General features: G+C 56.2%; 42 protein-coding genes and 2 pseudogenes (2 of these 44 cut by a window edge). 30 read left to right on the top strand and 14 right to left on the bottom strand.

Translation table 11 applies throughout. The features are described from left to right. Both ACN0VM_RS07110 and ACN0VM_RS07105 read left to right on the top strand, forming a co-directional pair. Positions 1-861 carry the 3' portion of an NAD(P)/FAD-dependent oxidoreductase gene (locus tag ACN0VM_RS07110; protein WP_417450170.1) on the top strand. The gene continues 330 nt to the left of window position 1, outside the view, so only the last 861 of its 1191 coding nucleotides appear in the window; its start codon lies beyond the left edge, outside the window; it ends in the stop codon at positions 859-861. A gap of 75 nt (positions 862-936) precedes the next feature. Next, positions 937-1155, top strand: coding sequence for a transposase (locus tag ACN0VM_RS07105; protein ID WP_417450169.1), 219 nt, complete (start codon positions 937-939; stop codon positions 1153-1155). Positions 1156-1683: 528 nt separating this feature from the next. Here the strand turns inward: ACN0VM_RS07105 and ACN0VM_RS07100 are convergent. Beyond that, entirely contained in the window at positions 1684-2172 is a 489-nt protein-coding gene (locus tag ACN0VM_RS07100; RefSeq protein WP_417450168.1) for a thiamine pyrophosphate-dependent enzyme, read from the bottom strand. A gap of 549 nt (positions 2173-2721) precedes the next feature. Here ACN0VM_RS07100 and ACN0VM_RS07095 point away from each other — a divergent pair. The 8 genes and pseudogenes from ACN0VM_RS07095 to ACN0VM_RS07060 form a co-directional block, all read left to right on the top strand. After that, a complete protein-coding gene (locus ACN0VM_RS07095; RefSeq protein WP_417450167.1) occupies positions 2722-5148 on the top strand; it encodes a TonB-dependent receptor in 2427 nt (808 codons plus the stop codon). 377 nt (positions 5149-5525) lie between these two features. Beyond that, entirely contained in the window at positions 5526-6185 is a 660-nt protein-coding gene (locus ACN0VM_RS07090) for a TetR/AcrR family transcriptional regulator (protein ID WP_417450166.1), read from the top strand. A gap of 295 nt (positions 6186-6480) precedes the next feature. Beyond that, on the top strand, positions 6481-8331 hold the full coding sequence (locus ACN0VM_RS07085) for a carboxylesterase/lipase family protein (RefSeq protein ID WP_417450165.1): 1851 nt from the start codon (positions 6481-6483) through the stop codon (positions 8329-8331). Between the two features lie 109 nt (positions 8332-8440). Beyond that, positions 8441-9817 (top strand): MFS transporter, encoded by a 1377-nt coding sequence (locus tag ACN0VM_RS07080; RefSeq protein ID WP_417450164.1) that lies wholly within the window; start codon positions 8441-8443, stop codon positions 9815-9817. A gap of 260 nt (positions 9818-10077) precedes the next feature. Next, positions 10078-12228 carry a beta-glucosidase family protein gene (locus ACN0VM_RS07075; protein ID WP_417450163.1) on the top strand — a complete coding sequence of 717 codons (2151 nt, stop codon included), beginning with the start codon at positions 10078-10080 and terminating at the stop codon, positions 12226-12228. A 64-nt stretch (positions 12229-12292) separates the two neighbouring features. Beyond that, complete coding sequence (locus tag ACN0VM_RS07070; RefSeq protein WP_417450162.1) at positions 12293-13690, top strand: sulfatase; 1398 nt, start codon at positions 12293-12295, stop codon at positions 13688-13690. A 50-nt stretch (positions 13691-13740) separates the two neighbouring features. Continuing rightward, the gene (locus ACN0VM_RS07065; RefSeq protein ID WP_417450161.1) at positions 13741-15990 is read left to right on the top strand and encodes a tetratricopeptide repeat protein; all 2250 of its coding nucleotides are present in this window, start codon (positions 13741-13743) and stop codon (positions 15988-15990) included. 562 nt (positions 15991-16552) lie between these two features. Next, a pseudogene (locus ACN0VM_RS07060) lies at positions 16553-17704 on the top strand (IS3 family transposase); the annotation flags it as partial. Between the two features lie 544 nt (positions 17705-18248). Here the strand turns inward: ACN0VM_RS07060 and ACN0VM_RS07055 are convergent. Next, positions 18249-18757: pseudogene (locus tag ACN0VM_RS07055) on the bottom strand (hypothetical protein); the annotation flags it as partial. Between the two features lie 102 nt (positions 18758-18859). Beyond that, the gene (locus tag ACN0VM_RS07050; RefSeq protein ID WP_417450160.1) at positions 18860-19759 is read right to left on the bottom strand and encodes a LysR family transcriptional regulator; all 900 of its coding nucleotides are present in this window, start codon (positions 19757-19759) and stop codon (positions 18860-18862) included. 200 nt (positions 19760-19959) lie between these two features. Here ACN0VM_RS07050 and ACN0VM_RS07045 point away from each other — a divergent pair, with 200 nt between their 5' ends. Then, positions 19960-20958: a phosphoglycerate dehydrogenase gene (locus ACN0VM_RS07045; protein WP_417450159.1), complete on the top strand. Its 999-nt coding sequence runs from the start codon at positions 19960-19962 to the stop codon at positions 20956-20958. Between the two features lie 38 nt (positions 20959-20996). Beyond that, positions 20997-22073, top strand: a complete 1077-nt coding sequence (locus ACN0VM_RS07040) for a tartrate dehydrogenase (RefSeq protein WP_417450158.1) — start codon at positions 20997-20999, stop codon at positions 22071-22073. A 17-nt stretch (positions 22074-22090) separates the two neighbouring features. On the opposite strand, the gene ACN0VM_RS07035 is transcribed toward ACN0VM_RS07040, so the two are convergent. Beyond that, positions 22091-23494 (bottom strand): MmgE/PrpD family protein, encoded by a 1404-nt coding sequence (locus ACN0VM_RS07035; RefSeq protein WP_417450157.1) that lies wholly within the window; start codon positions 23492-23494, stop codon positions 22091-22093. Positions 23495-23510: 16 nt separating this feature from the next. After that, complete coding sequence (locus tag ACN0VM_RS07030) at positions 23511-24467, bottom strand: calcium/sodium antiporter (protein ID WP_417450156.1); 957 nt, start codon at positions 24465-24467, stop codon at positions 23511-23513. Between the two features lie 299 nt (positions 24468-24766). On the opposite strand from ACN0VM_RS07030, the gene ACN0VM_RS07025 reads away from it, so the two are divergent. From ACN0VM_RS07025 to ACN0VM_RS06995, 7 genes are all read left to right on the top strand, one after another. Further along, positions 24767-26944: a TonB-dependent receptor gene (locus ACN0VM_RS07025; protein WP_417450155.1), complete on the top strand. Its 2178-nt coding sequence runs from the start codon at positions 24767-24769 to the stop codon at positions 26942-26944. A gap of 95 nt (positions 26945-27039) precedes the next feature. Further along, positions 27040-28356, top strand: coding sequence for a CitMHS family transporter (locus tag ACN0VM_RS07020; RefSeq protein WP_417450154.1), 1317 nt, complete (start codon positions 27040-27042; stop codon positions 28354-28356). Positions 28357-28372: 16 nt separating this feature from the next. After that, positions 28373-29074: a GntR family transcriptional regulator gene (locus ACN0VM_RS07015; protein ID WP_417450153.1), complete on the top strand. Its 702-nt coding sequence runs from the start codon at positions 28373-28375 to the stop codon at positions 29072-29074. A gap of 32 nt (positions 29075-29106) precedes the next feature. Beyond that, positions 29107-30492: an acyclic terpene utilization AtuA family protein gene (locus ACN0VM_RS07010; RefSeq protein ID WP_417450152.1), complete on the top strand. Its 1386-nt coding sequence runs from the start codon at positions 29107-29109 to the stop codon at positions 30490-30492. After that, positions 30492-30809, top strand: coding sequence for a DUF4387 domain-containing protein (locus ACN0VM_RS07005; RefSeq protein WP_417450151.1), 318 nt, complete (start codon positions 30492-30494; stop codon positions 30807-30809). Before ACN0VM_RS07010 ends, ACN0VM_RS07005 begins: the two co-directional genes overlap by 1 nt. Positions 30810-30854: 45 nt before the next feature. Beyond that, positions 30855-31601 (top strand): class II aldolase/adducin family protein, encoded by a 747-nt coding sequence (locus tag ACN0VM_RS07000; protein ID WP_417450150.1) that lies wholly within the window; start codon positions 30855-30857, stop codon positions 31599-31601. Then, positions 31591-32961 carry a glycerate kinase type-2 family protein gene (locus ACN0VM_RS06995; RefSeq protein WP_417450149.1) on the top strand — a complete coding sequence of 457 codons (1371 nt, stop codon included), beginning with the start codon at positions 31591-31593 and terminating at the stop codon, positions 32959-32961. Before ACN0VM_RS07000 ends, ACN0VM_RS06995 begins: the two co-directional genes overlap by 11 nt. 43 nt (positions 32962-33004) lie before the next feature. On the opposite strand, the gene ACN0VM_RS06990 is transcribed toward ACN0VM_RS06995, so the two are convergent. From ACN0VM_RS06990 to ACN0VM_RS06965, 6 genes are all read right to left on the bottom strand, one after another. Next, positions 33005-33424 (bottom strand): hypothetical protein, encoded by a 420-nt coding sequence (locus tag ACN0VM_RS06990; RefSeq protein WP_417450148.1) that lies wholly within the window; start codon positions 33422-33424, stop codon positions 33005-33007. Between the two features lie 742 nt (positions 33425-34166). Beyond that, positions 34167-35516 carry a GntP family permease gene (locus tag ACN0VM_RS06985; RefSeq protein WP_417450147.1) on the bottom strand — a complete coding sequence of 450 codons (1350 nt, stop codon included), beginning with the start codon at positions 35514-35516 and terminating at the stop codon, positions 34167-34169. Further along, complete coding sequence (locus ACN0VM_RS06980; RefSeq protein WP_417450146.1) at positions 35509-36546, bottom strand: SMP-30/gluconolactonase/LRE family protein; 1038 nt, start codon at positions 36544-36546, stop codon at positions 35509-35511. Before ACN0VM_RS06980 ends, ACN0VM_RS06985 begins: the two co-directional genes overlap by 8 nt. A 5-nt stretch (positions 36547-36551) precedes the next feature. Continuing rightward, positions 36552-37403 carry a TIM barrel protein gene (locus ACN0VM_RS06975; protein ID WP_417450145.1) on the bottom strand — a complete coding sequence of 284 codons (852 nt, stop codon included), beginning with the start codon at positions 37401-37403 and terminating at the stop codon, positions 36552-36554. After that, the gene (locus ACN0VM_RS06970; RefSeq protein ID WP_417450144.1) at positions 37403-39124 is read right to left on the bottom strand and encodes a GMC oxidoreductase; all 1722 of its coding nucleotides are present in this window, start codon (positions 39122-39124) and stop codon (positions 37403-37405) included. Before ACN0VM_RS06970 ends, ACN0VM_RS06975 begins: the two co-directional genes overlap by 1 nt. Next, on the bottom strand, positions 39121-39660 hold the full coding sequence (locus tag ACN0VM_RS06965; RefSeq protein ID WP_417450143.1) for a gluconate 2-dehydrogenase subunit 3 family protein: 540 nt from the start codon (positions 39658-39660) through the stop codon (positions 39121-39123). The genes ACN0VM_RS06970 and ACN0VM_RS06965 overlap by 4 nt, the downstream gene beginning before the upstream one ends. A gap of 155 nt (positions 39661-39815) precedes the next feature. Between ACN0VM_RS06965 and ACN0VM_RS06960 the strand changes: the two genes are divergently transcribed. After that, complete coding sequence (locus tag ACN0VM_RS06960) at positions 39816-40325, top strand: gluconokinase (protein WP_417450142.1); 510 nt, start codon at positions 39816-39818, stop codon at positions 40323-40325. Positions 40326-40328: 3 nt separating this feature from the next. Here the strand turns inward: ACN0VM_RS06960 and ACN0VM_RS06955 are convergent, their stop codons facing one another. Both ACN0VM_RS06955 and ACN0VM_RS06950 read right to left on the bottom strand, forming a co-directional pair. Continuing rightward, complete coding sequence (locus ACN0VM_RS06955) at positions 40329-41240, bottom strand: sugar phosphate isomerase/epimerase family protein (protein WP_417450141.1); 912 nt, start codon at positions 41238-41240, stop codon at positions 40329-40331. Positions 41241-41255: 15 nt separating this feature from the next. Continuing rightward, complete coding sequence (locus ACN0VM_RS06950; protein WP_417450140.1) at positions 41256-42356, bottom strand: Gfo/Idh/MocA family protein; 1101 nt, start codon at positions 42354-42356, stop codon at positions 41256-41258. 157 nt (positions 42357-42513) lie between these two features. Here ACN0VM_RS06950 and ACN0VM_RS06945 point away from each other — a divergent pair, with 157 nt between their 5' ends. From ACN0VM_RS06945 to mdoH, 8 genes are all read left to right on the top strand, one after another. After that, entirely contained in the window at positions 42514-43746 is a 1233-nt protein-coding gene (locus ACN0VM_RS06945) for a nucleoside permease (protein WP_417450139.1), read from the top strand. 38 nt (positions 43747-43784) lie between these two features. After that, positions 43785-44795 (top strand): LacI family DNA-binding transcriptional regulator, encoded by a 1011-nt coding sequence (locus ACN0VM_RS06940; protein ID WP_417450138.1) that lies wholly within the window; start codon positions 43785-43787, stop codon positions 44793-44795. Between the two features lie 340 nt (positions 44796-45135). Next, positions 45136-48261, top strand: a complete 3126-nt coding sequence (locus ACN0VM_RS06935; protein ID WP_417450137.1) for a TonB-dependent receptor — start codon at positions 45136-45138, stop codon at positions 48259-48261. 188 nt (positions 48262-48449) lie between these two features. After that, positions 48450-49166, top strand: coding sequence for a SapC family protein (locus tag ACN0VM_RS06930; protein WP_417450136.1), 717 nt, complete (start codon positions 48450-48452; stop codon positions 49164-49166). A gap of 5 nt (positions 49167-49171) precedes the next feature. Further along, complete coding sequence (locus ACN0VM_RS06925; protein WP_417450135.1) at positions 49172-50665, top strand: tryptophan halogenase family protein; 1494 nt, start codon at positions 49172-49174, stop codon at positions 50663-50665. A gap of 159 nt (positions 50666-50824) precedes the next feature. Then, the gene (locus ACN0VM_RS06920; protein ID WP_417450134.1) at positions 50825-51853 is read left to right on the top strand and encodes a cupin-like domain-containing protein; all 1029 of its coding nucleotides are present in this window, start codon (positions 50825-50827) and stop codon (positions 51851-51853) included. Positions 51854-52044: 191 nt separating this feature from the next. Beyond that, complete coding sequence (locus tag ACN0VM_RS06915) at positions 52045-53565, top strand: glucan biosynthesis protein G (RefSeq protein WP_417450133.1); 1521 nt, start codon at positions 52045-52047, stop codon at positions 53563-53565. Continuing rightward, positions 53531-55684, top strand: coding sequence for a glucans biosynthesis glucosyltransferase MdoH (gene mdoH, locus ACN0VM_RS06910; protein ID WP_417450132.1), 2154 nt, complete (start codon positions 53531-53533; stop codon positions 55682-55684). The genes ACN0VM_RS06915 and mdoH overlap by 35 nt, the downstream gene beginning before the upstream one ends. A gap of 616 nt (positions 55685-56300) precedes the next feature. Here mdoH and ACN0VM_RS06905 read toward each other — a convergent pair. Next, entirely contained in the window at positions 56301-56642 is a 342-nt protein-coding gene (locus tag ACN0VM_RS06905) for a PilZ domain-containing protein (RefSeq protein ID WP_417450131.1), read from the bottom strand. A gap of 142 nt (positions 56643-56784) precedes the next feature. Here ACN0VM_RS06905 and ACN0VM_RS06900 point away from each other — a divergent pair, with 142 nt between their 5' ends. Together ACN0VM_RS06900 and epsC are read left to right on the top strand one after the other, a co-directional pair. After that, positions 56785-57552, top strand: a complete 768-nt coding sequence (locus ACN0VM_RS06900) for a lysophospholipid acyltransferase family protein (protein WP_417450130.1) — start codon at positions 56785-56787, stop codon at positions 57550-57552. A 118-nt stretch (positions 57553-57670) separates the two neighbouring features. Next, on the top strand, position 57671 holds a 1-nt sliver of the coding sequence (gene epsC / locus ACN0VM_RS06895; protein WP_417450129.1) for a serine O-acetyltransferase EpsC. 863 nt of this gene lie beyond the right edge of the window; only 1 of the gene's 864 nt is visible here; only part of the start codon is in view: it crosses the right edge, with 1 base visible at position 57671; the stop codon falls past the right edge of the window.

Raw genomic sequence — 57671 nt, 5'->3', positions numbered from 1 at the left:
GGGGCAAAGCGTATATTGGAAGTCCTGCTGCGTGAGTGCGAGGATGCAGGGGCAGAGGTGCGTACAGGAACTGGCGTAAAGAGTGTGCAGTGCCGGAACGGACATTATGAAGTAGCGACATCTTCGGGACTGTTACAAGCCTCGTCGCTGGTTGTGGCGACGGGTGGACTATCCATCCCCAAGATGGGGGCGACCTCATTTGCCTATGATATAGCGCGGCAGTTTTCTATCCCGGTTACCGAGCCTGCGCCGGCGCTTGTGCCCTTTACCTTTGCCGATACCGACCTTGCCTTTATGAAGTCACTGGCTGGTGTGGCGACAGATTGTGTGGTGTCTTTGGGGGCGGCAACGTTTCGGGAAAACCTGCTCTTTACTCATCGTGGCTTGTCGGGCCCAGCGATACTGCAGATATCAAGCTATTGGTCATCCGGCAAGGCGATTACGGTCAATCTCTTGCCCGATGAACCCGATGCTCTCCTGTGGTTAAGGACCACGCGGGAGGGGCGCCCCAAGGCAGGTCTCAAATCCATTCTGGCGGAGCGGCTGCCCTCCCGGCTTGCTGAAGCGGTTGCGGATCATTGGCCGGGGCCCATCGGGACAATGTCAAATAAAGTGTTGGCAACTGTGGCGCAAAGACTAGTGAGTTGGCAACTCACGCCTTCTGGCACGGAAGGGTTTGCAAAAGCAGAGGTGACGCGTGGGGGGGTAAGCACAGCAGCGCTCAGTTCCAAAACGCTTGAAGCGAAAACGCAGGCCGGCCTTTATTTCATTGGTGAAGCTGTGGATGTCACCGGTTGGCTTGGTGGGTATAATTTTCAGTGGGCATGGGCCAGCGGTTGGGCTGCGGCGCAGGATCTATAACTGTATTGTTTAGAAATAATAAAGAATGAAAATTAGGGGCGTCTCTAATATCTTCCCGATAGAGGTGGGGGGATCATGGCACGGTACCGACAACTGAAGTCACTGGGAGACTATCGGCGAGCGATCAGGAATGGTTATGGCCTTGGGGTTGGGGATAGCTATAAGCCTTGGGTCAAGGTGCAGGATGTCAAAAGCAAAGGCCTGAGCGAGAAAATTCTCGGTATAAAAACGGGGCGCATGCATCATCTTCTTTCACAGGGGGAATCTGAGTTTTTTCGACTGGCCCAATTTTGAGCAACGGTTGTGGACATCAGAGAACAGTTTCCTTTGCTGCCCATAAAGCTGGGGAAACGTATCGCCGAAACGCTGGGTGTTAAATATCCCAAGGTGCCCGGGACTGATACTGATCACATAATGACAACGGATTTCCTGCTGACGCTCTAGTCGGGGAAAAGCCAAACGTATCGCGCTATTAGTGTGAAACAGCCTAACGATCTATTGAAATTGCGCACACTGGAGAAGCAAGAGATTGAAAGGGTCTGGTGGCACCTCCTTGGAGTGCCATTCAGTATTTTTTGTTCAAACGAACATACAAAGATTCGAGCCACAAATATCGATCAAATTAGTAGTTCACAACGCCGAGGTTTCTTCTCGGATGCGGAAACCCAAGAAGAAGTGTTGTCATGTCTGGAAGTCGGATTTCTTCCTCGGAGCGCTTGTATTGAACCGATCGCTCATAAACTAGACGTTGAACCTGCCCAAGGAATTCGTCCGGCTGAAGTGTATGGGCTAGTGCGTATGAGTTAATATTATGGGGCATAGCTACTTAGAGGTGGACCGCTTCGGGTTTGTATGATCCAGCATAGCCAATGCCATTTCCCCGGGATCACTAACGCCCACGCGTTGCAATTCAATGTTTAGAATAGCATAACTACTGTTGTTTAAAATAATGGTTGTAATATCAAGCGCTTCGCGTGCCATTGTCCACAAAGCTTGAACAGTGTACATCGCTCCACCGTCACCTTGAAGTGCAATGACCTTGTTGTTCGGGCAGGCAACGGCTACGCCAATGGCGACAGGAAGTCCCTGGCCAATCGATCCTCCTGTCAGTGTAAGCCAATCATGTTTCGCCGCTTTCTGGGTCTGTGAGAAAATGGCTTGTCCAGCAGTTGCTGATTCATCTGAAACGATAGTTCTCTCTGGCAGAAGTTCACCCAGTATCGCGCTAATAGAGGTTGTGTTGAGCTGTTCAGCTCCTGAATATGTTTCAGGTGCCCCATGACAAACCGCAGGTTGCGCAGGCGCTTCCAACCTTTCCGCCAAACGCTGAACAGCATCCAGACAGTCATGTCGAGTGTCGGCTAGCTCAGTAAGCCGGGTTTTAGGGTCGGCAATCCAGCTAGGTTTGCCAGGATACGCGAAGAACGCCAGTCCCCTCATCTTTCCACCGTATCAACGGCGATACTGCCTGCTTTGTGTCGCACGAAACCGCCCGTTCATGCGGCAGTATGCAGGCCTTGCTCGGTATGCAAATTCATGCCTGTAAAAATTATTATCCAAATGGATAAATATATGATAGGGTCCATTCCAGTAAAGGCGTGGGGAGGATACTCGCCGATTGAATGGCCGACTGCTTGGCCGACTGGCTGGAGTGGGTTTCAGGGGCGCTTGAGACAGGCTTTTCCGGATCAAGGGGTTGGTGTTCAGAATTACCTCGGGAGGAGGTAAACGGCCCTGCGCGTCGCTTATCAGAAGTGGCTTGTGAGGCCATGTTGTGGAAGGAAGGTCGAAATGCGGATCAGCATTACCTCTATATTTTCTATGGCTGTGAGGCGGCCCTCGGTTTCCGGGGTTGCGCTTATGGCTGCGTTCGCGGGTGGTGCACTACCTGCAGTGGCTCAGGCAAAGGACCAGAATGCCAGCAATCAGGTCCAGTTTGAGGAGATCATTGTTACGGCACAGAAAAGGGAAGAGACCCTTCAGGAAGTGCCGATTGCTGTCAGCGTGCTGTCGGGCAATGCCCTGCGTGACAATTTTGTCGATTCCATCGACACATTGACAACGCTGGCGCCAAGTCTGACGTTCAGCACAAGCAATAGCGACAAAAACGCCTCTGTGCGCATCCGCGGTGTGGGCTCATTTACTTTTGCCAACACTGTTGAGCCCAGTGTGTCTTTTGTCGTTGATGGCGTATCGCTTGCCCGTCAGGGGCAGGGTTTTCAGGACTTGATCGATATCGAGCGGGTGGAGGTGCTGCGGGGGCCGCAAAGCACGCTTTTTGGCAAAAACGCCTCTGCGGGTGTGATCAATGTCGTCACGAAAAAGCCGTCCAAGGACTTTGAATATGACGGTGAGGTCCAGTACGCTGAGCTGGATGATGTTCAAGTCAAGGCGTCGGTTTCGGGGCCATTGTCGGAGAAGGTCGGTGGTCGCCTGTCGGGGTTTTATAAAACCCGTGATGGTCATATCGAAAACCTGTCCACGGGTCGTTCCGGCAATGGTTATGAAAATTGGGGCATCCGCGGCAAACTGCTTGTGGAACCGTCGGGCGCACTGGAGCTGCAGTTGATCGGCGAATACCGTGAAAACAAAGCCGAATGTTGCCAGTGGACCGCGCGCGGTTTTGGCGAGGACCGGGACGACGTGTCCTACGCTCTCAACAATTCCGGGCAGGCCTTCCTTGCAAGCATTGGCGATGTGGTACCAAGCCCGACGAACAAGGAGGCGTTCACGAACGGCGACCTGTTCAATAACTCCAGGCAATGGGGCGTGTCCCTTGAAGCAAACTGGGACGTGGGGGAATATACCCTGACCTCCATTTCCGCGGTCAAGAGCTGGGATTTCGACAATAGTACCGATATCGACGGTACTTCGAACGCGCTGCCCATAAGCGCGACCCCGGTCAGGGATATCGGTATCGGCATCCCAGTCAGCCTGGGGGTGCCACACGAAAATACCCTGCCGGTCCTTGATATAAACGGTCACCAGTCGAAGGTGACACAATATAGCCAGGAGCTGCGGCTGCAGTCGCCAATTGGTGAAAAGTTCGACTATGTGGCCGGGCTGTACGGTTTCTATTTCGACCTTGATGACGCTTTCGATCGCCGGTACGCATATGTCTATCCTTATCAGGTTGCGCCGGGGGTGTTTTACGGCACACCTGTGTTCCTGAGCGGTACCAAATATTCGACGGTCAACACACGGAACGTAGCGGCGTTCGGGCAGGCGAACTATCATATCAATGACAAGCTTGACCTGATCATCGGCGGTCGGGTGCTGTATGAACGGCTTGAATATGATGTGTTTGTGGACCAGCAGGATGTGCTGGTTGAGGGCGATACCAATATCTACGCCAGCGCACCGGCGCTTGATATCCGCAACAATCCGGTCAGCACCAGCGATACGGCAGCCACGATCAAGGCGGGTTTCGCCTATGAAATCGATGACACGCTGAACAGCTATTTCACCTACACAACTGGCTACAAGGGGAAGGCGAGCGAATCCTATTCCGTCATCGAAACCGATCCGCAGACCAACCAGCCGGTGACCAATACCTATATCAATGAGGTGGAGCCCGAAACGTCTGACGCGTATGAACTGGGGCTGAAATATCTGTCCGATGACAAGCGTTTCCAGATGAACCTGGCGCTTTTCCTGACCAAATACAAAGGCCTGCAATTCCAGATTTTTGACCCCTCCACCAACACCGCGCGTCTTGCGAATGCCGGGCGGGCAGAAACCAAGGGGGTCGAGGCGGACTTCATTTTCCGCCCGCAAGTGGAAGGCCTTACCCTTTCCGGCAGTTTTGCCTATGTGAAGGCAAAGGTCAGCGAACTTCTGGGCCAGACCTGTTATCCGGGCCAGAAGGCGACGGAGGGGTGCGACATCAACGGGGGAGGCGACTTTGGCACGCAGGACCTGTTTGATGTGGACCTGCCCAACTCGCCTGATCTGAAGTTCAACGTTTCAGCCCGTTATGAGCGGGAGATTTCAGCCTCCGGTGCGATGGGGTTTGCACAGGTCACCTACAACTGGCAGGACGAAACGCAGTTCCAGCTTGGCGGCACGGACGATACGATTGAAGACAGCTATGGCATCATGAATGCTTCTGTGGGTGTCGCCAGCGCTGACGGCCGTTATACGCTGACGCTGTTTGCGAAGAACCTGATCGACAAGCAGTATTCAACCGCGCTCTTTTACGATTTTCTGGTGCCGGGCCTTGTCGATCAGTATGTGCCGCGTGAAGCAGAGCGGTACTTTGGCGCGTCGTTGCGGGTATCGTTCTAACGACACGGACCAGGCTAACAGTCACTCCAAGGGCGGCAGATGCCCCGTGCCGAGAGTATGTCGGGGCAGAACAGCAAAGGGTGCCAGGCTTAGGCCTGGCACTTGCGTTTTTATGCGGCATCTGAAGGGCCAGCGTCCGCACGGTGGCCGGTTCGTGGCGGCGCGCCGCTGCTTTTCTGTTTTCATAAGCCAGCGCGTGGTTTAGCGTTTGAGCCAAGGGCTATCAGCCAGCCTGTCACCGGCCGGCTAGTAACCCGCTGGCCTGTCATGGATCAGGTCTGTGCCAATAACGGGGATGTTGAAAAATCCCCCGCGCCTGCGTATGGCAATACAGCGCGGGCAGGCTGTCCCGCTGTATGGCGACAATTGGAGTTGAAATGGAATTCAAGAAAAAGCGGCAAAACAGGGCGCAGCAAACGGAAGAGACGCGCACCAAGATTATTCAGGCTGCGCTGGACGAGTTCAGCCGCCACGGCTATGGCGGGGCCAATATCCGGTCGATCGCGGCACGGGCGGGCGTGAACCACGGGCTGATAAAATACCATTTCAACGGCAAGGAAATGCTGTGGCGCAAATCGGTGGAATATATGTTCCGGCGATCGAACGAGGAAATATCGATCGATCAGGAAGTGACGACACTGGAAGGCGTTAAGGAACTGATCAGGCGATACACGCGCTATTGCGCCCGGCACCCTGAACATGCGCGGATCATGATCCAGGCGTCGATGCATGACCGGGAAATCCTGCAGTGGGCCCTCGAACAACACCTGTTGCCAAACCGCGACAGGTTGGTGGAAGCCATCCGGAAAGAGCAGGCTGGTGGCATCTGGCCTCAGGTTTCGGAAGTCAGCCTGATCTATATTATTGTCTCAGCTTGTCAGCTCATTTTCGCGCTGGCTGCGGAAGCGAATATTCTGTACGGCGTCAATGTCCAGGATGACGCTTTTGTCGATCAGCACGCGGAGGCAATCATCACCCTGTTCTTTGATCATATTGTCAAGGGGCCAGCCACCCTGACCGCTGGCCCAAGTGCTTGATCCTCAATATCATTTATTTATCCTTTTGGATAAAAATATTGACATGCCACCGAAAGTGTCGCCTATACTTGGGGCAGGATATGGCGGCAGGGCACAGGTATTTTGCCATGCACCGGGGTTGAGGGAAGACAAGCATCGCAGCCACCGAACATGAAGCTGGGCCGCAAGGTCTGGATGGTGGAAATTCACGCGCCTGCAGGCACGGTCATTATGGTCTGTCAGGCCTGGAACTTGGGGTTCCCTTCTCGGGCCGCGGCGCATTGTGCCAGCATACAAGGCTGTAGGGAGGGTATCGATGCGAAAAGCTATCAAGGTCACGTTTCTGGTGCTTGGGGCGCTGGTGGGCATTCCGGTTCTGGCCGCACTCGCATGGTTTGGGGTGGTGATGTATGGCCTGGACACTCCGTCAGACGCTGGCCCCCGTGTTGCCGATCCTGAAACGGCCAGAACGATCAGCTCCGGCCTTGTTGTCGGCTACTCCCCAACGCCGGACATGCATGTCTGGACCGGTATCCCCTATGCCGGTCCGGTGGGCGGTGTTCACCGCTGGACCATGCCGCAGGCCCCTGAGCCATGGACAGGGCAGCGCGAATTCACCGAACAGCCGCCTTACTGCCCGCAGTTTTCATTCGACGCAGGCGCGATCCCAGAGAAGGGCTATATCGGCGAGGAAAATTGCCTGACGCTTGACGTGTATGCACCGGCTGCCGCGAGCGCGGACGGCACGGAAAAGCGCCCGGTTATGGTCTGGCTTCATGGTGGCGGCAACACGCTGGGCGCGGCGGGGGACCTGACGCGCAACAAGCTGGTCACCGACGGCGACATTGTGCTGGTTGCAATCCAGTACCGGCTGGGGCCGCTTGGTTTCTTCAGCCATGCGGCAATACGCGATGCCGGGGTGAAAACGGCGAATTTCGGGCTTGAAGACCAGATACTGGCACTCAAATGGGTGCAGGAAAATATTGCGTCCTTCGGTGGTGATCCGGCGAATGTTACACTGTTCGGGGAATCGGCGGGCGCGGTGAATATCTTCTCGCTCATTCTATCCGAAAGGGCCCGTGGCCTGTTTCACAAAACAATCATGCAAAGCGGCAGTTCGACCACCACGCCGCGTGCGACCGCTGAAAACAGCGCGCAGCATACGCAGCCCGGCCACAAAAACAACAGTACGGACATCGTGAACCGCTGGCTGGTCCGGACCGGGATGGCAGAAAATGAGCAAGCAGCCGCGGCAAAAGTGACATCGACGCCCCTGCCTGAGCTTCTTTCTGTTATGCGCGATGTACCAACGCTGGATTTGTTGAAGGCCTATATGCAGGATGGCCCCAATCCCATGTACCCGCTGCCGGCCTCTATTCGCGATGGCTTCACATTACCGGAAGGCGAGCCCGCGGACCTGATCATGGAGCAGGGGCGCTTCAATGCTGCCCCGGGTATATTTGGCACAAACCGTGACGAACTTGGCTGGGCCTTCCTGTTCAACGACAAGATCACGTCGCGCAATGCCATCAAACTGCCCACGGTCGACAATTTCGAACATCATGACGCGGTGATCCGTTATACGTCGGAGTTGTGGAAATTCGTTGGCGCCGACCGCCCCGCTGCATGGCTTCATGCCGCTAATGAGCAAAACATTTTTGTGTACCGCTTCGACTGGGACGAGGAGCCGAGCTATCTTGGCCGTGATCTCGGCCGCTATGTCGGGGCCGCTCACACCTTCGAAATCCCCTTTGTGTTCGGGCAGTTTCACGGTGGCACATTGGCAATGCCCAAGTATTTTGTGACGCGGGACAACGCGCCGGGACGGCACGCGCTTTCGGCCGCCATGCGGAAATACTGGGCGGCATTCGCGCATACTGGTGTGCCGGGCGAAAGCGAATTGACCGATGACCTGCCGACCTGGACGCGTTGGTCGCCGGTCGGCCCGCGTGAAACCATGGTGTTTGATACGCCCGCTGGTGGTGGGCCGCGTATGGCTGATGCGCGGGTGGACGCCAGTGAGATACGCGATGCTTTTGACACTGATCCGGCGCTGAATGCCGTCGGCCGGTGCGCCGTTGCCGGCTTTCTGGTAGCGGCGGGGGAATGGAAGCCAGAGAAGTTTCAGGCCTACAGGAAGGGTGCCTGCGTCAGCGGGGAAGGCTGAGCGCAGGATGCGGGGGCTGGCAGATGGGGACGGAATTTTATTTGCCAGGGCCAGGGACAAGACTATTTATTATCCATACGGATAATAAATAGTAAGGGAGGTATTCGCCGTGAACGATAATGGGCAGCAGGACAAATTGGGTTTCGGCAGGCGACTGGGTTATGGTGTGGCCGATTTCGGGCTCAATCTCTATTACACCGGGCTCAATCTTTTCCTGTATTTCTATTATACCGATGTACTGGAAATCCGGCCGGCAGTCGCTGGGTTGATTTTTGCGGCGCCGCTTGTCTGGGATGCCGTCACCGATCCTGTCATGGGTATTCTGACCAACAAGACGCGTACGCGGTTTGGCAGTTACCGCCCTTACATTCTTTTTGGCATGGTGCCGCTGGCGCTCAGCTTTGTGGCCATGTTTGCTGCGCCGCTGTTGTTCCCGGGGGCGGTTGTCGCGACCGCAGCGATCACCCATGTCATTTTTCGAACCTGCTATACGGTTGTGTCGATCCCCTATGGTGCGCTTTCCGCAAATCTGACACGCAACAGCACTGAGCGCGGCAAGCTTGCCGGGGTGCGGATGTTCTTTGCGCCGCTTGGTGGGCTGTTCACCGCGTTTTTGACGCTTCAACTGGCAGGAAAACTGGGTGCGGGTGACCTGAAGGTAGGGTTCCTGCAGGTCGCCGCGCTTTATGGCGGTATTGCCTGCCTGCTTTTCACCTTAACCTTTTTGACAACGCGCGAGCAGCTTACGGCAAAGGCTGACCTCTGGCCGGGCCTGCGCACCTGTTTTCGCCAATTGGCGACCAACCGGGCTTTGTGGATTCTGATCGGTGCCATCATCTGGGGCTCGACCGGTAGCGCCATTTTCGGAAAGGCGATCCTTTATTATCTGCGGTATATGCCCGGTGTGAACCTTGATATCAGCCTAGCGCTGACCGCTTTCGTTGCCGCTACCACGATTTCCGTCCCGTTCTGGACGATCATATCTGGCCGGGTGGCGGCCAAGCGCAACGTCTGGCTTACGGGTTCGTGCATCACGATCACAATGCAGTTGCTGTTGCTGCTGCTTCAGCCGTCGCAGACGCCTGTGTTACTTGCGATCATGTTCGGCTTCGGTATCGCAGGCGGCGCCTATTACCTCAGCTTCTGGTCCATGCTGCCTGACACCGTTGAATATGGTCAGTTTCGCTCAGGCGTGCGGGATGAGGGGGTTGTTTTCGGTATCAACCAACTTGCCCTGAAGGCGGCAACAGGCCTCGGTATCGGGCTTCTGGGGGTCATGCTTGAGGCGTTCGGCTATGTGGCAAACCAGGCGCAGACGCCTGAAGCGCTGACCGGCATCCGTTTCATCACGCTTGTGTTGCCACTGCTGTTCGGCCTTCTGTCGGCGGGCACCATCATATTCTATCCCATTGATTTCAAACTGCACCGGCGTCTCGTCCGGGTGCTGGATTGGCGGGCGGCAAGGAAGGCCAACCGCGCCACATAGTTCTTGACAAACAGGGTGTCACTTATATTATCCATATGGATAATATAAGTGACACGGCCTGATGTGCATATCGGGCGCGGGATGGCTTTAGGTAAGATAATCCGGTGAATTTGACCACGTTGCGGTGCCGCCCATTTTGGGTGGCCGCTGGTTTCGCTTCGGCTTGTTTCGAAGCTTTTCCAGATGTCTTGCCTTGCTGCTTTGTCCCGCTGCCTTCGCCAATGTGCCGGTGATCAAATTTGTATCAAAAGGGAACCTTCATGCCTGATTATTCTCCCCGAAAAGGGATGAGCGAAAAAGATATCGCGTCGACAATTGACGCCATTCTGGCGGAGCAATCGCTGGAAGAGAAAGTGGCCATGATGTCAGGCAGCGGCTTCTTCAAGGCCATGATCGAAGATCGCATGCGCTGGAGTGCGCGGCCCTACCGTGCGGGGGCAGGGTGTGACAGGCTTGGGGTGCCGGCGCTGTATTTTTCTGACGGGCCACGAGGGGTGGCACGGGGCGAATCCACCTGTTTCCCGGTCACCATGGCGCGGGGCGCAAGCTGGGACCGCGAGTTGGAGCGCAGGGTCGGTGAGGTGATCGGGATCGAAACCCGGGCGCAGGGCTGCAACCTTTCGGGGGCGGTCTGTGTCAATATCCTGCGGCATCCCGGTTGGGGGCGCGCGCAGGAAACCTATGGCGAGGATTCGTACCATGTGGGCGAAATGGGCGCGGCCCTTTCTGGCGGTATCCAGAAACACAATGTGATCGCGACGGTGAAGCATTTCGCGGCCAACTCCCTTGAAAATATGCGCTTCACGCTGGACGTGCGGGTGGATGAACGCACGCTGCGCGAAGTCTACCTGCCGCATTTCAAGCGTATCATTGACGCCGGGTGCGCCTCGGTCATGAGCGCTTATAACAAGGTCAACGGGGTCTATTGCGGGCATCACCGCCAGTTGCTGACGGAAATCCTGCGTGAAGACTGGGGCTTTGAGGGGTTTGTGCATTCAGACTGGATCATGGGCGTGTTCGGGCCTGATGGCGCCGTCGCCGGTCTCGATATCGAAAATCCGGAACCCATGCATTACGGCGAAAAGCTGGTGAAAGCGGTGCGCAGCGGCGAAATTGACCCGGCTGTTGTCGATACGGCCTGCCGACGGGTATTGACTGTGCTGTACCGCTTCATGGCGGCGGAAGACCCGCTTGAGAGTTATGACGCTGAAAAGCTGGTCGCATGTGACGCCCATATCGCGCTGGCGCGGGAGGTGGCTGAAAAGTCAGCGGTGCTGCTGACAAACAAAGGTGCCCTGCCGCTTGCGCGCGATGCCCGGCTTGGCCTTTTCGGCAGAATGGCGGCACGCGCCATTACCGGCGATAATGGCTCAAGTAAGGTGCACGCGCGTTATGTGGTGACACCGCAGCAGGGGCTGTCCGCCTATCTGGGGCACGATCTTGCGCTGTCTGGCGATGAAGCTGATCCTGAACAGGCGGCACGCGCGGCTGCGGATATGGATGTGGCGGTTGTTGTTGTTGGCACCACCGCAGCGGATGAAGGGGAATATATCCCCGGTGACCTTGGCGCGGCGCCAGCGCTGCCGCCGGTGATCGCCGAAGCAATGGCCGCGGCATATGAAAAAGTGAAGAACGAAGACGGCGACGATAAAGACACAGGTGCCATGGGTAGCGGCAAGGACCGGGGCGGTGACCGTACCTCGCTCAGGCTGGCGCCAGATCAGGTCGCGCTGATCAAGGCGGTAAGCGACGCCAACCCGAATACGGTTGTCGTTATCGTCTCAGGCTCGGCCATTCTGTCGTCGGAATGGAGTGATGGTGTCGCGGCGATCCTGCAGACGTTTTATTCCGGTATGGAGGGCGGGCACGCGCTGGCACGCCTGCTATTTGGTGATGTCAGCCCCACCGGCAAACTGCCGTTTACGGTGGCGGCCAATGAAGGAGATAACCCCTTCTTCGATATCAAGGCTGAGACCATCGATTATGGCCCGCTGCATGGCTATGCCCTGTTTGCCAATGACGGCAAGCAGCCGCAGTTCGCATTCGGACACGGCCTATCCTACACCAGCTTTTCTTATGGCGATGTGACGGCGGAAGCCCGGGACGGCGGGATCGCGGCCAGGGTGATGGTCAGCAACACCGGCGGGCGGGAGGCAAGCGAAGTAGCCCAGTTATATGTAGCATTTCCCGGCACTGCAGTGACGCGGCCCCCCTTTCTTTTGCGCGGGTTTGAGCGTGTGCACCTGAGACCGGGCGAAAGCGCCTGTGTTGAATTCTTCGTGCCGCAAAGTGACCTCGCCTATTGGGACAGTGAGCGCAGGGACTGGCGCACAGAGAGGGGAGTTCACACTGTGCTGGTGGGCCCGTCGAGCCGTGCCGCTGATCTGCAGTGTGTTGAAATACCCCTGTGAGCGTTGATCCGCCCATCGTGGCGGTCCACAATAATGCAGGGAATTCTTTTCGGGAGGGAAAGAGATGAGGGAAGTTGATTACAAGAACCGGGGTGTGCTGAGGCTAGCCCTGGCATTGGTGGTGCTGTGCGGCCTTTCTCAAAGGGCGCTCGCGGGCGAAGTGAGAGAGGACGGCACAGCACCCCGGCCCAACATTATCGTCATTCTGGCGGATGATATGGGATGGGGTGATGTCAGCCTCAATGGGGCCAACCTCCTGCAGACGCCGAACATCGACAGGATCGGCCGTGAGGGCGTGCGTCTGGATCATTTTTATGCTGCGGCCAATGTGTGCACGCCTTCCCGTGCCTCGCTACTGACCGGGCGCTACGCGATTCGCTCAGGCATGCAGTTTGTCATCCGCCCGCATTCCACGGACGGTATGCCAGCCGACGAAATCACCCTTGCCGATATGCTGAAAAGCGCTGGATACGCGACCGGTATGGTCGGTAAATGGCATCTGGGTCACCGGGATGATTTCTGGCCTACGAACCAGGGCTTCGACGAATTTTTTGGCGTGCCTTATAGCAACGACATGAAGCCTTTTGATCTTTATGAGCAGAAGACGGTCATCCAGTCGCCTGTCGATCAGTCGGCGCTGACGGACCGCTATACCGAAGCGACGACCTCGTTCATTCGCAGGCATGCGGACAAGCCCTTTTTCCTCTATTTCGCGCAGACCTTTCCCCATATTCCCCTTCATGTGCCGACAGACAAACAAGGCCAGTCGCGGGCGGGGATGTATGGCGATGTGATCCAGCATCTGGACAGCGGGATTGGCGCCATATTGCGCACGCTTGAGGATGAAGGCATTGCCGATAACACGCTGATCATTTTCACCTCCGATAACGGCCCTTGGTTCGAGGGTGATGCCGGCGATTTCCGTGGCCGCAAGGGCGGGACCCATGAAGGCAGCTATCTGGTGCCGTTTCTGGCGCGCTGGCCGGAGAAAATTCCCGCCGGCACAACGTCATCCGCGATGAGCATGAACATCGACCTGTTGCCAACTCTGGCCCATGTCGCCGGGGCACAAGTGCCGGAAGACCGCACCATCGATGGCCGCGATATCACACCGCTGCTGATGGGAGGGGAGCAGTCACCCCATGATGTGTTGTTCTTCTTTAACGAGAATGATGTGGTGGGCGCCCGGGATGCCCGCTTCCGACTGGTGCTGCATGACTATTACAGAAAATACTATGTGCCGTTCGAATATTTCGGCGCCAAGATGCTGTTTGATCTTCAGCGCGACCCTGAGGAACGCTTCAACTATAGCCATAGCGAGCCTGAAGCGGCCGAACGCTTGATGCAGGCGGTGCAGGCGATGCGGGCGGACATTGCCGATCTGGTCAAGAAGCCGGAAAGCGTGCAGGCGCCGAAAGAGGGCGGCAAGGTAGGCCCTGACCTTGATACAGGCGCACCATAGCCGGTGGCGCGCTGATGCGTGAGGGTTTGCGAGCTATAGAGGGGCGCTACATGCTGCGGTCGCCCCTCTTTGCCTTTGCGGTTTTTCTGCTGCTGGGGTTCGGCGGGTTGCCTGCCTTCGGTGACGAAGGATGCGGGCAGTGCCACGGCGATACCCATCAGAAATGGCAGATGTCAGACCACGCATCGGCCATGCAGGAGGCCAGCGAGGCCACGGTTCTGGGGGATTTTTCCGGGTTGTCCGTTGCGCACCACGGGCAGGTCACGACTTTCACCCGGGCAGGGGAAGCTTATCAGGTAACCATTACAGGCGCGGACGGTGGGGCCGATACCTACCGCATTCGCTATACCTTTGGTCATTATCCGCTTCAGCAATATCTGGTGGCAACGACGGACGGAAGATATCAGGTTCTGCCGGTCGCATGGGACGCGAGAATAGAGGAGGAGGGTGGTCAGCGCTGGTTCCACCTGTATCCGGATGACTATCTGCCGAAGGGAGACCGCCTTCACTGGCAGCAACCGCTGCAAAACTGGAACGGTATGTGCGCTGACTGCCATTCGACCGGGCTGAGGCGCGGCTATGACGACCGGCGCGATCTGTTTGAAACCACGTTTGAGGCTGTCAATGTTGCCTGCGGGTCCTGTCATGCGGGCGCGGAAGACCACGCGGCTGCAATGGAGGGGCGAGACGAGGGCGAACCTGACGGCTGGAAAGACCAGCTTGTCGCGTATCTGAGAGAGATTGAACCCTTCACGTTCGCGCCGGACAGGGACACCGCGCATGTATCAGACCCTGTTGCCCGCCAGGGGCGCGAGATTGAAGTCTGCGCGGCGTGCCATGCCTTGCGGTCGCCGCTGACGGACGGCTTTGTGCCGTCACAGCCTTTCCTGGACCAGTTTTCCCCGACCCTGCTTGATGAACCCCTCTATTTCGCCGATGGCCAGATCAGGGACGAGGTCTATGTCTGGGGTTCTTTCCTGCAAAGCAAGATGTATGCGAGCGGGGTGACCTGTTCTGATTGTCACGACAGCCACAGCCTGCAGCCAAAGGCGCAGGGCAACGCGCTTTGCACACAGTGCCATAAAACGGAGGTGTTTGACACGCCACAGCACCACCGGCATGTGCGCGGCACACCGGCGAGTGAGTGCGTGACATGTCACATGCCGGCGCGCACCTATATGGGGGTGGATGCCCGCCGGGACCACAGCTTCAAAGTACCGCGCCCGGATATCAGTGTGCCGGTCGGCAGCCCCAATGCCTGTGTCAGCTGCCATAGCGACAAGGCCGACGTATGGGCGGCTGAGACGCTGCGGCGCTGGTATCCTGGTGCTGCCGCGCGACCGCGCGACCAAAGTGCGCTTGCGGTATATCAGGCGCGGCAGGGGAACCCGCATGCACGCGTTGGCCTTGAAGCGATCATCAGGAACACGGGTAACCCGGCTATCTTGCGGGCGACGGCGCTGTCGCTCGTCCCGCGGGTTGGTACGCGGGAGTTGACCGAGCTTGCTACGGGCTATCTGGATGACCCGTCCCCCCTTGTGCGCATTGGCGCCATACGGGCGCAGGCCGGGTTATCGGCGGCGGATCGTCGGACGTGGGTATCCCCGTTGCTGCAGGATGACGTGAAGGCGGTCCGTGTTGAAGCGGCGCGGGCACTGGTGGATAGTGCGGACGCGGCCCTCCACGAACCCGCGTTCACTGAGATGATGCAGGCAGACAGCGGTGCCGCCTGGCGGGCGGAGGGCAGGATGAACCTCGCCCTTGGGTTTGAGCACGCGGGGGATGTGTCGGCTGCCGAAGAAGCATACCGCCAGGCGTTGCGGCAGGAGCCGCACTTTGCCCCGGCCATCATCAATCTGGCGAACCTTCTGGCGCGGGCAGGACGTGAGGATGAGGCGCAAGAGCAACTGCTGCAGGCCGCGAACGCGCCGCCTGTGGACGCCTCGGTGCTTCACGCGCTTGGTCTTTCCTTTGTTCGGCGGTCAGACCTTCGCGCCGCTACCGGATATCTGGAGAAAGCCGCCCGCGCGGACCACAGCAATCCCCGGTATGTCTATGTGTATCTGGTTGCGCTCCAGAATACCGGGCGGGAGGAGGAGGCGTATGAGGGCCTGGCGCAGGCGCTTGATAAGCACCCCTACGACCCTGACCTGCTGTCCTTCGCCTTGTCGGTCGCGCTGAAGCGCGAGGATATGACCTGGGTTCGTGACGTGTTGCCAAGGCTGCAAGCCTTGTTCCCCGGTACACCGGCCTATGACGCCCTCGCCATCGGTTTGGGGCTGCCGGTTGCGTATCATTGATGCGTCAGGCCGGGTGCCTGAGGAGGCACCGGGCCTGATGGGGGAATAGTAAAGCAGGAAATTTTATTTCGCGATTTTGATCGACTTGGCGAGGCGGTTTATCTCATCCTCCGCCTTTCGGCAGCATCCTCTACGTCGAGCAGGATGGTTTGCAGCTCCACATGTTTCTTGATCAATCCGTTCAGAACGGGAGATATGTCCATAAATGCCTCCGTGATACCAAGCGATTATAGGCTGGTGGGCGAATGCTGTTTAGGTGTGGCTGCTACATAATACTGGACAATTGCATTTCAGCGTTTGGGTATCATTACCTTAATAGCTACTGCCGCACTTCTTGCTTTAATCCACTGTGGCCTTCTTGTTCCAACCGCATTCTTACTTGTGCAAACAGGTTCCACAATAGTTTTACTCATTGTCAGGCCTGCTTATATGCGGCTTATCTTTTCGGTGTTGCCGCTGTTCTTGTCGTACTATTTTCTATCGCTGAATCTATGGAGATTACTGAATAGCCCCTAGATTTCTAGACACCTTGCTTGGTAAAAATGAAGCATGGAGTTCAAGTATGTCATCTGGTATTCGTTATACGGAAGAGTTCAAGCGAGACGCGGTCGCGCAGGTGGTTGATCGAGGCTATTCGGTTCTGGAGGTTGCCACCCGGCTGGGGATCAGCACCAAGTCGCTCTATGACTGGAAGAAGTGCTATCATAAGCCGGAGCGACAGATCCGGCAGGAGGCAGTGGACGCGGCCGAGATACGACGCCTGAAGGCAGAGCTGGCCCGCGTCACCGAAGAGCGGGACATCCTAAAAAAAGGCCACCGCGTACTTCGCAAGAGAAGCCAAGTAAAGTACGCCTTCATCAAAGCGCATCGGGGCCTGTTCCGGGTGCGCGTGAAGTGCCGCGTGTTGCTGGTGCATCATAGCGGCTTCTATGCCTGGCTGCGCTCGCCAATGAGTGACCGGGCCAAGGACGACAGACGGCTGACTGGATTGATCAAACAGGCTTGGCTGGAAAGCGGCTGTGTCTATGGCTATCGCAAGATCCATGATGACCTGCGGTCGATCGGCGAGACCTGCTGTCCGAACCGGGTGTGGCGATTGACCCAGTTGGCAGGCATCAAGGCACAGGTCGGTTACCGTCGTCGGCACGGCAGCTATGGCGGATCGCCAGCAATCGTGGCCCCCAACCAGTTGCAGCAACAATTTGATGTGGCGCAGCCTGATCAGACCTGGGTGACAGATATCACTTATATCAAGACCCATGAGGGCTTCCTGTATCTTGCTGTCGTGATTGATCTCTATTCCAGACGCATGGTCGGCTGGTCGATGCAGTCCCGCATGCACATGGATCTGGTTCTAAGTGCGCTTTTGATGGCTGTCTGGCGGCGTAAGCCCAGGTCGAAGGCGATCATCCATTCAGACCAAGGAAGCCAATTTACCAGCTATGAGTGGCAGAAGTTCCTGCAGACCCACAATCTGGAAGCCAGCATGAGCAGGCGGGGGAATTGTCACGATAATGCTGTCGCGGAAAGCTTTTTCCAACTCCTCAAGCGGGAACGGGTCAGGCGACGGACCTACAAAGACCGCGTAGAGGCTCGGCAAGACGTGTTTGACTATATCGAGTTTTTCTACAACCCAAAAGGCAAGCATGGTAACAACGGGATGTTGTCACCTGTCGAGTTTGAACGGCAGCAAAATTGGAAAGCCCAAGGTGTCTATGAAACTAGGGGCTATTCAGTCCTCCCTTTGAGGAGGTCAAATAAGTCTTTGCCCCCTACTTTCCTCTGATACTAGCAAAAATTGCTTTAAAACAACCTATGAAACTTTGCCAGTGTGGTGCGGTTTTGTCATATCTGAATTGCGCCATCCACTTAGGAATGGGGAGCAGGATGATTTTTGTTCAAAGAACTAAAGCATTGAAAATGGAACCACTAGAGGTGGGGGGATCATGGCACGGTACCGACAACTGAAGTCACTGGAAGACTATCGGCGAGCGATCAGGAATGGTTATGGCATTGGGGTTGGTGATAGCTATAAGCCTTGGGTCAAGGTGCAGGATGTTAAAAGCAAAGGCCTGAGCGAGAAAATTCTCGGTATAAAAACGGGGCGCATGCATCATCTTCTTTCACAGGGGGAATCTGAGTTTTTTCGACTGGCCCAATTTTGAGCAACGGTTGTGGACATCAGAGAACAGTTTCCTTTGCTGCCCATAAAGCTGGGGAAACGTATCGCCGAAACGCTGGGTGTTAAATATCCCAAGGTAGCCAACCATGCCTTCAACCCTGCCCTCGCCGGGGCGGCCATAGCGGTCTTTGACCAGATAGTGGGACAGAAAGGCAGAGAATCTGTCGGTCCGCTTGCGCGTGCCGTCCAGCCACGTTTCCGTTGTGGCCCGGTGCATGGCTGAGCGGAACATACACCTCCCGGCTGACACGCTTGTGCTCTCGTATATAGTCCTTGATGATCGTATAGCCGCCCTCAAAGCCATGCTCGGAGCGCAGGCGCTCAAAAGATCCGCTTCGCTGTATGACGCTGCTTGCGCCCTACCCGACGGTCACCCTCTAGGATACGGTCGATGAGGTCGGTAAAGCCATCCAGCTTCGGCCGCTTGATACTGGCGCTCCGCTGGTAACCCGGCGGCTCCGAGTGGTGCAGCATCTTTGATATGCTGGCGCGAGATATGCCAAAACGGCGGGAAGCTTCTCTCTGGCTCAACCTCTCAACATGGCAGGCAAGCCGGATACGTCTGTATAAGGCTACGGTGAGTATCCTCTGGCCCTCCCAAAAATGGAAAAGCCCGAAACGGGCAAACTTTTAGTCCGCCCACAGCAACATTTTGTCGCCGCTTCCGTGGTCCACTTTTGCACCGCCCTATACAAAATCGCGCGCCGCAATATAGGCCCTGACTTTTTGCCAGAATTCCTCTGCCACCGGGGATTGGCGGGCGCGGGGACGCCAGAGGCGTATTTCGATCTCGATCCCTTCCTGCTCCTGTTCAGTACGGGCAAGGCGCCCGGTTTCCAGATGGTCGGCGATCAGGCTGAGCGGCAGCCAGGCCACGCCGCGACCATCCAGCGCCATGGCGGTCAACACGCTGGCGAGGTGGGACGCAAATGCCGGCGTGGGGGCAGCCGGCAGGCCCCGTTTTTCAAGCGCGGCACGGATAATGCGGCCCATGCCGGATTCCTCAGTGAAGGCAAGGTGTGGCAGGTCACCCTCGTCCGCCTGCTCCAACAGTTCCCTTGCTGCCACCGGAATCAACGTATCCCCCCCCACGACAAGCGAGCGAAAGCCCTGTTCAAGCCGGACATAGGCTGTCTCATGATGATGACACAGCAGGAAATTCGCCTGCCCCTCAATCATCAGCTTCTCGCAGGCCATCATGCTGTTGGCTGTCAGTTCGATCACGCCGCTTTGGAAGATTTCATACGCCATATCGCGCAGGAAACTGGGGAAAAAGGTCAGGGAAAGCGCGTGCGTGGACGCAAAGCGCAGGGTATTTGAGCTGGCGTTCGCCGCCGCAAGCGCTGATTCACGGCCCAGTTTTAAATGCCGTACCACTTCTTCCGCGGTCAGGCAAAACCGCTCCCCCGCCGGGGTCAGCCGGATGGTATGGGTGTCGCGGTCAAAGAGCGCGGCTCCGACCCATGTTTCAAGTGCCTGAATGCGGCGGCTGAAGCTTGACTGGCTGACAGCCCGACTTTCGGCGGCCTTGGAAAAACCACCGATTTCCACCAGAGCCAGAAAATCTTCCAGCCAGTTCATATCCATGCCGTTTGGCCCTCCCCATCACGCAGGACGCACCCGCAATTGAGACGATAGATAAACCGCTTTTTGCCCTGTTCACGGTCTTGCATGATTATATGCTGTTTCTGCATTAGCTCCGGCATCACCGCACCGCCTATCTTCTTTGCCTAAGACTCAACAGGTCTGACCCGAACAGGCCTAACACCGAACAGAAGGAAAACAAAGTGCCCGGGCACCGTGTCATCATTACCCAACGTTTTTTCCACGAGGCCGCCATGGATTATCTGGCTGCAAACGGGTGCAACCCCATGATCGTGGATCTGCCCAAGGGCCAGGCCGACGGCAATCTGAGCCATGATCACCTGTGTGAATTGCTGACCGGTGCCAGAGGCTGGGTCGTAGGCCATGCCCGCGTAACCGAAGCCCTGATCACGGCCCTGCCGGACCTTGAGGTAATCTCGCGCCGCGGTGTTGGCTATGACCGGGTAGACACAGTCGCAGCGGCACGTCACGGCCGGGTGGTCTGCATTGCCTCAGGCGGCAACGATGCCTCGGTTGCGGATCATGCCATCGCCATGATGCTGGCACTTGGCCGGCGTTTCCGCGAAAGCCAGCGCAACATGGCAGGCGGTGACTGGTCCATCCTGCAAGGGCATGACCTTTACGGCAAAACCGTTGGCATTGTCGGGCTGGGGCGCATTGGCCAAAGCTTGGTCAAGCGCTTGTCGGGCTTTGATGCACGCATCCTGGCCCCTTTGGGCTGGTGCAACACAGACTATGCCAGCGCGAACAATATCGCATGCGTGGATATGGACACCCTGCTGGCGGAAAGCGATTATATATCGCTGCATGCGCCACTGACGGATGAAACACGGTTCCTGATCGATGAAAATGCGCTGAGACGTATGAAAGAGAGTGCCTGCCTCATCAACACTGCCCGTGGCGGACTGGTGGATGACCGCGCGCTTCTGGCCGCGCTCAAATCGGGCCAGATCGCCGGGGCCGGGCTGGACACTTTCGAGAGCGAGGGCGACCCCACTTATGCTGATGTGTCGAAAGAACTGATCGCGCTTGATAATGTTATCGCAAGCCCCCACGCCGCCGCCTCTAGCGTTGAGGGGCTGGAACGCACCAATATGATCGCCGCGCGCTGTGTGGTGGATGTGCTGGAGGGTCGCACGCCCCCCGCTGAATGTGTCGTGGCTGACGGCCGCATGAAATAACCCCGCAAGGGCCCATCAGTCAGGAAAGAGAACAAGACATGAGCAATGAAGCAATATACCGCATCGCCGTTATCCCCGGAGACGGGATTGGCAAGGAAGTGGTGCCCGAAGGCCTTCAAGTGTTGGAGAAAGTCGGCAAAAAATATGGCTGCCGCTTTGAGCAGGCGCACTTTGATTTTGCGTCGTGCGACTATTACGTAGCCCACGGCCAGATGATGCCAAACGACTGGAAAAAACAGCTGACCGACCATGATGCCATCTTCTTTGGTGCCGTCGGCTGGCCCGAAACGGTGCCCGATCATATCTCGCTTTGGGGTTCGCTTATCCAGTTCCGGCGCGAGTTTGACCAATATGTCAACCTGCGGCCGGTCAAGCTGATGCCGGGTGTGCCCAGCCCGCTGGCGAACCGCAAACCGGGGGACATTGATTTTTACGTCGTGCGGGAGAACACCGAAGGGGAATATTCCTCGATCGGCGGGAAAATATTCCCCGGTACCGAGCGGGAGGTGGTGATGCAGGAAACGGTGATGACCCGCATCGGGGTGGACCGTATCCTGAAATACGCCTTTGAGCTGGCCTCCCGGCGCGAGAAAAAGCACCTGACATCGGCCACCAAATCAAACGGCATTTCCATCACCATGCCTTACTGGGATGAGCGCGTAGAGGCGATGGCAAAACAGTACCCCGATATCGCGTGTGACAAATATCACATCGATATCCTGACCGCCCACTTTGTGCAGCACCCTGACTGGTTTGACGTGGTTGTTGCCTCCAACCTGTTTGGCGATATCCTGTCAGACCTTGGCCCTGCCTGTACCGGCACCATCGGCATCGCGCCCGCCGGCAACATCAACCCGGAAAGACGTTTCCCATCGCTGTTTGAACCGGTTCATGGGTCCGCGCCCGATATCGCTGGCAAAGGCATCGCCAACCCGGTGGGGCAGATATGGTCGGCCGCCCTCATGCTGGACCACCTTGGCGAACATGACGCGGCAGCCGACGTGGTGCGTGCGATTGAGGAAGTGCTGGCCAAGCCCGAATACCGCACGCGCGACCTTGGCGGCAATGCCGACATGCGCACCTGCGGTCAGGCCATAGCCGACGCGCTTACCTAGTCATCAGACATCAGCTATCAGGCATCAGGCGCCGCAGGGCGGTTCACACGCAGCGCGTCAAACAGCGCGGTGAAATCGTCCTGCCCGTCAAGCTGCCACACAAAGGCACGCACGCGGCAGGCCTGCGCATTGCTCAGGTATTTCTGCGCGACATCGTCAAACTTGGTTTCAAAATCCTTGTCCGTCATCGGCGTGCCCATGCCACCACGAGCAGTGTCTACCTGTTCGGTCAACACCTCGCCGCTTTTCAGCGTCACTGTCACACGGTTGGCGATATGACGCGGGAAGGTGGCTGTCAGGGCCGGATCCTCGGCTGCGGTGATCTTGTCCATCAGTGGAATAACCCGGTTGTCGCGCAGGCTCTCATCTGAATAGCTGTCCATGGTGATACCGCCGTCGAGAAACGCGCGGGCAACGGTAAACGGCAGGCTGTGGTCTGCGGTTTCGCGAGTACTGGGGCGCCACTTTTCCGCGTCGCGGGCGGTGATGCGGTAGGCGGCGTTTGTTGTCTCCACATGGATGGATTTTACCGCGTCAAGGTCCGCGATTTGCGGCCTGAGCTTGAGCGCCGCCCACACAGCGGTCTGTATCTCGCCCTGTGTGGGCAACAGTTTGGTCAAGGTATGGGTGATGGCATAATCCGGGTTTTCGGCCGTCGCGAAACGCTTGATGTCAAAGTTCATATCCAGCGAAAGCTGTTTGATGAAACCCATTTCACCCTCAAAAATGGGAGACGGTCCTGTCAGGCCCTCCCGCGCGAGGGCAGCACAAACGATGGCATTGCGGGCGGCGTTCGCGGCGGAACATCCCTTCCAGCCCGACAGCTCCCCGGCACGCACCTGCCTGAGCGCTACATGCCCGCCAGCCGCCATGTTGATGGCCTGCGTCAGTTGGTCGGCAGACAGTCCCATCAGCTTCCCCGCCGCCACCGCCACGGAAATGAGCACATAATTCACATGGTCCCAGCCCAGGCTATAAAGCCGGGCGGCATCCTGCAACCGGCACTGGACCTCATAGCCCAGCACGATCGCAAGGATCAGGTCCTGGCCACTTTTGCCCTCAGCTTCCGCCACCGCAAGGCAGGCGGGAATATTATCACTTGGATGGCCCAGTTCCTTGCCGATGTAGCCGTCGTTATAGTCCAGATAGCGCACCATGGTGCCGTTCACGAAAGCAGCGGTGTCCGCCGTGGTACGCTCGGCCGTGCCGATAAGCGTAGCGCGGTTTACGGGTACGGTGCGGGCGTAACGCCGCCCCGCCACCACAGGCTGCGCATCATAGGCACCCAGCGCGCAGGCAAGGCTGTCCAGCACCCGCTGTTTGACGGTTTTGACCGCATGCGCACTAAGGTCTGCATAACTGAGCGACGCCGCATAAACGGCAATCTGCTGTGCAATGCTGGCCGGTTTGGTCTTCGCCATGGTTCTTCCTTTCCCGTTAGCCCTGCAATACAGCAGCACCGATATAAGCCGCGTAGGCCGTGACAAGACACACCCCCGAGGATCGGCCAAGGGACATGCGGCTGAATACAAAAATCGAGAGAACAACAGTCGCACCCGCGAGTACCCACAACTCTCCGCCAATCGTGCTCATATCGATCGGCTTAGGGCTTGACAGTGTGGTCGCGCCCAAAATGGCGGTGGCGTTGAAAATGTTGGAACCCAGAATATTGCCGACAATCATCGCGGAGTTGCGGTGCATGGATGCCGCCACCACGGTCGCAAGTTCGGGCAGCGAGGTGCCAAGCGCAACAATAGTAAGCCCCACGACGGAGTCAGAGACGCCAAGGCTGGCGGCGATGCCGGTGGCGCCATCCACCGTCAGCGCAGCCGAAAGCGGCAGCATGACAAGCCCGGCGAGCGTGAACATCACGGCCTTTGGCAAGCTGCCAGACTGCGCTGCAATGCATTCCACCTCGTTTACCAGTTCCCTCGAGGCCTGCCGTGTGGTGGAGATATTATACACCGTGTAAGCCATATAGACGACAAACAGGCACAAAAGTGCCACACCCGCCGCAGTACCCAGGGCACCCGTCAGCGCCAGCGCAATAATGGTAATGGTGGTGATCAGCATATACACCGTGTTACGTCGGATGAACGGCTGGTTGCAGCACACCGGCAACAGCACCGCCGGAACCCCCAGCACCAGCAGGATATTGGTGATATTGCTGCCAATCACGTTGCCGACAGCCAGTGCCGGTACACCTTCCATTGCCGCCTTGACGCCCACAACAAGTTCGGGTGCCGATGTGCCAAAACCCACAACAGTCAGCCCGATCAACAACGGCGGAATGTGCAAGGCCTGTGCAATGGCCGTGGCGCCGCGCACGAGAAAGTCGCCGGCAACGGTCAGGAGAGCCAGCCCGATCACCAGCCAGAGAAAGTCCATAAGCATATAATCCAATGTCCATTGTTCCGCCCCCGCCGATAGATGGAAGCTCAATTCCAGAAATACTCTCCCATATTATATTATAATTTTTTAATATTTTAAGGGTGCCTCTGCAGCAAGGAAAATTATTTTATAAATTATTCATTTATAATCAATGATTTAAGTTGTTATTTGAAAAAAGCATAATTCCATGCCTTTTGAAAAGGAAAAATATTATCATATAATTTAACATTGAGACGCTGGTCGGGGGAATGTATGTCCGGCGTTTCGGGGAGAAACCTAAGGGAAGAGGGAAGGTCCTAATTATGTCAAAGCACACACCTGTGCGTTTGAGGACACTGGCTTTATTGTCAGGCACGTCCTTTTGCTGGGCAATGGGCGGCATGGCCGCGCAAGCCCAGTCAACCACAACCAGCGAAGCATCGCTTGATGTCACGCTGGACGAAATTATTGTAACGGCACAGCGCCGCAGTCAAAGCCTGCAGGATGTGCCAGTAACGGTAACTACATTCGGCGACGAAGAAATTAAAAATGCGCGCCTGCAACAGGTTGACGATATCGCCATGCGCACACCGGGGTTGAGCTTTGATGCTTTCCCGGCCACGCAGCCACGGCTTGCCATCCGAGGCATCGGCTCGTCCGACCGGGGCGCGGCCGGTGACCCAAGCACCGCAGTCTTCCTTGACGAAACCTATCTCGGTCGCCCGGCGGCCATCGCCTTTGATCTGTTCGATGTGGGGCGGATTGAGGTCCTCAAGGGCCCGCAGGGTACCCTTTATGGCCGCAATGTTGTGGGCGGCGCCATCAATGTCATCACCGCCGCTCCTGAGGTAGACGCCGTTGAAGCGTCAGCCGAGGCAACATACGGCAACTATAACCGGGTCGATGCGGCAGCGTTCGTGAACGTACCTGTCGCCACCGATGTGGCCGCGATCCGCGCGAGCGGTGCGTGGCGCCAGCATGACGGCTATACGGACAATAATTACACAGGCGGGGAACTGGACGACCAGGACACCAAAAGCATCCGCCTGCAAGCCCTTGTGCGCCCCAGTGAAAACCTGAGCGTAAGGCTGGGTTTTGATGGCACACGCGACCGCGCCAACGGCCCCGGCCAGCATGTCGTGGCGCTGGACAACAGCGACCCGCTTTCCGGTTTCTGGACGGTCGATCAGAACCGCGACTACAACAGCGCCGAGACCGATGGGTACCAGAACCGCGATACATGGGGCCTGCGCGGCGAAGTCAATTGGGATATGTCCTTCGCGACACTCAATTACCTCGTGTCTTACCGCGACCTTGAATATGATGCGGCTTATGACTTTGACGGTGGCAACCCGACCGCCAATGTGATCAGCATAGGCGGCGGCAACATTGAAGACAGCGAACTTTTCAGCCACGAACTACGCCTGATGTCGCCTGAGAGCAGCGATATCTCGTGGGTTGTGGGCCTTTACCAATATACTGCTGACACAGTGAGGCAGGACAGGCTTGAGCTGGCGATCGGCGGACCGACCGGCACGGAAATCTTTGCACAGGACGCCGAACTGGACAGCGTCGCGGCTTATGCCGATGTCACGGTCCCGGTCAGCGACAAGCTGAACCTGATCGGCGGTATTCGTTACACCAAGGACAAAAAGACCTTCAATATCACGACAACGGAATCAAATTCCTTTTTCCGGGTCGATGGTCCGTTTGACGTGACAGCGGAAGAAAGCTGGGACGCGGTCACCTGGCGTCTGGGTGCCGACTATCACCTGAATGACAACCATATGGTTTACGCCATGGTATCGCGCGGCTTCAAAAGTGGCGGCTTTCAGGACACGCCGGGTTCCGCTGCCGAAGCGGTGGATTCCTTCAACCCGGAATATGCCACACAGTATGAAATTGGCCTGAAAAGCCAGTTTTTTGGTCGCCGCCTGACTTGGAACAATACAGTGTTCCAGATGGACTATTCCGACCTGCAAACCCGGCAGGTGAACGGGTTGATCATCACCACCAACAATGCAGGCGAAGCTACCATCAAGGGATATGAAACCGACCTTATGTGGCGCAGCGCAAACGGCCTTGGCCTGAATGCGTCCTATGCCTATCTTGATGCAACATTTGACGTTTTTGTTGAAAACGGGGTGGATCTCGCGGGCAACCGCATTTCGCGCACGCCAAAGCACAAGCTGGTGGTAACGCCGTCTTATGCCTACACGTTCAACTCCGGCGCAGACCTGACGATGGCGGTGGATTATGCCTACACCAGCAGAATTTTCGACGACAACAGCAACAGGGGGCCGGAACGCCGCGCACCTACGGTCTTTGTCGACGCAAGACTGGTCTACACCAGCAGCGAAGGCGACTGGGCCGTCTCTGTGTGGGGCAAGAACCTGACCAACGAGGTGACACGCACCCATCAGGCGACCTTCCTTGGCGGGACGTTCGCTGCCTATAATCCGCCGCGCACTTATGGGGTAACCTTGCGCTGGAATTACTGACTTCCCCTCCCCGTGAGGCAGGCTGCCGGCCAACCGCTGCCAGCCTGCCTCCCGATTGCGGGGCGGTGATATAAAACAGGATTTGAGTGAGCTTTATGGAACTAGAGGGAAACAACACGGTTCTGGCCCTGCTGGGTTTCGCCATGATCGCCACCTTCATGGTGCTGATCATGACCCGTCGGCTGTCTGCCGCAGTTGCGCTGATCATTATCCCCATCGTCTTTGGCCTGTTGTCCGGCCACAGCATCGATATGGGCATGATGATCATCAAGGGGTTGATGAACCTTGCCCCCACCGCGACGGCTCTGGTGTTTGCGGTGCTGTATTTTGCCATCATGATGGATGCCGGGTTGTTTGACCCGCTGGTGGAACGCGCGACCCGCTTCGCAAAAGGGGACCCAAGGCGCGTGGCAATGGCTACGTCGGTGATGGCTACGCTTATCTCATTCGATGGCGACGGTGCGACCACAGCCATTGTCACCATTACCGCCTTCCTGCCGATTTACCGCCATCTGGGCATGAACCCGCTTATTCTGGCGGCCCTGATGGGCATGGCAAACGCGGTGGTGAATCTGACCCCATGGGGTGGGCCAACCCTGCGGGCGGCCACCGCGCTGCAGTTGGATATGATGGATGTTTTCCTCCCGCTCATCCCGGTGATGGTCGCGGGCCTTGCCGCCAACTTCTGCATCGCATGGTACCTGGGCACAAAAGAACGCAACCGGCTGGGTGTGGTCGATATGGATACCGAAGCGTCCCATCTTGCGCTGGACCGTGAAGAAGGTGTGGTGCGGCCCAAGCTTTTCTGGTTCAATCTCATTTTGACGGTTGCGCTGATCCTGGGCGTTGTCGCGCAGCTTGTCCCGCTGCCCATCGCCTTCATGATCGGCCTTGCCATTGCGGTAACCGTCAACTATCCGGTCCTGTCGGAACAACGTGACCGTATCGCGGCCCATGCCCATAACGTGCTGCCCATCGCGCTGTTGATTTTCGCCGCCGCCGTGTTTACCGGCATTATTGACGGCACCGGCATGGTTGCCGCCATGGGTGGCAGCCTGCTGGCCGTCATTCCCGATGCGGTCGGACCCTATTTTGGTGTGGTGGTGTCCCTCCTCAGTGCGCCCCTGACATTCATCATGTCCAACGACGCCTATTATTTTGGTATCGTGCCGGTGCTGGCAGAAACCGCCGGACACTACGGCATTACACCGGTGGAGGTTGCCCGCGCATCCTTGCTGGGGGTCACTATTCATGCCCTCAGCCCGCTAATTGCGGCGATATATCTGGTGGCGGCACTTCTGGATGTGGAAGTGGGCGACCTGCAAAAATTTGCACTGCCCTACGCGCTTCTTGTATTCGCAATCATGATCGCAACAGCGCTTCTGACCGGCGCCGTGCCTATCACAGCCTGACAGGGAAACCAGCAGAATGGCAAAAGAAACCAAATTACGCGAGACGGGTGCCACAGGTACCCTTGTTGAACAGATCACCGCAGCGCTCAGGGAAGCCGTGCGCCACGGCGAGTTCAAGGCAGGCCAGCGGCTTATTGTCGCCGACCTGAGCGAACAGTTTGGCGTCAGCTTTGGCCCGATCCGCGAGGCGATCCGTCGTCTTGCCGGCGAAGGCTACCTTGACTTCACACCGCACAAGGGCGCAACCGTGCGCGGCTTTGGCGAAAAAGAACTGCGTGAGGTTTTTCAGGTCAGGGAAGCGATCGAGAGTTTTGCAGCCCGGCTGGCGGCTGAAAACATCCATCACGGTGACTATGCCCAGCGCCTGACCGCCTGCCACAAGGACCTGCATGACCATATGCTGGGCGGCGACGCACAGAAGTCATCCGACGTGCGGCAACTGTTCCATGACCTGCTGTATGAAGTTGCTGGCAACCCCTATCTGAAGGAAGCCGGACAACGCTTCACCTATCCGTTGCACCGGGTGCGGTTCAATGAAATGGCGGGCCGGGTGCGCACGGAGGACTCGCTGCGGGAACATGACGACATTATCCGCGCGGTACTGGCCGGTGACGGTGCGCGCGCCGAACGTATGATGCGCATTCACCTGCGCAACCGAGCGACTGCCTTCTGCGAACTGCTGGACGAAATAAACCAAACCGAAAGCGACGTGGCGTAAACACGCCGGTCCCGATGCAAGGAAACTGATATATGCTGGAAAAACCGATAAAGATCATTGTGCCTGTCGGCTCGCTCGGCGCGGGTGTGCGTGAGGAAGAACTGGCTTACGGCCTGAGCAAGGGCGCAACCGTCATCGCAACAGACGCCGGGTCCACCGACAGCGGCGCGGCCTATCTTGCGCTGGGCGTGTCGAAAAACAACCGAGGTTCTGTCAAGCGTGACCTGACACTTCTGATGAAAGCGGCCTATGGGGCGCAAATCCCGTTGATCGTGGGCACGTCCGGGCAAGCGGGCGGCGACAAAAACGTTAACTGGACGCGTGACATTGCGCTTGAAGTCGCGGGTGAACTGGGCATCAAGCCCCGCATCGCGCTGCTGTATTCCGAACAGGACAAGGCGGTGCTGAAGGCTAAAAACGCCGACGGCAAGATCACCCCGTTGCCGCCTTCAGGCGCGCTTGACGACAGCGCTATCGACGCATGTGAGCATATCGTTGCCGCCATGGGTGTGGAGCCTTATATAGCAGCCCTCGAAGACGGTGTTGATATCATCCTGGGTGGCCGCACGACAGACACTGCCGTTATCTCCTGCTTCGCGCTTTGGAAAGGCGCGCCGTGGGGGCCTTCGTGGCACGCCGCCAAGGTGGCGGAATGCGGTGCACAATGTTCCGACTATCCAACCAACGGGTCTGGCGTGCTCCTTCACATTGACAATGAAGGTTTCGAGGTTGAGCCACTTTCCACCACCAACCGCTGCTCGCCCCATAGTGTCTCGGCACATATGCTGTATGAGACATCAAACCCCTACCAACTGACGGAGCCAGGTGGTGTGCTGGATGTCACCAACGCCGTCTATACGCAGGCCGATGAGCGCACCGTGCGGGTGACCGGTTCGGTCTGGAACAAAAAGCCCTACACCATGAAGCTTGAGGGGGCAGGCATCGGCCGCTATCAGACCATCATGCTGATCGGCGTCCAGGACCCGAAGATCCTCTCCCGCGTGGATGAATTCCACGACAATATGCTTGAAGTGCTGAACGAGCGGGTCAAAAAGACCATGGGGCTGAAGGATGACGAGTTCCATATCTCGCTACGCATGTACGGCTGGAACGCCGTGTCGGGTGAAAAACTGCCCGCCGACACACCGCCCCCGCGCGAGATTGGCGTGTTGTTTGTCGCCACAGCCGAGACACAGGAAATCGCCTCGCAGATGGCCAAGGCGTGCAACCCGTATTTCTTCCACTTCCCGCTGAACCTGGATGAAGAACTGCCAAGCCACGGCTTTGCTTTCAGCCCGGCCGATATCGACCGCGGCCCGGTTTACGAATTCCTGCTGAACCATGTTATCGCAACCGAAAACCCTATGGAGCTTCTCCGCACCAACTTTATCGATCTCAAGAAAGAGGAAGCAGCCTGATGCCTACAGTCAATGATGTCTGTCAACATGTGCGGTCCAAAAACGCCGGGCCTTTCTGGGTAACGTTCGATCTGTTTTTTGATGGTGATGAAAACTTCAAAAAATACGCCACCAGCCCCTCACTCGGTCCGGATCTTTTTAACCGGCTGTTTGGTGCGGATGCGGCAACTGTGAAAGCCTTCCCCGTGCCCAGCCTCAATATGGTGAAAATATCCTATGGTCGGTCCTCCCCGCAGGGCGGCGAGGTAGAGCGCGACATGCACTGTGGCCAGCAATTTGTCCGTCTTCTGGATGTTGAGCTGGACGCTGTATCCTGAAGACTGAACCGCCCTGTCGGGAAAAGGCGGGAAAAGGAGAGTTTCATGTTTGATAAATCCGACCAACAAGACACCGAATGGCAAACACGGGTAGACCTCGCCGCCGCCTACCGCCTTGTGGCACTGTTTGGCTGGGACGACCTTGTGTTCACCCATATCTCAGCCCGCCTGCCGGGTCCGGAACATCATTTTCTCGTCAACCCGTTTGGCGCCCTGTTTGAGGAGATAACCGCGTCATCTTTGGTGAAGGTGGGGCTTGACGGCCACAAGGTGGATGACAGCGAGCAACCGGTAAACCCGGCAGGCTTCACCATCCATTCCGCCGTGCATGCCGCGCGGGAAGATGCCCAGTGTGTCATTCACCTGCACACGCGCGACGGCGTCGCGGTTTCCAGCCAGAAAGTGGGGCTGCTGCCTATCAACCAGACCTCGATGCTGCTGAACAGCCAACTGAGCTATCATGACTATGAGGGCATTGCGCTGAACCATGATGAACGGCCACGGCTGGTTGCCGACCTTGGCGACAAAAGCGCCATGTTGCTGTGGAACCACGGCACCATGACGGTGGGCGGCACCATTGGCGAGGCCTTCACCACGATGTATTTCCTTGAAACCGCCTGCTCGATCCAGATTGCGGCACAAGCGGGTGGGGAATTGCGCATGCCGGCCGACAATGTGCAGGAAGTGGTGCGGCAGCAGGCCGCCGCCATGGGGCCCGATGTTTCCAACCATCTGGTATGGCCTGCGCTCAAGCGGCGGCTTGACCGGCAGAATCCCGGCTATGATTGTTGAAAAACTGCGCCAGTGGTTGGGCATGCCATGGCTGAAATCCGGCAATGAACGGCGCCCGACCACCACGACAAGCTGTGCTGAGGAATGCCCACCCATGAGCCTGAGAGAAGACCCCGTCGCCTTTTTGCGTATGCTCTATGATACCGCGGTGGATGCAGCACGGCCCACGTTTGGCCCTCAGCATTTTTTTGATCTTGACCCAAGCCGCCCCGCGCTGGTGTTGGGTGCAGGCAAAGCTGCCGCCGCTATGGCGCAAGCGTTTGAGGACGCGTGGTCTGGCCCCGTGCGCGGGCTTGTGATCACCCGGCGCGGCTACGGCAAACCCACCCGCCATATCACGGTGCTGGAAGGTGACCACCCGAACCCGAGCGAGGACAATATCCGCGCCACCGCGCAACTGACCGAGCTTGCCAAAACCTGCCGGGCGGATGAGCAGGTCATTTTTCTGGTTTCAGGTGGTGGGTCCGCGCTTTTGTGCCAACCGGTCGATGGGCTGACGCTAGCGGAAAAACGCGACACCATAAAAGCGCTGATGCACGCCGGTGCCGACATCCGCGAGATCAACGCCGTCAGGCGGCAACTTTCCAAAGTCAAGGGCGGCGGCCTTGCCGATATGTGCCACCCGCACAAGGTTTTCACCTTCGCGATTTCAGATGTGGTCGGTGACCCGCCGCTTGATATCGCGTCCGGTCCCACTGTGCCGGACAGCGCCACCCCGCGCGATGCGCTCCGGATACTCAAACGCTACAATGTGCCATTGTCCGATGTGCTTCTGGACATTCTGGACCGGGACGCCCAGCCCCGACAAGGCGCCACAACCTCCAGCCCGCCGCATTCCTACAGGTTCATCGGCACGCCCATGACATCATTGCGCGCAGCGGCAAAAGCGGCAGAACAACACGGCATTGGCACCATTATTTTTGGCGACGACATTATCGGTGAAGCCCGCGACGTTGGCGCGCGGCACGCCCAGCTTGCCATAAAATATGCCAACGGCACCTGCCCGGTCAAACTGCCCTGTGTGCTGCTATCGGGCGGGGAGACAACCGTCACAAAAACCGGGGGCGGCAAGGGCGGGCCCAACACGGAATATCTGGCGTCGCTGTTCCTGCACCTTGAAGGCCACCCCGCCATCTCTGCGCTGGCGGCGGATACAGACGGCATCGACGGGTCAGAGGACAACGCAGGCGCTGTTATCACGCCCGGAACATGGCACAAGGCAACAGCTGCAGGGCTGGAGGCGGCAACCTACCTTGGCAACAATGACTGCTACAGTTTTTTCCAGGCGCTCGACAGCCTGCTTGTCACCGGCCCGACCTTCACCAACGTCAATGATTTCCGCGCGATCTATCTGGAATAGCCGGTCAGCGGATCAACCGGCCCCCACAAGCCGAGCACCGAGATCAACCGTCAGAACGGCGATACCAAAAACATTGATGGCAATCGCGCAGCGCCACGACAGGCGCGAAGCATAAAGGTCTGGCGCATAGCCGGTCACGTGTTTGAATATGCCAAAGCGCAGGATAAGATATATATACTGCCATCAGCGCCGCCCACCCCGCCAGGGGCATAAGGCCCACGCCGGACCAGATCACAAACTGCACCGACATCATCAGGATGCCGAAGGACAGTTCGGTCGGTGCCAGCGCGCGCCTGCCGCTGTCCGCCGCTAACTGGCTCACGACGTTATAGCCGATAGCCAGCCCCAAGCGTGAACGTGCGCCGGACACGGGCTTGTGGCCGGGACAGGTTTGCCCACCAGCGCGAAAAAAAACGGCGGACACAATGATGGTGTCAATCGCGCCGACGTATGCGGGTGACACGCTCAGTCCCTATTTCAACAATGGCTGGGACAGGGATATCGAGAACCGGCATCTATCGCCGAATGTGTGGATTTGTGGCCATACCCGCTATTCCACGGAACGTTAAATCGGTAGGACACGGATTGTCTCTAACCAAGCGGGCTACCCAGGTGAACTTGAACCTTTCCGGTGGAAGATGATTGATGTCTGACTGCAAAGCGAGGTGTTTGCGGCTGGAGATAGTAGGACTTCTGGGCGCGATGGTCCCTAGCGGAGAATGCAGCTCGTGTTGCGACGAGCTTTTTCAGAAAAAGGGCATATGGGCTTTCGACCAAATTCCGAGGGCATGATCGAAACCTGGCCTGCGGACATTCCATTCTTCTTTAGTGGTTGCGAGCACGTGATCAGGCAGGGCAATTTCGAAAACGATCTCGCGCGCCAACTTTGCCTCTAACCCCTCGATCACCTCAGCTCTTAGCGCTTTAAGGATGAGAAGTTCACCGCTTCGATGAAGGAGAGTTTGTGTTGCGATACGCTTGGCAATTATTCAAAATTTTCAGTGTAACGCGTCACAACTATTCGCATTGCACACTAGCGCCGTTGTGGTCTTAAGTTCTAGATGTGCTTCTCGACGATCCTCTTAAAAATCTGCTGTTGCAAGTTTTTGAGGCCATTTTCATTTGAACGAACTTTTTTGTTCCTACTTGGCAGCTATGAAATGACTTTATTGTTCCTCTACAATTGCTCGTTATGGGCAGCGTATTTATGCAATGACATACGATAACAACAATGTTGCCAAAAAGCCCGTAACACCGATGAGCGTTGATGATACCGTCCAGGATCTCAGTGTTTCTGCCGAACTCAGATTAAAGTACCGGCTGACCAGCCAAAAACCGCTGTCGTTGACATGGGAGGCTGCCGTGGCGCCAGCGGCAATGGCAATCACGGTAAGGGCTGTCTGTTGCGGACTTAGGGCAGCCGCTTCGACGATTGGCGCCGTCAGGCCGGCTGAAGTGATCATGGCGACAGTGGCAGAGCCTTGTGCCACCCGCACAAGAAGTGCCAGCACAAAACCGGCGACAAGGGGCGCGAAACCAAGGCCGAGCGCAGCACCGGCAAGCTCAGCGCCCGCGCCGGTGTCGACCAATACCTGTTTGAACGCTCCGCCTGCTCCCGTGACCAGAATAATGGCACCCGCAGGCTCAAGTGCGCGTTCGCATACCTGCCTGAATTTTGCCCGCTGTTCGTCGTGGTCAGGTCTGAAAAGCATGTAGACCAGACCACATGACAGCAGCAAGGCCGAGAATGGATGGCCGATAAACTGTAACAGCGCACTTGACTTGCCGTCGCCCAGCAACAGGGGCGCGACGGTGGCCACACATATGAGGGCCAGCGGCATGATGATAACCAGCAGGGCTTTGCGCGCGTCGGATGCAGTCCCGGTCACGTGCGGTGCGTCATTTGGAGCACTATCTTGCTTGTGAACAGGTAGCCACCCCAGTCGGTCGAGCATACCTGCCCATAGGGGGCCGGCAACGATCATGGCCGGAATACCGGCCAGCGCACCAAACAGCGCAACCCAGCCAATATCAGCGCGCAACAGGTCGGCGACCGCCATGGGACCGGGTGTTGGCGGCACAAAGGCATGGGCAGTCGCCAGCCCTGCCAGCAGCGGGATGGCCAACTGGACGGGCGCCGTTTTGAGCCGAGCGGCCAGCGCAAAGATGATGGGAGCCAGAATAATCAGGCCGACATCAAAGAACACCGGGATGGCTACGATGACACCAAGGAAACCCATAAGCCACGGCAGCCGTTTGATTCCGCTGCCGCGTATGAATAGGGCGGCGAGGGCTTCAATACCGCCGCTGGCCTGGAGAAGGGCACCAAAAATGGAACCGAGACCCACGATAACGGCAATAAAGCCAAGGGTTCCACCCATTCCCACTTTAACACTCTCGATTGCCTGCATGGGCGGCATGCCAGCAGCGAGTGCGGCAATCAGTGTGGTTACAAGAAGGGCCAGAAAGGGTGTCATCCTCAGCTTCAATACAAGCCAAAGCAGCAGTGCGACAGCACCGCCGGTCGCCAGCAGCGGGTGCATTGGGTCAGTCACGCCAGTTCGCTCCGGTGGCTAGGGTGTTGATGCTCAGAAGGCGGTCTGCCGATGTGATAAAAAGCGTTTTGCCGTCAAGGCCAAAGGCGCAGTTGGCGGTGGGGCGATCAAGCCGGATGAGGCCAAGCGCTTTACCATTGGGCGCAAGGATGAAGACGCCGCCCGGTCCGGTCGCAAAGATATGGCCGCTACTGGCCACGGCCATGCCGTCCGGCAGGCCGGGCCAGCCTTTGGCCAGATAGGAAGAGGCATCAAAAAAGACCTCTCTCCCGGCAAATTGCGGGACGTCCGCATCCGTTACGTCGGAACCCTGTGCAGCTTTTGTGTAACGGTAAATGGTCGGGCTGGCTGGATCCGAGACGGCAACATAAAGCAATGTTCCGTCCGGAGATACAGCCAGCCCATTGGGGAAGCTCAGTTCATCGTCGACCAGGACGGGATCAGCGGTTTCACCGAGAGCGTAGACACCGTTGTGCGGCTGTTCTTTCAGCGGTGACGCGTCGATGCCCTCAAGACCGTATGGCGGGTCGGTGAAATAAAGCGTGCCGTCCGGTGCCAGCGCTATGTCGTTGGGGCTGTTGAGCCGGCGGCCCTGATAACGGCCCGTCAGTGTTTCGCGCCGCCCCGTCAAAAGGGAGTATATTTCCACCGCGCGCGCACCATGGTTGGCAATCAGCAACTGGTCGTCGGAGGCCATCAGGAGGCCGTTGGAGCCCGGTTCGCGAAAACCTTTCCGGCTTTCCCCTGGATGCCCGGACGGATCAAGAAATACGGCTACTCCGTCCTCGGGCGACCAGACATAGGCCTTGTTTTCGGGCACGTCAGAGAAATAGAGCCGCTTGCGCTTTTTGTCCCAGGCCGGGCCTTCCGACCACACAAAGCCTTTTGCCAACAGCTTTATCTCTGCCGTTGGCGCCAGAATGTCATCCAGCGCTGGGTCAAAGCGGATGATATGGTCTTCGGCGGTTGCCCGAAGGCCGGACATGCATACCAGCAAGGCTGCCCATAGCGTCTTTGATACCACGCGCACCGGGACTATGCCCCGATTGCGCTTTTGAACGCCTTGAAGCTGCGGTCAAGCGTCTTCATCGGGGCTTTTGTCTGGTCGTGCTCAATAAAGAAATGCTGGGTGCCGGCCTTTTTGAGTGGTTCGTAAAGTGCGGCAAAATCGATTTGACCGTCGCCCACATCAACCATTTTACCGTCAGCGCCATAGTCTTTGATATGAACACAAGGGAACCGGCCGGGGTGTTTTTTGATGAGTGCCAGCGGGTCAACTTCCGCGACGCGGGCCCAATATAGATCAAGTTCGAATTTCACGAGGTTGGCGTCGGTCTCATTGAGGAAGATGTCATAACCGGTCACGCCGTCATGGTCCTCAAACTCAAATTCATGATTATGGTAGCCGAGCTGCACACCGGCGATTTTGGCGCTTTCGCCTCTGCTGTTCAAAAGCTCGGCAATTTCATGATACCGACGGACCGTTCTGTCCTCAGGCGCCAACCATGCCAGAAACAGGTATTTATGGCCAAGGGCTGCAGCGGCCTCAAGGGCGGCATCAAAGTTCTCACTCAACACGCCAAGGGACACATGGGCCGACGGGGCTGACAGCCCGCTTTTCGCCAGCCAGCGGCCAATATCAGCGTATGACTGGTCGAAATAGCCAGCGAATTCGACTTCCTTGTAGCCAAGGGCTCCAACGCCGGCGAGGGTATCCGCCATGTTGTTCGCCATCAGGTCACGCAAGGTATAAAGCTGTACGCCGATCGGTTGGGTGCTGGCCTGAATCTCACCACAAGCGGTCAGGAAAGCGGGGGCTGAAAGTGCTGCACCGGCAACGGCGGTGGAACGCAGAAACGAGCGCCGTGTCATACCAAACTGTTTCATCAAATCACTCCTGCTTTCAATTGCTCATCCGCATAAGCGGCGGCGCGGGCCGATAGCGCCATGAAGGTCAGCGACGGGTTCTGGCAGGCCGTGGAGGCCATGGAAGCACCGTCGGTGACAAAAAGGTTATCCACGTTGTGGCACTGGTTATGGGCGTTAAGATAACTGTCATTGGCCGTATGGCCCATGCGCGCGGTACCCATCTCGTGGATCGCAATGCCAGGGTATGATTCTTCATAAATCGGGCTGACTGTTTTGTAGCCAGCAGCTTTCAGCATTTCGGTCGCGGTTTTCTGCATGTCTTGCTTCATGCGCATTTCGTTATCGCTATAGGCGCAACTGATCTCAAGCAGCGGCATGCCCCATTGGTCTGTTTGTGTCGTACTCAGCGACACATGGTTTTCATGCCGGGGGAGCATCTCGCCAAAACCTTTGAGCCAGAATGTCCAAGGGCCAGGCTTCTGGATTTTGGCCTTGAAGTCCGCGCCGATGCCCTGTGCGTCGATCGCGGCCGGCCAGCTCATGCGCTGGGCTTCGCCCTGCATGCCGTAGCCGCGTAGAAACTCGTCGGTCTGTTCTGTGACATTGCGGAAGCGCGGTACGTACAGTGACGTTGGTCTGCGGCCGCTGTAATAAATGTCTTCATAGCCATCGACGACGGCGAAAGCGCCAGCGTCGGATATGTGGTCCATCAGGTAATGGCCAAGGGCACCGCCGGTGTTGCCGATGCCGCTCGGGAAGGCCGCGCTTTTGGAGTTGAGCAAGATTTGTGTCGTGCCCAAAGTTGATGCACAGACAAAAACCACCCGTGCGGAGACAAATACACGGTCGCCCGTCACCATATCCAGCATGTGTACGCCCGAAGCTTTCTGGGTGCCGGGATCATAGACTACCTCTTGCACCATGGCATTGGGCACCAGGGTAAGGTTGCCGGTGCGCGCCGCCGCCGGAAGGGTGGCCGAGAGGCTGGAGAAATAGCCGCCCCACGAGCAACCGCGCTGGCATTCATTGCGCGCCTGACAGGGGCCGCGGCCAAGCTCAAGCTGCTCATCCGTCGGGTCGGTCAGGTGGGCCGCGCGCCCGATGATGATTTTGCGGGTGGGGTAGGCTTTTTCGATCGCGGCCTTGGCGTCAATTTCCACCGGGTTCATATCAAATGGCTTCTGGAACACGCTGTCAGGCAGTTGCGGCAGGCCCTCAGCTGACCCGCTGATACCCGCAAAACGCTCAACATAACTATACCAGTCCTTGAGGTCGTCGTAGCGAATGGGCCAGTCACAGCCGTATCCGTCATGTTTGTTGGCCTGAAAATCCATCTCGCTGAAGCGGTAGGAATGCCTGTGCCACAGAAGCGATTTGCCGCCGATGCTTGAACTGCGGATCCAGTCGAAGCGCTTGTCCTTTTTCACCTGAAAAGGAAAATCGCTGTCTTTGATAAAGTGGCGTTTGGTATATTCGTTGAAGGCGTAGCACAGGCTGGATTTTTCATAGTCCTGTGCCGCCTCGGCCTTGTTCACGGCACCCCGGTTGGGCATTTCCCAAGGTGCTTTGCTTTCGTTCTCGTATCCGGAGCCATGTTCAAGCGGTGCGCCTCGGTCCAGCACGGCGGTTTTATACCCGCGTTCACACATTTCCTTCGCCACCCAGCCGCCGGACATGCCGGAGCCGATGATCAGCACGTCAAAATCATGGGCACCGTTGTTTTTTGTCGAAGTTGTCATGTTGACCACGCTTTTGTTTCTGCTGTCACGGGAATGATGGTGTAGCCGCCGGGTACGGGATCATAAGCCAGCTCCTCAGTGGCGCCGACCTCGGATGTGTAATATCCGACCAGAACCAACTCCTTGAGTTGGCGGTAGAAACGAACGTCATAGGGCAGTGCGGGCAACTGTTCGTCTATTGCGGCGACAAGATCGTGTTGCCGACTAGCCTTGGCGGGCAGGAAGGACGGATACGCCGCGAGAAAATCATCAAGCGCGGCGAGAAACGCCTGTGTCTCTTCCTCAAGAAGCCAGGCATTCAGCGCATGATCAATAAATGCGGGCACCCCGGCACCGATAGCGCCAGATGTGTCAGTTTCCGGTATGATGATATCAGCGATTGTCGTGACAGCTTTCAACTGATTGGCCGAAAGAATTGTGGTCTTGCCGCCTTCGTTTGCCGTCAGGCTTTTTTCCAGCGCGAGCGCGGAGGTGGATAGTAGACCACCGCCCATAAGCGCAGTCACGCCAAGCAGAACTTGTCGTCTGTCCAGCATTTCGGACCTTCCCATTTTTCCCTATGCAACCAAAATGAAACCGGTTACATTCCCTGAAAACTACCATATTACGCTTTGCTGAATTTGCAACATCAAATTCCAAAGTTAAAGTGAAACCTTGATCCATGAAAGGTTTTGCTTCGGAGGGGGGAAGTATGATGTGTCCGGAAGCGGCCATTGTGATTATGGGGGTCAGCGGTTGCGGTAAATCCACCGTAGGACGGTGTCTGGCCGACCGACTAGGTTACAGCTTTTTTGATGCTGATGATTTTCACCCGGCCAGCAATGTGGAAAAAATGCGCGCGGGTGTGCCGCTTAACGACGAGGATCGTCAGCCATGGCTTGAACGACTTGTCAGGCTTATGGATGAACAGATGTCCATGGGCGAAGGTGTTGTACTGGCCTGTTCAGCGCTCAAGGGCCGATACCGGCGCGTGCTGTCGTCCGGTCAGGTGGTGCCCCGGTTTGTCTTTCTGGACGGTACGCGCGAGGTTATCGCCGCGCGTATGGGCGGGCGGGACGGCCACTTCATGCCCCTGTCACTGCTGGATAGCCAGTTTGATGCGCTTGAGGTGCCGAGTGTTGCCATCAAGGTCGACGTCGACCGCCCAGTCGATGTCCTGATCTCCGAGATTGAACGGCGGTTGGAAATGCCTGCGCTGTAGAGCCTATAAAAACTGTCGCAGGAAGGCACCGCTTTCCCGCAGGGCGCGCTTGCGGTCGTCGAGGGATGCTTCATAGTCGCTGTCTTCCACCTCGATACAGAAAGCGCCGTCAAAGCCTGATTTTTTCAGCGCCGCAATATAGGCTTTCCAGTCGATGTCACCGCGGCCAGGGATGCGTGGGTCATGGTAGGAGAGGGGCACTGCCATGGTGCCGACATCGTCAAGTCTGTCACGGTCTACCTTCACGTCTTTTGCATGGGCATGGAAGAAGCGCGTTTTGAATTCTTCCAGTGGCTTCATATAGTTCATTTGCATCCAGACAAGGTGGGATGGATCATAATTCAGGCCAAAATAGTCGCTGTCCAGATCACGGAACATACGTCGCCAGATGGACGGGCTGTAAGCGAGGTTTTTGCCTGCTGGCCATTCATCATCTGTGAAATACATGGCACAGTTTTCAATTGCTATACGCACACCCTTTTCCTGAGCGAAATGCATCAGGGGTTTCCAGATGGCGAGGAAATGTGGCCAGTTGTCGTCCACGGACTTGGTCCAGTCGTTGCCCACAAAAGTGGTGACAAGGTCAAGGCCCATCAAATGAGACGCTTCAATGACTTTTTTGAGGTGCCGCAGGCTGGTTTCGGCCTCCTCGGCGTCTGGCGTCAGCAGGTTGGGATAATACCCGAGCGCACTGATCGCGACGCCCTTGGTTGCAGCATAGTCCAGTGCTATTTTTGCATCGTCAGCGGAGAAGTCAGAAACATCAAGGTGGGTTACACCCGCATATTTGCGGTCAGCCTCACCTTTCGGCCAACACATGATTTCAACGCATTCAAAGTCGTTTTCGGCCGCAAAATCAATCACTTCTTCAAATGAGAGATCTGCCAGAATAGCGCTTTGGAAACCGAATTTCATACCTTATTCCTAACTTTAGCCAACCTCTACCCAGCTTTGCTGCCGGTGGCTCTTGAGGATGGCTTCACATAATTGCAGTTCGCGGTGGCCGTCCGGAAATGTTGGAAATGGAGGCGGTGAAGTAAAATTCCCCGCCTCAATATAGCTGTAGAAGTCGTGGAAACAGTGTTTGAATGTATCCGGGTAGCCTTCCATGTGACCACCGGGGTAGGACGTGTGACGCATGGCACCCGCGCTCAGGAGCGAGGGATCTTTTACCATTGTCTCATTCGTCCGTCCCCGATAGCCGCGCCATAATTCTTCCGGTCGCTCGCTATCCCAGGCGATTGCACCCTTTTCGCCCGAAATTTCATAGCGAATAGTATTCTTACGGCCTGACGCAACCTGGGAAACAAAAAAACTGCCCGCAAGCCCGCCATCCATACGAAATAGAATGCTGGCGCAATCTTCGGTGTCGACAGGCATAGCAGAACCGGCATGGGATCGGCTTTCATGCACAGTGGCAAGGTCAGCAAACACCCGGTGTATTTTTTGGCCAGTGATCATCTGTACCATGTCCATCCAGTGGGTGCCGATATCAGCAACAGCCCTTAGAGCGCCACCTTTCCCGCTGTCCACACGCCAGTTGAAATCGGTCTCCAATTGTAGCCAGTCCTGAATGTAACAGCCATTTACATGAAATAGGCGTCCAAGTTGACCGCCGCCAGCAAGGTGGCGGGCTTCAAAATTAAGCGGATAATAGCGCAGGTTATAACAAACACCTGCGGCAAGGCCGGACTGCTCTGCAACCCATACCAGATCTTCAGTTTCTCGCGAATCCATAGCGAGCGGCTTTTCGCACATCACGTGCTTGCCCGCGAGCAGCGCCTGTTTGGCCATGGTGTAGTGCAGATTATTGGGCACACATATGTGTACGGCGCCGACCGCAGAGTCGGCAAGCATATCTTCATAGCTGCCATAGGCGTTTGGTACGCCAAAATCGCTGGCGGTCTGCTGCGCTTTTTCAGGCGAACTGCATACGACGCCCGCGACTGTTATGCCAAGGCGGCGCAAGGCTTCCAGATGTGTCGAACCCATAAAGCCCGAACCGGCAATTGCTACTGATGATCTGTACACGATACCTTCCCCTGCCCACGTATGAGCGACCTTATCGTTGATGAGCTTTGTAACCGGTTACATTTTATCTTGTCAAGCGTATGCTAAAATGCCTACTCTTTGCCCGGGAAGACAGCGGCGTGCTAAAAGCGCGCTATGACGTTGAGGGAGGGGTCTTGTGTCGGCTTCAGTTCACGCGCGCTTGAGCGCCATGATGTTCATTCAGTTTTTTATATGGGGCGCCTGGTTTGTGACCCTTGGTACCTATCTGGCGCGGCTTGGCTTTGGTGGTGCCGACATTGGCTTTGCCTATCTTACCAATAATATCGGCGCGATGGTGGCGCCGTTCCTTGTCGGTATGGTTGCGGATCGTTTTTTCTCGTCCGAAAAGCTTCTTGGCGTGTTGCATATATGTGGTGCCCTGATGCTGTTCATTGTGTCGGACCTCGTTGCCCAGTCCGCGATTATCATCGGGCTTGTCCTTTATAATATCTGTTATATGCCGACACTGGCGCTGGTGAATTCGGTATCCTTTGGTGTGATGAACACGCCGGATACCGAGTTTCCCAAGGTTCGGGTTTGGGGCACGCTGGGCTGGATTGCGGCTGGGCTGGTGATCAGTTTTGGCCTGTCTGGCTTTGTTTCGGATGTGGAGGCGACATCGGTGCCGATGAAGCTGGCCGCCGGGGCGTCGCTGCTTCTGGGTCTTTATAGTTTCACGCTGCCGAGCACGCCGCCACAAAATGCGGGCAGTAAAACCACAATGCGTGACCTCTTGGGTCTTGATGCGTTGGCGCTTTTGAAAGACCGTTCGTTTGCTGTTTTTGCGCTGTGTTCGTTGTTGGTCTCCATCCCGCTGGCATTTTATTATGCCTTCACCAACCTTTTCCTCAATGAAGCTGGCATGTCGTCTGTTGCGGCAACCATGAGCCTGGGGCAGGCGTCCGAAGTCTTCTTTATGGTTTTGATGCCGCTGCTGTTTGTGCGGCTTGGCGTTAAGTGGATGTTGTTGGCGGGCATGCTGGCCTGGGTTCTGCGCTATGCACTTTTTGCGGCAGGTGACTGGGAGACTGCGTCATGGATGCTTTATGGCGGTATCCTGCTGCACGGCATCTGCTACGACTTCTTTTTTGTCACTGGCCAGATATATGTTGATCAGAAAGCCGATAAATCAATCAGGGCCAGCGCTCAGGGTTTTATCGCCATGCTGACATATGGTGTCGGGCTCGCCATCGGCTCGGTCCTGGCAGGTGCGACGGTTGACTATTTCACCGCCGAAGGGGTAAAGGACTGGCCCAGTATATGGTGGGTGCCTTGCATTTTTGCGGCGTTCGTGGCTTTGTTGTTCCAGGTAACATTTAAAGACGACACAAAACGCGAGAAAGCGGCTGAGGTTCCAGCGCGTCCTTGAGGGCGCCAGGTTGGGGCCGAGTAGTCCAGGGATTGAGAATGACAAATATTCGGGCAGTCGCGAAAAAGGCCGGCGTGTCGGTTGCTACTGTGTCCCGTGCGATGCAAAAGCCTGACGTCGTATCAGAGAAAACCCGTAAAAAGGTGGAAGAGGCCGCACGGGAGGTTGAGTATAAGCCTAATATGATGGCACAGGTTTTCCGCTCCAAGAAAACCTATTCCATTCTTGTTCTGGTCCCCGACATGTCGAACCCTTTCTTCGCGCGTGTGATCAGCGGCATTCAAAAAGCAGCGCGCGCGCGAGGCTATAATGTTGTTCTGGGCAATACACTTAGTAATCCCAAAACCGAGCAGGAGTTGGCCCAGCTGCTGCTGACGAGCCAGACCGACGGTATTATCCAGTTAAGTGCGCGCTATCCGCTGGGCCCTCGGGAAAAGGAAGCTGGACAGACCCTGCCGATCGTAAACTGTTGCGAATGCGTTGATGATGACAGCATGCCTACCGTCCGGCTGGACAACAAGGAAGCAGCAAAGGCGATTGTGAACTATCTTATTGGTCTGGGGCATCGCCGAATTGGTGTGATAGCAGGACCGCCGCACAGCCCGTTAACGCGTGAGCGCATGGCCGGATATCAGGAGGCGTTGGCCAGTCAAGGCATTGATTTTAATGAAAACCTTGTTGTTGAAGGCGACTATTCACTTGATTCTGGTGAGCAGGGTGCGGGGCACCTCCTGGCCCGTGGCAGGGCGCCTACAGCGCTGTTCTGTTTTAATGACGAGATGGCGTTCGGTGCGATGCGCGGCATTAAAACAGCAGGTTTATCCGTGCCCGGGGACGTGTCGGTGGCAGGGTTCGATGACCTGCCCTTTTCCAAATATATGGAACCCGCCCTCACAAGTGTGCGCCAACCCTCTGAGGAGTTTGGCCCTGCAGCTGTGAACCAGCTTTTTAAACTGATAGACGGAGAAGCCATTAAACGACGGCACCAGTTGATGCCGTTTGAGATTGCCATTCGTGCCAGTACGGGGCCTGCGTCTCAGTCCGATTGACGGCTTGGCTTGGCATGGTGACGACGGCTTTCAATTTGAAATGGTTTTTCCCGCAAATTTTTCCCGGAAAAGTTCAATTAAATTAGCCGTTTGACAGAAAGTTGCAAAAATATGGCGGTAGCAGCAATTTTTTTTTGCATAATGTAACCGGTTACATTATAGTTTGATCAGTACCAAGCAGGTATGTCCTGGGAAGGGGCTGCCTTTTAGATGTGGTACATCGCAAATTTGTTAGGGGTATCTGTTGTCTGGTGACTTTGCCAGATTGCGAGGCGATGTTTATCCGCGGGTCTTGGCACGAGGTTAGTAGAAAATAGTTGGGAAGTTGAGGGAGGGAACGATGACCGACCAATTTATTATCAGGTCCCGGAAGCGGCCGTCTGCATCTATGCGTACGGTTCAAACGCTGTTGGGAAGCACTTCATTTGCTGCCATGCTTACGGTGGGACTGGCGATGCCCGTCACCGCTCAGGACGCGGCTAATGCCGATGTGGATGCGCTCGAAGAGATCGTAGTCACCGGCATTCGTCAATCACTTCAGGCTAGTGCAGATATCAAGCGTAACGCACGAGGTATCGTGGACGGCATTGTCGCCGAGGACATGGGTAAATTCCCGGACTCCAACATTGCCGAGTCGCTACAGCGAGTAACTGGCGTATCCATTAACCGACAAGCGGGTGAAGGTTCACAAGTCACTGTTCGTGGTTTTGGTGCCGGTTTTAACCAGATTACAGTAAACGGCCGTACGATGCCGTCTGCCGATATTCCGATTGTTGGTGGTGACGGTCAGGGTCTTCTCGGTCAGGCAAGTGACCGGGCATTTGACCTGTCAAACCTTGCATCTGAAAGCGTGCGCTCGCTGCAGGTGTACAAGTCCGGCCGGGCTGACATCGCTTCTGGCGGTGTGGGTGCAACCATTAACATCGAAACTCGTAATCCGCTGGACACAGAGGGTTTCGCAGGCACGATCGTTGCGAAGGCTGCGCATGACTCTGGTGTGGACGAGGGTAACTCAATCACCCCGGATATCACTGGCATGGTGAGTTGGAGCGATGACGAACAAAAGTTCGGAATCAGCCTGTTCGGCAGCTATTCGCGCCGCGATACCGGTGCGGGAGCGGTCTTTAACGCAGGTTGGGATATCTTCACCGCAGACCAGTTCCTTGACCCGTCAAACGGCATGGTCAATGACAGCACGGTAATAACCGGCCTGCCAAGTGATGGTAGCCGGCTTGTTGCTGTGGCAAAAGACAGCCGTCATCAGTTTGCCGATATCACGCGTGAGCGCATTAACGGTCAGGCTGTGTTGCAGTATAATCCAACCGACTCACTGCGAATCAAGGCTGATGTACTGATTGCACAAACAGAAGCATCGGAACAGCGTACGTCTCTGTCTAACTGGTTTAACCGCCCGTTTGATCAGGTGACCTTTGATGACAGCGACGTGGTTGCGACATCTGTCTTCCTGTCGGAGACAGTCGGCGGCGGCGGCGTGAAAGATTACGCTATGGAGCAAGCTTACCGGGCAACCAAGGATGAGCTTGAATCCTTCGGTATCAATGTCTCCTATGATGTTTCCAATTCGCTTACATTGACGTTGGATGCCCATACATCTAAAGCCGAGGTTTCACCCAACGCCCGTTCCGGCTTCGCCGAAACAAACGTAGGGATGGCAATGCCGGTTGTAAGGTCGCACTCTGTTGACTATTCGACCGGTTATCCGATCATCAGTGCGGTACGTGACGATTCGGTCGCCAGCAATGGTGATGGCGTTTATGATGTTCAGGACGTCAGTACCCAGATTGCTAACGATCTTCGCGATATCAGCCAGATCAATGAGATTGATCAGATTGATTTCCGGGCAGACTGGGAGCTGGACGAGAGCATCTCCTTCACCTTCGGCGGAAACTATCGTGAGCAGAAAAACGAAACGTCCGAGGCCCTCTACCGCCAGACCATGGGTAACTGGGGTGCAACTAACCCTGGCGACATAGAACAGCTGGCACCAGGTGCGCTGCAAGAGTTCAACTGGGATGACGCCTTCAGTGACTTTGATATCACCCCTGGTTTGGTTGGCGTGCGCGGCAACGCCCTTGATATCTGGGATGCCACGTCACCCTATTATGAAGCCCAGGGCAACACCATTGGCCTGCTGCAAAGCAACTTCGACGTTATCGAAGAACAGATTTTGGCTGTCTACGCTCAGTTTAATGGCGAATTTGAACTGGCTGACCGTCCGGTGCGGATCAGTGCAGGCCTGCGCTATGAGCAAACGGATGTAACCTCGTTCACGCAGTCTGCGCCGACAACCGACATCATCTGGGAAGGCGATAACGACTTTGCGCGTGTCGCAGGTGCCAGTGGTGAAGGATTCACGCAAACGGCGTCGTATGATAACTTTTTGCCGAACCTCGACCTCGCCATCAATATGACCGACGACTTTGTCACGCGTTTCTCCTACAGCAAAACGCTTGCACGGACGTCCTATGATAATCTGAACGCCAGTATCGCGGTCAGCCAACCGACAGGTCCGTCGGCCCTGGGTAACCCGGTTACGGCATCGGCGGGGACTCCCAGCCTGTTGCCTCTGGTGTCGGAGAACTTCGACCTGTCGTTTGAGTGGTACTATGGTGATGACGACTTTATCTCGGTTGGTGCATTCCACAAGAATGTGAAAAACTTTGTCGGTCAGCGTACGGTCGTCGAACAACTTGGCATTCGTGACGTGACGTCCGGTGCGCCAGGTACTCGGTCAGGCGATGCACTGGACGCTCTTGCCAGCATTGGTGCGGACGCAACCAACCAGAGCATGTTTGCCATGACCGCCCTGATTGACCAACTTGGGACCGTTGATGCCGCTGTTGCGGAATATCAGGCCAACTCGACCGACGGTGTGCTGGACGCGGGTTATTACACCAGTCTGGAAACAGACTATGATGTGATTGCAAACGGGGATGACCCTCAACTGGACATCAATGTCACCCGACCGTTGAACGCAGAACAAGCCTCTATCCGTGGTCTTGAATTTGCTGCGCAACACTTCTTCGGAGATACTGGCTTTGGTATCGCGGCCAGCTATACTTTGGTGGATGGCGACATCAACTTTGATGTCGGCGCTGATCCAAGTCAGGACCAGTTTGCACTTGTCGGGCTAAGCGACACGGCAAACGTGACACTGATCTATGAGAACTATGGCTTCTCTGCTCGCGCTTCCTATAACTGGCGCGATAGCTTCCTCTCCAATGCCAACCGTGGTGACAGTTTCAATAACCCTGCGTTTACAGAATCGTTTGCAACGATCGACGTGAACGTGAGTTATGCGGTTACGGAAAACATCTCGGTGTCCTTGGAAGCAATCAACATCACCGGGGAAAACTCGCGGGATTATAACCGGGCGACAAACCAGCTTTGGTTTGCGCGCGAAAACGCGCCGCGCTATTTCCTCGGCGCACGCTACAAGTTCTGATGTGATGCCTGCGACGGGGTAATCCGGCGTGGAAATCAGTCCAAACAATAAGGCAGGGCCGTTCCGTGGAGCGGCCCTTCCCGTTATAGTGGCACGTCAGGCCTATTGACGGACGTGTCTCCGGTCGCCCAAAGTTCCAGCAAGAACAAAGGGCCACCATGTGGGGGTTATCAGAGTTGGGGGTATCTATGCCGAATATCAAAATGCTGGATAATGTTGAACACCATAACCTGAAGGTGAAACCGGAACGCGGCGCGGTTTTCGGTGACAACGTTAACCAAGCGCTGGTTTTTCCAAATGAGTTTCGCGACCTTCAGCGCGAGTACCCCATACTTTTTCGGAAAAATGCCGAAGGTGCATTTCAGGCTGTTGCCTTGCTGGGGCTGGACCGGGATGAAAACCTGTATCTGGGCGGTGACGGGTGGGATGCGAACTATATCCCTGCTGTCTTGGCTCGCGGGCCGTTTTCGATCGGCCTGCAACGCGGTGACGGCGCTTCTGCCACTGAGGCCGACGCCAAAATCCAGATAGACCTCGACAACGCGGCAGTGAATACGCAAGAAGGCCATCCCCTCTTTCTGCCGCAGGGAGGCAACGCGCCCTATCTGGAATATATCATCGCTGTGCTGCGCACCCTTCATGACGGCATCGGCGTGGCGAAGATGTTTTTTGACGCGCTGGATAGCCTGAAGCTGATAGAACCTGTTACGCTGGAGGTCAAAATTAGTGAGACGCGCCAATATACCGTCCCAGACGTATATTCCATCAGCGAAGAAAAGTTTCAAAATCTGCCCGCTGATGAGCTTAATAAATTGCACAAATCAGGTTTGCTGGCACCCTGCTATTGGGTGCAGTCCTCCCTTGACAACATCAGGCAACTGGTGGCGCGCAAAAACAAGGTGTGATGCAAATGGACAGGGACAAACCAAAACCAAAAGTGGTGATAGCGGGCGGTGGTACTGCCGGGTGGGTGGCCGCTGCCGCGCTTAGCAGTCAACTGCCGAACCTCCTTGATATTGTGCTTGTTGAATCAGATCAGATTGGCACCGTCGGTGTTGGTGAGGCGACCATTCCGACCCACAGGAGCTTTCATGCGCTTATCGGTGCGAATGAAACCGAGTTTATGCGCGCAACCGGAGCGACCTTCAAGCTAGGTATTCAGTTCGAGAACTGGGGCGCGCTTGGAGACAAATATATCCACGCGTTTGGCCAGATCGGCAAAGCTCCCTGGATGGCAGATTTTCATCATTTGTGGATGCAGGCCAAAGCCGATGGATTTGGCGGGGATCTTGATGATTATTGTCTTGAGCTACGCGCGGCGGAGGCGGGAAAATTTGCCATCTCCAACAAGTTAAACCTCAATTATGCCTACCATCTGGACGCCAGCCGCTATGCAACCTTCTTGCGCGCGCACAGCGAAAAGCGCGGTGTGAAGCGGGTAGAGGGCAAGTTTGTCGACGTGCGCCTGTGCGCAGATACCGGGTTTATCAAAAGTCTGGTGATGGAATCAGGCGAAGAAATTCCGGGCGATTTTTTTGTTGATTGCAGTGGCTTCCGCGCAGCACTTATCGAGAAAGCGCTTGGGGTTGGTTATGACGACTGGTCACACTGGCTGCCGATGAACCGTGCGGTTGCAGTGCAAACTCGCGCTACCGGCGAGATCAAACCTTATACCCGGTCAGTCGCCCGACAGGCTGGCTGGCAGTGGCGCATTCCGCTTCAGCACCGGGTCGGTAACGGCCATGTTTATTGCAGCGACTATATCAGCGACGATGAAGCCCATGACACGCTGGTGAAAAACCTTGAAGGCGAGATGATTCGTGAGCCGCGCTTCCTGCGTTTTTTGACCGGTAGGCGAAAAAAACTTTGGCAAAAGAACTGTGTGGCGCTGGGGCTTTCCAGCGGTTTTCTGGAGCCGCTCGAATCGACGAGTATTCATCTGTTCCAGCTTGAGGCGACGCGCCTCATCCAGTATTTTCCGTTTAACGGCAGCAACCCGGCACTCGCAGACCATTTCAACCGTTTGGCATGCGAAGAGTTTGAAAGCATCCGCGATTTTATCATCCTCCACTATTATGTCACCCGGCGCGACGATACCGCCTTCTGGCGCGACCGCCAGACGATGGATATCCCCGATTCACTGAAACATCGGCTGGAACTCTATCGTCACAACGGTCTCGTCTACAAGGGGGAGGAAGATCTTTTCCGTATCGATTCGTGGGTGCAGGTGTTGCTGGGGCAAGGATTTGGAACTGAGGCATACCACCCAGCCGGGCGTCTGATGGCACCGGAAAAGCTGCGGTCTTCGCTCGCGAGTTACGCCGAGGGCGTGCGCCGCACGGTGGAGAAACTACCGCGGCATGAAGATTTTATCGCCGGGTATTGTGCAGCGCCTGAGCAGTAAAATACCCGGCGTCAGACAACAGTCCGCATGGAAGTGTGCCACTTTAAACCAAGCGGCGTCGATGGTGGCACTGTATCCGGTAATGCTGCCGATCTACCGAACACTTTTGGATATGCTGAACTGTGTGTAGACTGGCGAGTAAAATGAGGGAAGCCGGACATGAGCAATAGCCAGCAGGTTCGCGAAATCTTGGGTCTGACCCCCGACAGCATCCCCTATGAGGACTTGCTGTCGGCGGGTGAACCTGCCGTATTGAGGGGCGTGGCAAAAGGCTGGCCGCTTGTGCAAAAAGGCCTGCGGTCCGCCACCGAAGCTACCGGCTACCTCAAGGCGTTTGATGCCGGGCGCAAGGTCACAGGCTATATTGGCGCGCCTGAAATGAAAGGGCGGTATTTCTACAATGAAGAGCTGACGGGCCCAAACTATGAGGCCGTGACTGTCAGCTTTGGTGAATTCCTTGATGAAATTCTGGATGCAGGCGGTGGTGCAGGTGCCAAACACTGTTATATCGGCTCCACCGACGTGGACACCTTCCTGCCCGGCATGCGGGCTGAAAACGATCTGACGCTCAGTCACCCCATGTTTGGCCGCTCGCCCATGCTTGTCAGTGTCTGGATTGGTAACCGCACCACAGCGGCGGCGCACTATGATATGTCGAACAATATAGCGTGCAATCTGGTCGGTCGGCGGCGTTTCACCCTGTTTCCGCCCGAGCAGGTGCATAACCTCTACCCCGGTCCGCTTGAGCCAACGCCCGGCGGGCAGGTGGTCAGCATGGTGGACTTCAGCGCGCCCGACCTTGAGCGTTTCCCGCGCTTCTCGCGCGCGCTGGAGGCGGCACAGGTCGTGGAACTGGAAGCTGGTGACGCACTTTTCTTCCCGGCCCTTTGGTGGCATCAGGTTGAGGCGCTTGATGGCTTCAATGCCATGATGAACTATTGGTGGAATGATGTGCCGGCATTTATCGACAACCCCATGGACACGATGATGCATGCCCTCCTGAGCCTGCGTGACCGGCCGCCGCATGAAAAGGCGGCTTGGAAGCATATGTTTGATTATTACGTTTTTGGCAGAAGCGATCAAGCAGCCAGCCACCTGCCACAGCATGCGCGGGGTGCGCTGGGTCCGATGGATGATGTGACATCAAGGCGGCTGCGGATGCAGCTTCTCCGGCGGCTAAACCGGTAAAACCCGAGAGAGCCGGTCAGCGCGGCGCTGTGATTATGGCCGGTAAACAGCGTTAGCCACAGCGTTAGCCGGCGCATAAGGCGCGCAACCATGATCATGTATACACCTGTGGTGGGTCTCATCTTTTTGCCATTATGTTCAGGCATTTATGCTGAAACGAGGTATCAGGGAAACAGGATCAGAAGTTAATTATGGGAATTTCACTGCCGCAGACCGCTTTTCGTGCCTGCCTGTTCGGTATCGGGGCAATTGTGATCAATATTTCTGTCGCCAGCGCCGGCTATGCTCAGGGCAGCGCTTTTTCCCGACAGCTTGTGCTTGATGAAGCCAGGCTGTTGTCCGAGACAGCGTTTGTCAACCCGCCGAAGGTGCCGGAGGCTCTTTTACAGCTGGACTATTCCCAGTACAGGCGAATTAACTACCGAAAAAAGGCTGCGATCTGGGGAGGAACCCCAACACGTTTTTCTGTTGAGATGTTTGCGCCGGGGAACCTTTACGCGAGCGGTGTGGACATCTCGGTGGTTGAAAACGGCAAGGCCTTTCCAGCCCCCGTAAATGAGACTTCTTTTGATGCTCCCAGCAAGGAGATTTCCTCGCTTTTGGCCAAGGTGGGAAAGTTGGCCGGTTTTCGCCTGCACTACCCGCTGAACCGGGCGGACTATGAAGACGAGTTTATCGTATTTCAGGGGGCCAGTTATTTCAGAGCAGTTTCAAAAGGGCAGACGTACGGTCTGTCTGCCCGTGGTTTGGCGGTGGACGTGGCGGAGCCCACAGGTGAAGAGTTCCCGATTTTTCGCAAATTCTGGATTGAGCGACCATCTTCTCAAGCAGACGCCATTGTCGTGCACGCGCTGCTGGACAGTCCGCGGGTAACAGGGGCATATAGGTTTGGCATTTACCCCAATGATCCGACGCGCATGGAAGTTGAAGCAACCCTTTTCCCGCGGGCGGTGCTCAAGCATATTGGCCTTGGTGCACTGACCTCAATGTTTCATTTTGGGAGCATAGACAGGGCGGACATTCCCGATTACCGGGATGCGGTGTACGATTCTACCGGGTTAGCCATTCATACCGGCGCGGGAGAGCGCCTGTGGCGCCCGCTCAGTAACCCTGCGGACCTTCAGGTCAGCGCGTTTATGGATAAAAACCCGAAAGGGTTTGGTCTCGCGCTGCGAGACCGGACGCCAGAAACCTTCGAAGACCAGGAAGCGGGCTATCACACAAGACCTTCTGCGTGGATAACCCCGCTTGGTGAATGGGGCGAAGGTCATGTGCAGCTTGTCGAGATTCCGACACGCTCGGAGGCTAACGACAATATTGTTGCCTATTGGCGCCCCAAGTTACCGCTCGCGCCCGGAAAGCCTTACAAATTTGCATACCGGCTGACGTGGCCCAATGACAATCCCTTGCCCGCGAATTTTGCACGAGTACGCCGTAGTGCCTATGGATTGAAGCTTGGCACAGCATATCCTCAGATGGTGGTGGACTATCGAGGGCTGCCCCAATCCGTGTCCGCAAAAGACTTGACGCTTGACACCAGTGTTGGCAACGGGCGCGTGGTAGAGGTGGTAACGCACTCGGTTACGGATGATCACGTGCGTATATTTTTGACATTTGAACCTGAGGATGCGGGCCCGGTCGAAATACGCTTGCAACCCAAATTCCAAGGAGCGGCAGTTGGCGAAACCTGGCTTTACCGTTGGGCCAATTGAGGCAGGCAGCTTACCTGAAATGAGAGCACTGCCTGAGGAAAACCGGGTGGAGATGCCACGGCAAGGTGTCCATGCTCCGCGTGCGAAGGACCGTGGGCGTCTTCGGGGGGGGCGGTTTATCGGGACAATGCTTGCGCGCCTGGTTCTGCTTGGTGGTACGGGCGCGGTATCAGCTTACGGTGTGCATGAAATGTACGCAGTGATGAGTACCGGCAATATTACCCTCCTCCAGTGGCTCTTTCTGGTTCTGTTTGCGCTTAATTTTGTCTGGGTCAGTTTTGCTGCCTGTCAGGCAGGGCTGGGCTTTTTACTGATCCTTCAGCGTGACCTGTTCGGGCGGCGACAGGTCTATGAGAAATCTCTGACGATAAAAACCGCGGTACTGGCTCCCGTATATAATGAAGACCCGGTGCGTGTGGCAGCGGCAATCGACGCTATGGCGAAAGGCTTGGCAAGTGAAGCCCCCGGTCAGTTTTGCTTTTTTATCCTCAGCGACAGCAACAGGCCGCGCGCATGGCTTCGCGAGGAACATGTCTTTCACCAGTTGATCGCAAAAGCAGACCCGGCGTGCCCGGTATACTACAGGCACCGGGCACACAATACAGAACGCAAAGCAGGCAATATTGCCGATTGGGTTACGCGCTGGGGCGGAGCGTATGAAGCGATGCTCATTTTGGATGCAGACAGCATCATGAGCCCCTCCACAATGATTGAGATGGCCCGCCGAATGGAAGCGGACAAGGGGCTTGGTTTATTGCAGACGTTGCCATCAATCGTGCTTGGTGAAAGTCTTTATGCGCGGTTGCAGCAATTTGCCAACCGGGCTTATGGGTTGATATTTGGCAACGGTCTGTCGGCGTGGCACGGCAACGGCAGCAATTTCTGGGGCCATAACGCCATCATACGTACGCAAGCTTTTGCGAGCGCCGCACATTTGCCTGTTCTCAAGGGGAAGGCTCCATTCGGAGGGCATGTTATCAGCCACGACTTTATTGAGGCTGCGCTGTTGCGCCGTGCGGGATGGAGCGTGCGGTTCGACACTGACCTAACCGAGACATATGAAGAAGCCCCGCCTTCCCTCAGCGACGTCATTACCCGCGACCGGCGCTGGTGTCAGGGCAACCTGCAGCATATTAAGTTTCTGTTTGCGCGCGGGCTGGCGTTTACCACCCGTTTGCATATTCTTTCCGGTATTATGGCCTATATGAGCGCGCTATTCTGGTTCCTGCTTCTGGTTGTGGGCCTGACACTGGCCGTGCAGGCCAGTTTTACCCGGCCGGAGTATTTCGCTCGCCCATCACTGTTTCCCACATGGCCAGTGTTTGACAGTGAAAGGGCAGTGGAGCTTTTCATTTTGTCGATGGGGATCGTATTGGCTCCGAAGATACTTGCCTGGGTGACGGCAATGCTGAATCCCATGCGGTGCTTGCGGTATGGCGGACCAATCCTTGTAACCTTGAGCGTGCTTGGAGAGATTTTGCTCTCGGCCCTCTACGCACCCGTGATGATGCTGGCGCAAAGCCGCATTGTCTGGGAGATTATGACTGGCGGTGATAGCGGATGGCAGCCCCAGCGGCGCGGGGATGGCTCTATTGGCTTCGGTGCAGCGCTGAAGGCACACCGGTGGCATACATTCATTGGTGTCGCTGTTGCCGCGCTTACAGGCTTTCTGCATCAAGATCTGTTCTTATGGATGCTGCCGGTGACCGGCGGCTTGATGCTATCGGCCCCGCTATCATGGCTCAGCGGCCGGAGTGATGTGGGCCTGAGGCTCAGAAAACTTGGCATCTTGCGCACACCGGAAGAAAAACGCCAACCACCCGTCCTTGAGGCGGTCACGACCCGGATTAAACAGGACGAATTGCGCGCTGCCAAATCGCCGCTGGGCGCCTTGGCCGCAGACGGAAACTTTCGCGCGTGGCATCGGGCACAGTTGTTTGAGCGCGACTGTAACGGGGACTTCGACCCGGCGCTTATTCTCGCATCAGCCAAGCTTGAGCGCGCCAACACAGTCGATGAACTTGAAACCTGGTTAAGCGACAGTGAGGAAATGGCACTTCTCGGCAATCCAGCCTTGGTTGATGCGCTGCCCGCATGGGTCAAGACACATAAAAACTAATAAGGTCATGAAGGCCGGCTGGATCCCGCTCGCTGGCTCGCAGCAGGGGGCAGCCAATGTCATGTTCTTGTAGGATAGGCCCGATCGAACTGCCCACCGCCACCTGATCGCTTCTTTCTGGTGTTCAAAACCGAACAAAGGACTGTCCGAAAACGGACATGTTGGCGATGGCTAGGTGCCTGGATATCTATAAGCCACTGATTTAAGTGTAGTTTATTTTCTGGCACGGCGTTTGCTGATCATAGGGTAACAAAATAAACAAAAGCAGTACGAAACGACAGTTCCTGAGGCGAAGGCCTTAAAATAATGATGACCGGCCCGATAGAGGCACGGCAGCGAGGAGAAGACAAATGGTATTCATCAACGAAGTTATGCCAGCCAGCCCGAAGATCGTCGTATACGCCAGCTTTGGCGTGATGGAGGCCAAATACAGCCGCCGCCGGACACGACGCAACAAGCTGCGCCGTTAGTAAATACTGCGGTGCAGCCATAACAACAGATACAACAACAAGAGAACAGTGACCTAAAGAGCACTCAGCAGGATAGCACTCGGCAGTTTTGCTCACTGAAAAGGCGGTACCCTTAACGTGGTGACCGCCTTCTTTTTCTTTTTAGTTCAAGCGATAAGCGGATCATCGCCAGGGTCCCGTGGGCTATCAGATAATGCCCGTCCCGAACCTTCAGCAAATTTTTTGAGCACAAGATCTGGCCCCGCCAGGATCATGAGGCCCAAGCCATGCGTGCCCTGCCACTTTACCACACAGGCAAACTCACCCAACTCATCAATGGTGAGCAGAAGCTCTTGCCCCATATGCACATCCGCGTCGCAAGTGATCAGCGTGCCGGCCAGACTGACATCCCTGATCTGACAGGTGAACTCACGGTCATCTGTCGTGGTCAGTTTGCCATGCCATAAAACTGGTAGCCGGTCATCGCGGCGCTTATCCTGGTCGCTCACACTTTTTCCCTTCGTGTGCGGAGGGTTTGCTGATAGCAAGCTAACTGATTTTTTTCTTGAGTTAAAGCTGTGTAAAGTGGCAATGCCTGAGCGGGCATGGCATTACCATATGGTAACCGGAACAAAAGACAGGAGAGATGGTGTGAAATTTTTGAGCAATGGCATTCGCTCAATCCTGTTCAATATTGTCTTTTATCCCTTCACAATTCTGTATTGCGGTGGCGTTCTTATGCCGCTGTGTCTGGCCAAGACCGACGGGCCGGTGAGGCGGGGTATTCTGGTTTATTGTAACTCGTCGTTGTGGATCGCGCGTATCTGTCTTGGTCTGAAGCATGAGTATCGCGGGCTCGAGAAATTACCCAAACGTGGCTCGTTTATTCTGGCTGCCGCGCATCAAAGCAATATGGACCCTATTCTGACCTTCCCGCTGCGCAACGATGTGACGGCGCTGGCGAAAAAACAACTGTTTCAGGTACCCTTCATTGGCACGGCGCTGAAAAAGGCAGGCATCGTTCGAATCGACCGGGAAAGCCATACTGCCCACAAGGGCATGGAACAGGTGGCAGAGCATATCCAGGAAACGGGGCGTCCGCTTATCGTGTACCCCCAGGCCACACGGGTGCGCCCGGGCGACCAAAGACGTCTTAAAAGTGGTGCCTATTATCTACAGGCTGAAACAAACCTTCCAGTATATACAGTTTCCACGAATACGGGCTTGTTCTGGACCAAGGGTTTCTGGCACCGCTCAGGCACAGCTATCTATGAAATTGATGGACCGTTAGAGCAGGGGCTTGATAAGGCGGCATTTATGGCCGTGCTTGAAAAAGCCATTGTCAGGCGCTCCGACGAATTGACGCTTGAAGCGGGATACGGGCATTTGCTGGTTCATGATAAACAAGAGGGCGAGTAAGCAATTACCCTCAGCAATAGCTTTCCTCGCATGAAAGTGAAGAATTTCTCGCCTTCGCGGGGCTTGTAGATGGCCCCGACCCTCCTAAACTGTTATACAGCAAAAAGAGGGCCAAGCCA

This window comes from Kordiimonas sp. (assembly GCF_048260245.1).
Lineage (GTDB): Bacteria > Pseudomonadota > Alphaproteobacteria > Sphingomonadales > Kordiimonadaceae > Kordiimonas.
This window is presented reverse-complemented; position numbering and strand designations above follow the sequence as displayed.

Excerpts from the sequence above, each read along its gene's own strand:
- ACN0VM_RS06940 (WP_417450138.1), top strand. The coding sequence starts at position 43,785 with ATGACAAATATTCGGGCAGTCGCGAAAAAGGCCGGCGTGTCGGTTGCT.
- ACN0VM_RS06955 (WP_417450141.1), bottom strand. The coding sequence starts at position 41,240 with ATGAAATTCGGTTTCCAAAGCGCTATTCTGGCAGATCTCTCATTTGAA.
- ACN0VM_RS07025 (WP_417450155.1), top strand. The coding sequence starts at position 24,767 with ATGTCAAAGCACACACCTGTGCGTTTGAGGACACTGGCTTTATTGTCA.
- ACN0VM_RS06915 (WP_417450133.1), top strand. The coding sequence starts at position 52,045 with ATGGGAATTTCACTGCCGCAGACCGCTTTTCGTGCCTGCCTGTTCGGT.
- ACN0VM_RS07105 (WP_417450169.1), top strand. The coding sequence starts at position 937 with ATGGCACGGTACCGACAACTGAAGTCACTGGGAGACTATCGGCGAGCG.
- ACN0VM_RS07095 (WP_417450167.1), top strand. The coding sequence starts at position 2,722 with ATGGCTGCGTTCGCGGGTGGTGCACTACCTGCAGTGGCTCAGGCAAAG.
- ACN0VM_RS07040 (WP_417450158.1), top strand. The coding sequence starts at position 20,997 with ATGAGCAATGAAGCAATATACCGCATCGCCGTTATCCCCGGAGACGGG.
- ACN0VM_RS07010 (WP_417450152.1), top strand. The coding sequence starts at position 29,107 with ATGCTGGAAAAACCGATAAAGATCATTGTGCCTGTCGGCTCGCTCGGC.
- ACN0VM_RS06975 (WP_417450145.1), bottom strand. The coding sequence starts at position 37,403 with ATGAAACAGTTTGGTATGACACGGCGCTCGTTTCTGCGTTCCACCGCC.
- ACN0VM_RS07090 (WP_417450166.1), top strand. The coding sequence starts at position 5,526 with ATGGAATTCAAGAAAAAGCGGCAAAACAGGGCGCAGCAAACGGAAGAG.
- ACN0VM_RS06920 (WP_417450134.1), top strand. The coding sequence starts at position 50,825 with ATGAGCAATAGCCAGCAGGTTCGCGAAATCTTGGGTCTGACCCCCGAC.
- ACN0VM_RS07000 (WP_417450150.1), top strand. The coding sequence starts at position 30,855 with ATGTTTGATAAATCCGACCAACAAGACACCGAATGGCAAACACGGGTA.
- ACN0VM_RS06925 (WP_417450135.1), top strand. The coding sequence starts at position 49,172 with ATGGACAGGGACAAACCAAAACCAAAAGTGGTGATAGCGGGCGGTGGT.
- ACN0VM_RS06930 (WP_417450136.1), top strand. The coding sequence starts at position 48,450 with ATGCCGAATATCAAAATGCTGGATAATGTTGAACACCATAACCTGAAG.
- ACN0VM_RS07015 (WP_417450153.1), top strand. The coding sequence starts at position 28,373 with ATGGCAAAAGAAACCAAATTACGCGAGACGGGTGCCACAGGTACCCTT.
- ACN0VM_RS07030 (WP_417450156.1), bottom strand. The coding sequence starts at position 24,467 with ATGCTTATGGACTTTCTCTGGCTGGTGATCGGGCTGGCTCTCCTGACC.
- ACN0VM_RS07065 (WP_417450161.1), top strand. The coding sequence starts at position 13,741 with ATGCTGCGGTCGCCCCTCTTTGCCTTTGCGGTTTTTCTGCTGCTGGGG.
- ACN0VM_RS07050 (WP_417450160.1), bottom strand. The coding sequence starts at position 19,759 with ATGGATATGAACTGGCTGGAAGATTTTCTGGCTCTGGTGGAAATCGGT.
- ACN0VM_RS06935 (WP_417450137.1), top strand. The coding sequence starts at position 45,136 with ATGACCGACCAATTTATTATCAGGTCCCGGAAGCGGCCGTCTGCATCT.
- ACN0VM_RS06970 (WP_417450144.1), bottom strand. The coding sequence starts at position 39,124 with ATGACAACTTCGACAAAAAACAACGGTGCCCATGATTTTGACGTGCTG.
- ACN0VM_RS06960 (WP_417450142.1), top strand. The coding sequence starts at position 39,816 with ATGATGTGTCCGGAAGCGGCCATTGTGATTATGGGGGTCAGCGGTTGC.
- ACN0VM_RS07085 (WP_417450165.1), top strand. The coding sequence starts at position 6,481 with ATGCGAAAAGCTATCAAGGTCACGTTTCTGGTGCTTGGGGCGCTGGTG.
- ACN0VM_RS07020 (WP_417450154.1), top strand. The coding sequence starts at position 27,040 with ATGGAACTAGAGGGAAACAACACGGTTCTGGCCCTGCTGGGTTTCGCC.
- ACN0VM_RS06995 (WP_417450149.1), top strand. The coding sequence starts at position 31,591 with ATGATTGTTGAAAAACTGCGCCAGTGGTTGGGCATGCCATGGCTGAAA.
- ACN0VM_RS07035 (WP_417450157.1), bottom strand. The coding sequence starts at position 23,494 with ATGGCGAAGACCAAACCGGCCAGCATTGCACAGCAGATTGCCGTTTAT.
- ACN0VM_RS07075 (WP_417450163.1), top strand. The coding sequence starts at position 10,078 with ATGCCTGATTATTCTCCCCGAAAAGGGATGAGCGAAAAAGATATCGCG.
- ACN0VM_RS06965 (WP_417450143.1), bottom strand. The coding sequence starts at position 39,660 with ATGCTGGACAGACGACAAGTTCTGCTTGGCGTGACTGCGCTTATGGGC.
- ACN0VM_RS07070 (WP_417450162.1), top strand. The coding sequence starts at position 12,293 with ATGAGGGAAGTTGATTACAAGAACCGGGGTGTGCTGAGGCTAGCCCTG.
- ACN0VM_RS07005 (WP_417450151.1), top strand. The coding sequence starts at position 30,492 with ATGCCTACAGTCAATGATGTCTGTCAACATGTGCGGTCCAAAAACGCC.